Below are 41,337 nucleotides of genomic sequence, written 5' to 3' on the forward strand. Positions count from 1 at the left end.
TTATTGATTTTAAATACGTCTCTTAGTATTTGGATCAACACTTGGGAGCAGGTCACCCTGCCAAAGTCATTGCTTTAACAGATAAAAAGAAAGCCGCTATTGGAGCGGATTCTAATTCTAAATTGTTGGTTGAAAACTGCCTGTCGTATAAAATGGTGATTCCGGCACGATTCGAACGTGCGACCCTCTCCTTAGAAGGGAGATGCTCTATCCAGCTGAGCTACGGAACCCCCGGTCAATGAACTGATAGAAATTAGCAAATTCAGGGGTGATTGTTAAGTGCTTTTAAAAGTTCTGCAAATTATTTCACCACTTCGAGGGGCTGACCTAGGTTTAAGGCGCAAAACGCCTGGGTTTGATGCGCTAAAAAAGGCTGATTGCTATCAACCATCGGGTTTCCGGCCAGGTCAGTGAAGCGGGTTAAACTTGGACCTTCAAATTGTAAGGTTTTACGGATATCCAGCAAATAGGTAAAACGGTTGGCTAAAAGCTGGGTAAAAGGGTCTTTCAGACTTAAAGAAAAGTCGTAGTTTGAGGTGCCGGCCTTAGAAACCTCGGCGTAAAAGAAAAGTTCGCCGATATTTGGTGTCTGTTCTGACAGATCGACCGTCGTGGTAAGTGTGGTCGTGGTATCAGGCGTGGGCACTGCTAATAGCGAAGTGTCGTACTGAAAATTTAACAGCGGGGCACTGTCATACGGCACAGCCATCCGGCTTACGTTAAGCCGGCACTCGATGGATTTTACACTTGCCTGTAATTTAAAATTTAAAACATCCTTAAGTTCTCTTTCGCTAAGTAAAAACTCTTCGCCCAAAAAGAGCTGGTATTTGCCATTAGGGGTGAGCGGGATGCTGGTGGTTGCACAAGACAGGGTTTGGTAGCCTTCGTCGGTCGAGGTAAATAAAAGTACACCTTTTGCTCCGACCGGTAGATTTTCGCCATTACAGTTTAAACCGTCCTGTCCTTGGATATTGAGGTAGACGTTTTTGATCTCGCCTTTAAAAACTTTTTCAACCCGGACGCGCGCCTTGCCTTCGGATAAGGTGAGAGTTTCAACTTTTGCAACAATAACATTTTCTAACTGCGCTGCCTGTTGGGCGTTGGCAAAATCCGAGCAACTGCACGCTAATGATTCAAGTGCTGTAAGAAGAGTTAAAAGCAGAGTAATAAAACCAAGCCCTAATCGCATAATGAGCCTCCTTTTAGGTGGTGGCGACACCGTAGCAGAATCTTTACACCAGCAAACACTTAATGCCTCTTGTTAGCGGTTTACATTCATGACTCTGGTAATCATCATTTAAGAAATGCGTTTTTTACTTGTATCGATTTTTCTCTCGTTGTTCGGCATCTCTGAAGTTCAGGCTTATCCTGATTTTATCGGTTATGGTTACCGCAGCTGTCTGATCTGTCATGAATCAGGAACCGGCGGCGGAGCTTTAACAGACTACGGCCGTGGTGTTTTTTCATCTGAAATTGCGGCCAATCCCTTACGTAAGTGGATCAGTGATGATGAGGCTGCCGAAATTTCAAATTTTTTAGGACCGGTTGAGTTTCCGTTCTGGTTACGCATGGGGTTCAAATACCGTGCTCTAACCGTAGAAGCATCACCGGGGTCAGACCAGTCGCAAAAAATTCATTACAACATGCAGAACGATTTTAACTTAAATCTTTTTGCCAATGAAGCCCACACCATCGGTTTAATTACAACGTTTGGCTACGTTGAAAATCGCCGTGCCATTTATCCGCACAAAACCTTTAAAGAAGATTCATACACTTTTGTGCGCGAATATTTTCTTAAAATGCAGTTAGGTAAAGAGTTTTGGTTTAACCTTGGATTAATGGATAAAGCGTTCGGTATAAAGACTGCTAACCATACGGCTGTTAACCGTGCCCAGCAGGGCCTAGGGCAAAACGACCAGGTACATTCGGCGCAATTGCAGTGGGCCAGAAAAGATGAAGATTTATTTTTTCAATACTGGATCGGCAATCTTGGGGCTATTGAAGACGAGCGCCTGACCGGCGGAAGTTTTATGCTGGATAAAAAGTGGGGCGGCACCCATGCCTATGGCGTCAACCTGCTTTCAGAGAAAAAGAAAAGTCTAAAACGGGATATTTTTGCCCTTCATAACAAAATGGGGTTTTCGCACGGAAACTCTATATTGATGGAAGGCGGTTACCGCATTGAAGATATTTCGTTCGCGGCATCGGTGCAAAACAAGAAAAGTTACTACCTGTTTGCCCAGAATAATCTCAATATCACCCGCGGCTACTTTTTTACTTCGAGTATTGAACTGGCGAAAGTTTTATCTGACTCTACGAATTCCGATGCTAAGCCAGAAAACTTAAAATGGGATATTGGCTTACTGGCGTTTCCGTTACCTCGCATGGAATTAAGATTTTCGGGAATTAATCAAAAAACAGTCGGTGCTACCGAAGCGGTGAAAGATCAATGGGCAATACAATCACAAATACATTTATCGTTATAGTTTTTGTTTTCGGCACATTGTTTTCGTATGCCGCGGAAAACGAAGCCTATCTTGAGGCTGAAAAGCAGCGTAAGTTGTTAGAGAGCGCACCAGCGCAACCCAAACCAGATCCCCGCCTGGGAACGTCGCAAAGAAAGCGCATAGTTCGTGTCAAAAAAGTCATTCAGGAAGAAGTCGTTATTCCGAACGAGTTGAGTTTTAGTCTGGGTGGCACCGTTTGGGGTGAGCAGATTTTATTACAGACCGCTGACGGCCGTGAAGAAGAAGTTCAGGTTGATTACACCGGTGTTAAGTTCGGGGCGGGCTACGTCTATCGCTGGGATGGCGGCGGCTGGAACTTCGGTGTTGAATCCATGCTTTTACAAGGCGATGCCCAGACCCCAGGACAGGATATCGCCTATAAGGGTAAAACTGAACCGGTAACTCCGTTCTTTGCCTGGACGGGGCTCTATTTTTATCCGCAGGACAAAGTGAGCTTTGGTTTTGATGTCGGAGCTGTATTTTATAAAGTAAAATTAGAAGCTCCTACGTCAGTGGTGACGAGCTACGATTTTAAATACTCTAAAGTTGTTCAGCCGAGTGCTAAATTTCACTTAGCCTGGAGGCTGTCTGAAAGCACGATGTTTCAACAAGAGATATTCGTAACCCAGGAAACCGTCGACCGTGCCGGCTGGAGTGTTTCATTGGGATACATTTTCTAGTGCTCCATATTTTTGGGCTTACCATTTTGAGAAACTAATTTTGAAAACTATCAATTGGAAATAAATTTCCGATAAGCTTATTGCTGGGGGAAGTATATGACCAAAAATTGCATTTCTATTGCAAAGCTCTTTGCATTGGGATCGGTGGTGTTTAGTGCAACGGCGTCTTTTGCGCAAACAACTAAACTCAGTCAAGTCGAAATCTTTAACCGCTGTTACTTTAAGATCGTCAAGAATGTCGTACCGACTGCTGACGGAAGCTTAGGTAAAGCACTGCTTACGCAGGTAAGCCAGAAAAAGATGTCAGCGGCTGACGCCTGTACGGTTCTCTTAGAGCAGACCGAGTTTTTGGACCTGGGGCAAAAACGCGCCCGCAAGTATACTAGTTATCCAGCGTTAAGCGATCTTGAAAACAAGCAAGTTATCGCTACTTTTCATAATTTGCATAATACATTTTTCTCACAAAAAGATTTGCCTCTTAACACTGGCGCAAATGATCCCAACAATACAATTTTATTAAAAGACTTAGACGAACCGTCGTTGTATTTTACGCGGGCGCTGTTCGGTAAATCTGTAAAAGTAGAAACAGTTTTTACCAGCAATCAAAGTTTACGTGGTGTGCGTGAGGCGCCGAACGGCGCTTCAGTCAGCCGTTGGTTGGCCAAATCAGTTAACCCGGATTCTGTAAGCGTAGGTGTCGCAGATTCTAATTTTCGTTTAAATTACGGTACATCGGGCGTTAGTGCAACCTGGGGCGTAATCAATCTCGCCGATGATGAAATCGCTTCTTTCGGTAAGTTGGTCGGTGTTGAAGTTCCGAAGCCGATTATTGTTCCATCGGTAACTGCCACGACTTCACCACTGGCTTCGGCTACGATGCGAAATCAGGTGAACAGCTCTGTTACCTTGGCCCGTGAAAACGTGAACTTATTTGAACATCTGGGTGGGGGTATTCTTGGTTCTCAGATGTTTATGATGAAAAACACCAACATTGGCGCATCGCACATGGCCGGAACCAACAACGATCCAGATGGAATCATCGCACGCCGTGTTTCAAGCCGTGTTTTTGAGAATTTATTATGTCATCAGATGCCATCACTGGCTGAAAGTGACGTGCCAGCATCCGAAGTCCATCCGGATTCACCACATGGTTTCCGTTTAAGTAAATCATGCCAGCAATGCCATTATTCGTTAGATCCGATGGCGCATACGTTCAGAAACTTGTTATTCTATGGTACACGTCCTAATTCTAACGATGTAGAGGCGCGTAAGCTTGGTAACCGCGTAATGGGTTTTACCAAACTTAGAGAGGTTGCTGGTTCACAGGCCTTTGTTGTACAGCCACCAAAAGGGGCTTTGAACTACCGTACCCATGACAATAAGCTGGTGAAAAAACCGGTTAATAACATGAATGAGCTGGGATCAGAATTATCTAAAAGCCCGGATTTTTATCGTTGTATCGTAAAAAATTATTACAACTACTTTACCGGTTATGATGTCAATTTAACGACCCGTAACGTAGCGGATGATAACAATGAAGCCAAGTATTTCAGATACGAGGTTTATAAAATCGCAGCAGATCTGCAAAAAAATCAAAATATGACTTTAATGATTAAAGATATTCTAAAAAGTGCGGCATTTAGTAACCGCCAGTATGTTCCAGAGCAATAAACAAGGGTGATGGGGGAAAATATGATGGGGAACAATAAAAATCGTCGTGCGTTTTTAGCTGATGCCACCAAAAGCCTTGGGCTACTTGGGATGTCACCGTGGTTATCTAATTTTGTAGTTCAGACACTATCAACAGAAGTTCTGGCAAGCGGTGTAACTTCCGCAAACGGAACTGATAAGATTTATATTTTCATCGCCAGCCCGGGTGGCCCGCCACGCTGGTATTTTGATGCGCCGTTAACTCCGACCGGAAAAATGTCTGAGTTCAGTCATACCGGAATGGGAACCTTTATCGGTATGGACGGTGTTAAGCCCGTTGTAACTTATAAAACCTGGCAAGATCCGGTCAGTAAGTACCATCTGCCTCCGGTGTGGGGAAGTAATCCTGCCGGCGGAAGTTTCAAAAACTGTTTAGCAAATGCGATGTTTTTTCGCGGTATCGATGCCGAAATCAACAGTCATGAATTATGCCGTTACCGAAATTTATCGCCGATAATCGGTGGTATTTCCGTTGCTGGTCTGATCGCCCAAAAAACACAAACTCCGTTTCCGGCAGCGTCGGCGGGAAGCATCGGCACTTCATTTAAGGCTGAAAAACCACTTTCACCGGTAGCTTTAAATTACACTGTCAGCTCGACAGTCAATCCGGTTAAAACGGTCATGAGCTACTTCTCAGGACAGGCCCCGGTGGATAATTTAGCCGTCAAACAAGTTTTATCAGAATTCGATAAGTATGCTGAAGCTAATGGATTTCGCCAGACGGCTTTAAGTGAAGCTAAAGACAGATCTGATGGTCTGGTTAAGCAAGGTGTTGCGGCTTTTAACGAGAAGTGGCAACCGACATATGATAAGTATTTAATAAAAGTTAAAGAGGCCATGGGTAGCAATAATACCGGCCTTTTCTTGGATTCAAAACAAATCCGACAACCAGCTATGGTTGACGGAAAACCGGACATCCGCACCCGCCGTGATAACACCAACGGATTTTTAACGACCGGTGCAAATGCTCTCGACGATTTAAAAAACATGATCGATCAGGAAAAAACAACGTTAGCAAGCTTAGCTGCTACCTTTGCCACAATCGAAATTCTGGTGACCATGGGTTTAACCCAGGTTGTGACCACGGATATCAGAACCTGCCCGTCGAACATGATCATGGGTAAGGACGGGGCTATGTTTAACTTAACAGAAGACCAGCACAGTGTCGGTAGTTTGGTTTCTGTAATCGGGACAACTTACGGCTGGCGCGCCGTTTTAAGCTGTACGGAAGAGTTAGTCGAAACTTTAAAAGAGGTCGGCTTATTTGATAAGACCTTGATCCACTTCGGTTCTGAATTTAGCCGCAACGTTCGTATTGACGGTTCGGGTTCAGATCATGGATTTAAAGGTGCGTCGTCATTGATGATTTCAGGCATGATCAAAAAAACCGGGGTTATCGGCAATACCAAAACAGATACCGGTTCATATGCAGGTACCTGGGGCTTAGCCGCTCCACATCCGGCCGTTACGACTTCAGCCGAAGTGCGTGCGATTCAGATTAAAGATGTGGCTCTGACTGCTTGTAGTCTGCTGGGTATTAACGGCATGAATAAAATCACAAATAACGGATTCGGATTATTAAAAAATAACGGCGATGGAACTTACGAGTTACCAACCGGTAGCGCAGGGGAGGCTAAAAATGTTTAGAACAAAAACAGCTCGACTTGTCGTAGCAGCGTCTTCTTTCATGGTGATGGTCAGCTTCCAGAACTGTTCGGTTCAGGAAAAAGGTGAACAGAATGTGATTAGCACGATTTCCGGCGCTAAAGAAATCGATCAATCACATGCAGACATGACCCATGATCCGGACAGTATTCCATCTAAGCCAAAACCGGCCGTTGAAGTTTCGGTGTCAACCATGGATCGCACGATGATTTATGCCGTACTTACGGATACCTTTGGCCCAAGTTCGATGGCCATTCCGTCTATTAATATTTTACGTTCGGAGCGTGATATCTTGGGCGGTCCTTGCTCGATGTACGAAAACTTTAGATCGAAAAACGCAAAAGGTGATATTGCTACCGATCCTTATTCTGAGAACTGCAGCCATTCGACTGCAGCAAACCGTTTAGGAGCGCCATTGCATGCATCAGCCAACGTGTTACAACAAGCACGTATCAATGATGCGTGTCGTGCAGCGGTCGGCAATGCGAATGCATTTAACTATGTTTCAGCCCGCATCGGGGGTACGGCCACGGCCTTACCGCAGAACACTTCTGACAATGTGTTAAAACTTTTCCGTCTTTTTTACCGCGGCAAACCTGAACCGGATGATTCGTTAGTGACAAGCTTGCGAACCTTGGTCGGTTCTCCGGTATCAGCTGACGGCTGGAAAGCAGCGATTCTTACAACTTGTGTTTCAAGTCACTGGCAGGCTCTATGATGATTATTATGCGAAGAAGTATTCTGATATTTTTAATGATGGCTTGTGCGGGCGTGGTAAACGCCCAGCAGGTTGTTCCGCTTTTTCGCAATAATACGATGCGAACTTCAATTACTATTCCGTTTATGCTTCAGGATAACAATGAAAACGGCATGCCGATCATGGACGTTGAAGTCACAAGTTCAGCGGCTAACTGTAAAGCCATGCTTGACCCGCATATTACGACTAATTTTCTGGTCAAGTGCACCCAGCCTGAAAGTGCACTCAAGATTACCGTAGTCTACCGAAACACCGACGGTAATATTTATAAAATCAATTACACCGGTGTACCAATCATTAAACTTTCCGAAACAGCCACGGTTGTGGATACGGTGATTGAAGATACCGGCACGGATAACCTGGGAAAAACTCTGTACAATCAGAACTGCGCTGACTGCCACGGCTACGGTGCCAACAGTGCTAAAAAAGGCCGTACTAAAACACAAATCGACAATGCGATCAGTGCGAATAAAGGCGGAATGCTGACGGCGGTAGGATTTTTAACCAGCACCCAGCGTGCTGAAATTGCGAAATACTTGGGATCGTTATGAGTAAAAATCGCCTGAAAAAAATTATTCCGGCTCTCGGGTTAATGTTATTAACACTTTTTCAGTTTCAGAACTGTGCAAAAAAAGAATTTGCCTTCGAAGATTCATTGGTTGGTCTTACGATGGATTTTTTCGAATACCGCTACGAAAAAGCTACCCCGATTTATTTTGAAATGCAGATTCTGCAAAACGCGGAAGATACCGGCTTTATTAAATATGATATTAAAGCGGTCGCTGCGCCGTCTGATGGTTCGCAGGAAGCTCTTGATTATCAGATTCAGGTTGTCTTAACTGATAATTCAGTGTGGCAGACCTTTACTGGCCAGTTGGCAGCAGGTTTAACATTGATTGAACATGATATTACATTACCAAAAGCAACAAAGATAGGCTCTGTTGTTATGAAAGTTAAGAAGAGTTCTGGAGGGGACTGGCATGTTTACACTAAAAAATACAACTAGATTGGCACTTTTAATCGCAGCGTGTGCTTCAATTTTATCGGTTAATCAATCTGCTTTCGCTGGCACGGTCGAGGCCGCTGTAACGGTAAATCCGGTTGGTGATTTTACCGCTGAATTTAAAGATATTGATGGTTATGCTTACTCTGACGGGGATGGCTTTAAAGCAGATGCTTTTTCGATTCCCTGGTCTAAGATTTCAACCGGCATGAGTGTGCGTGATAAACACGCCAAAGAATATTTTAACGCCGATAAACACCCGAATATCGAAGTTGTTTCCGCTTTAGGTAAAGGCGGTAAGGGCGTTGCCAAAATCAAAATGAACGGCGAAGAGCAAATCGTTCGCGGTACGTATACTAAAGACGGCAATAACATCGTGGCCGAATTTCCGGTGATTTTATCTAAGTTTAAAGTGACCAACGTTAGCTTTAAAGGTGCTGGCGTGCAGGACGAAGTCAAAGTAAAAGTCACTGTGCCAATCAAGGCAAAAAAGTAATCTCATTTTGAGACGCAGTCGGGCCTGGATGTCAAAAGGCCTGACAGGTGTTGAGTCACAACTTACACCTGTTTCATCCCGCCACAATCACATCAGATAAAACAGTTATAACCAGGCACAAGATTCGCTTTATATCTTCTTCGGGTGGGGGAAATGATATGAAGCATTTATTATTCGTAGGTCTGATCTTAGCGGCAGTAATTGCCAACGCACATCAACAATTCACAGCCGAAGTTGTAGAAGATGATCCAAACCTTGAAATAGTCATAAAAGATTCCGCCAGCGAAGCACAGGCGGTCGAAGATTGCGGCTCTGAATGCCGTAACGGTGGTAAAAACCGAATCGCAGCCAGAGGAAACATTGCCAGCATCGAAGAAACCGCAGATCACTTACAAGATATGAACGCCTCTGAATGGGGTAACGCCTGTCGAGAGTTTGTGGATAACGGAGATATCGGCACACACGGTGAAACAGTTCGTAGCGAAATCATGAAACCGGGTGCTTATCAATACATTAAACGTGGTGATTCTGACTTAGCAAGAATTTGCCCGAATTATCCAAGAATGAACGACAGCAGCAAAGCCAATGTGATCCTTTTAATTCTGACCGCAATGGCATTTGAAGAAAGTACCTGTAATAACTCAGCATCTGCACGCGGCCCAAATGGTACGGCCCATGGATTTTTTCAGTTACACTTAGGCCGCGAAGCCAGTTACGCCGGTCAAGGTGGCGATAGTTGTAAAAACTATGACAGCCGCACTCCAGAGGGAAGTATCCGTTGTGCGCTAGAAACGATTAATAGACAGATGAGTGAGGGCCCGATGTTTCGTCAAGAGAGCAACTACTGGGATGTGTTAAGACCACAGCGCTGGAGCTCGAAAAGAAAATCTTACTTTCCGAACCCGTCGTATACAGAGATCAGAGAAGCGATTGCTGACTTTGAACCATGCACAGAAAGAACAAGCTCATCGCAGCGACCTTCAAATCTTAAAGAGCAGTTTCACCGCGTAATGGATAAACGCTTTAAGAAAAAAGAAACCATCAGTTACGAGATTTAAAATACCGTTGTTGCAGGAAGGCGCACAGTGATGCGCCTGACAGCACGATACACCAGACCACAAGCAGCCAGAGCATAAAAATCGGAAACGAAGCCAGTGAGCCGTAAATTTTGTTCTGGCGAAATACTTTGAGTGAGATCCATAAAAACGAACTCTGCACCAGCGAAATCCCAAATGCTGCAATTACCGCACAGATAAAACTTGCACGCTTAGACACCTTGGTATCCGGAATAACCGTATATAAAATCCATAATGCAAATGCGATCACAAATCCGAATAAAAACTGCTGATGAATGGTGTTACCCAGTTTCTCGATGATTTTTACCGAGCGTAAGCCGATAAATCCGGCAAGCAGCGCTGGCAAACTGATCAATACAATCGAGTGCAGCCACATTCTCTGGATAAACGGCTTGCGCGGCTTAAGGCGCCATAAGTGGTGAAAAGCCGTATCAATATTGCGAAACAGACCCACCGTGGTAAACACCAGAAAAATCACCCCGGTATACCCCAGGGTTTTGCTCTGAATTTTGGTGACTGAGGTTTTTAAATACTGGGTCACAGTGTTGCCGGTTGCTTCCTTTAAATACGACATCAGTAAACTCTCAACCTGCGGATAGAGTTTTTCTAATTCGCCGACCGATTGGAAGACCGCTAAAATCACCACTAAAAAAGGAATAACCGCAAACAGGGTTGAATACGAAAGGCTGGCCGCTGCAAAACGGATTTCGGTAAACTCATCCGAGAGCTTACGCAAAAAAGTTTTGGTATTGCTAAAAGCAGCTTTTACTCCAGCCAGAAGCGTTCCTTTACTTTAAATTCGGCTTTGTCCGGTTCGACAGTAGCCACATCGCAGTACGGATCATGTTCAAAAAAGAAATAAGTTTTTTTATCTAAAGACGATTTTAGCAGTTCAGCTTTTTCTTCGATAACGGTCAGTGGATGTAAATCGTAACCCATCACCCAGGCGCTACGCACATGGCTTGAGGTGGCAATCACATCACCGCAGTAAATTAACTTCTGTGTTTCATCCTCAACGATCACCACCTGTTGCCCGGTCGTGTGGCCGTTAGAAACCCAGACTGAAATATTCGGTAACAGGTCTTTGCGATGGCCATTAACCAGCGTAAGTTTTCCGGCGGCAAGCAGCGGTTCGAAGTTAGGGCTTAAGTAGCTGGCTTTTTCGCGCACGTTTGGGGTTTGCGCGGTTTTTAAATTCTCGCTTTGTACATAGTATTTAGCGTTCGCAAAAGTCGGCACGATCTGGCCGTTAACGGCACAGGTTGCGCCACCGGCGTGGTCAAAGTGCAGATGGGTCAGGATCACGTCGGTAATATCAGAAAATTTAAGCCCGTAGGCAGCTAATGATTTTTCCAATGACGGCCCAGACCGGTCGATACTGTAGAGTTCAGAAAACTTGGCGCCTAATTTATCACCGTATTTGGCGATAAAATCACCGCCGTTACCGGTATCGATTAATACATTGCGGTCTTTCGATTTAAGTAACAGGGCACGCGCTTCCATCTGGATACGGTTGTTTTCATCAGCGGGATTGGTTTTTTCCCACAGTGTTTTCGGAACTGTGCCAAACATGGCGCCGCCATCAAGAGCAAATAGTCCGGTCGGTAAGGGGATAACCTCGTAGCCGCCAATGTTTAAATGAATTTTTGCGTGATCACCCTTCATTTTCAGAGCCCTCTTCCGTGGTTGTTAACTCTTGCAGAGTTTGGTCGCTGATATCCCGTGGTGTTTCGTCTGAATCATCTGTTAAATCTTCAGGAACAATCGATGGATCAATGGTCTTAACCCATTCGATGTAATTTTTCTGTACGATTTCAATATTGGTTGGTTCTTGCACCGGACCGATGTGCACGGTTAACTTTCCCGGGCGGGCAAAGATCGCCCCTTTAGGCCACAATTTTAAGTTACCTTCGATATATAAAAATAAAATCGGTGTTTTGGTTTTTTCGGCAAAGATACTGATGCCGCGTTTGAATTCCTGCAGTTTGCCGTCTTTCGAACGGGTGCCTTCCGGAAATATAATTAACCACATGCGGTCTAATTCTTTTAACAGGGTTAAAATCAGATTAACCGCTTCGCCCTTGCGGTCTTTACGGTCGATCGGAATAGCCCCTAAACAGTTGGCCGAAAAAAATGTAAACAGCGGGTTTCTGAAAAAATAATCTTTTGCCGCAGCAATATATAAATCAAACCAGTGTTTGCGCGGAATACTCGCGGCAATCGAGGTCGCATCTAAGTGCGAGGCGTGATTTGAGATAATAATTAATTTTTTGTGTTTGGCATACAGCTCGTCGAAGTTTCCGCCCTTTACCGAGAGACGGATGTACATGGTGTAAAACCATTTTTTTAAAAGGATAAACCAGATAAAACGAACAACTTTACTGGTTAGATCATAGTGGTGCGTAAACAGCGGCAGATGTTTTAGGTGCCCCGGAAGCTTTGTCCACTGATCGTTATCGTAGTTCCACTCGCGCATAGGACTTACTCCAGGCTCTTAAGAGCAAGCATGACGAAGTAAAAAATCGGAGCTACGAAAATCAGGCGGTCCATGCGCTGTAAAAAATCACCACGGCCTAAAACAAAAGCGCCGACGGTTTTGACCCCGGCATCTTTTCGAAATACGGCCATCACTAAATCGCCGACCACACCGCCGAACGAAGCCACCAGGCCCGAAGCCAGCCAGTATTTTTCGCCGCGGTCAGGAAGCAAGTGGCGCATACCGTAAGCCAACAATACGGTCATGATAATTGATACTACCGTGCTCATCACCGTACGGCGCTGAGAGATCTCGGCAAATATCTTTTCGCCGCGGAAGTAGCCGCTGATCGCTAAATTCGTATTATCGCAGAACTCAGTCAGGATAACCAGGTACATCAACTGGTAAATACCGTTTTCAAAATTTAATAACAATGCCAGGTGCATGAACGACCAGCCCAAGAAGATAAAACCCAATAGCGCAAGCGAAATGTACTGGATCATGTGCTTGTATTCACGCTGGATCAGAGGAACTAAGCACAACATCCCCAAGACGATCATCGGCATAGAGTTGTAAGTGACTAAGTTATCGTAATACGAACACGCCGCCAGCCCCAAGATGCCGGCGTAGGCGATGTAGACAAAAGCACTTTTATGAAAGATGCCCATGATCTGAAAATAGGCTTTGGCGCCGAAGATCGCAAACAGTGTAAGGGCCACGAACGGAATCGGGTACGGTAAACCTAAAAGTCCGAACATGATCGGGGCAAAGATCAACCAGCTTTTAATCGAGGCCCAAGCCACCATCGAGTAGTTGTTTTTCTTGCGAAGCAAGAAATTAATTATGCCGGCAACAAAGATCACTGCTAAGACGATGAAAGCTGTCTGTTGGTAAATCGGGCTGTGCCAGGCTGTAAAATCTGATTGAATGGGGTTACTCATAAACTATTCCGTAGTCTTTAATTTTTTTATACAGGCTTGATTTAGAAATCTGTAACGACTGGCAAGCCTGATCAATATTGTTGTTCTGTTTTAAAAATAAGGTAATAAACTTTTTTTCCTGAGCGTTAATAAACTCTTCCAGGCTTTGATCAAGTTTAATCGTTTCGCTGGGTTCAGACGTGCCGGTCTTAAAAAGCAGCTGGTTAACATCTTCTTTGCGCACCACCGGTAGCGGTGAGGTCAGCATCAGCTGTTCACAGACGCGCTTTAATTCGCGGATGTTTCCGGGCCAGTTGTAAGCCTGCAGGGCTTCGAACGCTTCGCTATCAAACTGCTTGTTGCGCTTTGATTTTTCTTTTTCAAGAAAAAATTTAGCCACCTCTGGAATATCACTCTTGCGCTCTTTTAAAGCCGGTAAGCTGATTTTATGCGCTGATATCCTGAAATACAGATCTTCACGAAATTTTTTCTCAGCGATCAGTTCTTTAAGCGGCTGATTGCTCGCTGCGACCACGCGCACGTCGACATGAAACGATTCTTTCGCGCCGACACGTTTAACTTCGCCGGTTTCCAGAAAACGTAAAAGTTTTGCCTGCTGGCTTAACGGCAGGGCTTCGATTTCATCTAAGAACAAATCTCCGCCGTTAGCAGCTTCGCATAAGCCCACTTTGTTCTGGTCAGCGCCGGTAAATGAGCCTTTCAGGTGACCGAAGAATTCAGATTCAAAAAGGTTTTCAGGAATTCCGGCGCAGTTGATCGCGACAAAGGGTTTAGCGCCTTCTTGTTGTGCCAGAAGTCTCGCGACGACATCTTTACCGGTTCCGGTTTCACCTTCGATAAGTACCGAGCTGCGTTCGCCTTTAAGTGAAGCTATAGTTTTTCTGACTTGCTCCATTGCCGGCGAGTTTCCGACTAACGTACTTTTTTTGTGATTTGAGTAATCGATCTGACGAAGCTGCCAATAAGCTAAGATCTTTTCCAGGATCATGGTGACTTCGGTGGCGATCAAAGGTTTTGCCAAAAAGCGGGAAGCACCGGATTTAATCGCCATCTCCATGTTTTGGCGGTTTAAATCACCGGACATTGAAACAACTTCGGTCTGCGGATTTTTCTTAAGGATTTGTGAGATGACCTGTGGGCCATCAGGCGTTTCGCCGACTTTAGAAAGGATATGCATGTCGACCATCGCCGCATGATAGAACACATGATCGGGGATCAGGTCGGGTTTGGTGGCGATAAAAACTTTAAAGCCTGTCGGAGCCATCAGCTTTACAGAATTAGCAAGCATTGCATCATCATCAACGATCAGTAAATTAAGTAAATCAGTAGACATTGCCTTATTCTATTCTAGAATAATTGCATGTCAAAAATTAAAATTTTACTTGCTGAAGCCATCCATCCCGTAGCCCAACAAAAATTGCAGGCTGAAGGGTATGCGGTTGACTTAATCAAACACGCGCCCTCAGAAGACGAATATTTAAAACTGCTTCCGCAGTACCAAGTCTTAGGCATTCGTTCTAAGTCAGAATTGACAGCTAAAGTTTTAAAACAAAATCCGCATTTGCTGGCTATTGGGGCGTTTTGTATTGGCACCAATCAAATCGATCTAGCCACGGCAACTGAAGTCGGTATTCCGGCCTTCAATGCGCCTCACAGCAATACTCGCTCGGTGGCAGAACTTGTGGTGGCCGAGATGATCGCACTTTCTCGTCAGCTCTGTGATCGCAGTGCCATGGCACATCGTGGTGAATGGGTGAAGTCGGCCGATGGCTCACGTGAAGTGCGCGGTAAAACTTTGGGAATTATCGGCTACGGGCATATCGGCAGTCAGCTAAGTATTTTAGCTGAAGCAATCGGCATGCGTGTTATATTTTATGATGTGGTTAAAAAATTACCCCTCGGAAACGCACAACCGAATACCAAACTGGATGATTTGTTGGCGGCAGCAGATTTTATCAGCTTGCATGTGCCCGAGACTCCAGAAACGAAGAATATGATTTCCAAAGAGCAGCTTTTTAAAATGAAAAAAGGCAGTTTTTTAATCAATGCTTCGCGTGGCACAGTGGTCAACATTGATGATTTGGTCTTAGCTTTAAAAGAAAATCATTTAGGCGGATGTGCGATCGACGTTTTTCCGGTTGAGCCTTCATCGAACAAAGAATCATTTAAATCTGATTTGCAGAATTTAAAAAATGTCATCCTGACTCCGCATATCGGCGGCAGCACCGAAGAAGCACAGTACGCTATCGGTTTAGAAGTGGCTGAAAGTTTTCGTAAGTTTTTGACGACCGGGACAACGGCCGGTGCCGTGAATTTTCCCAATGTGGATTTAGTGGCAAAAACCAATGTCACCCGCATTATGAATGTGCACAAAAATGAACCCGGGGTGTTAGGGGAACTGAACGGTTATATCTCTGAAGCCGGCGCCAATATTCAGGCGCAGTACTTATCAACCGATGCAAAAATTGGTTACCTAGTGGTGGATTTAGAAATGGATAAAGCTAAACTGTCGGTGTCTCAGTTGATTGATAAGATCCAAAAATCCACCCGCAATATTAAAACCCATCAGTTGTTTTAGGCCTGCGTAAAAAAGCGATTTTTGATCATTCAGTGCCGTAGGCTTCAGAGTACGTATTTACCGGCGGCTTTTTAACCTGCACCTTTACTACGGTCACACAGTGCGGACAGGTCACTTGATAGTCTTCAGTTAAAACAGCATTTCTAAGTTTGATGGTGTCTTGGCAGTGCGGGCAGGTGATTTTACCGTGAAACACTTCGTATTGCGCGCGCTCGACTTTTAAAGCGACGTAAACCCCGATTAAAAAGAAAAACGGCACAAAGAACACGTTGTACACGGGAATAAAAAAAGTGAGCAGAGCCAAACCCCAGTAGAGTCCTAATTTTTTAACGACATACCACGCGTGCTGAGCTGTCGTAATACGATGTACACGCAGTTGGGTAGTCACCGGTTGGTCACTTGGTGTATAGGCGTTTATTAAAACATTTTGCATACATTACCTCCCGTACCTGGTCTTTATTTTACCAGCTCTGGGGGGGAATAGCTGCGCCTTTTTTTGTTCGCTGCCGTGGTCTAGTGCGCTGCTCGTAAAAAGAGCCGCGCATTGCGGCTCTTGACTAAACAACTAGTCGATAACTTTGCCGGGATTAATTATATTATCCGGATCAAACACTTTTTTGATCCCTTTCATAATTTCAATCTCAGCATTTGAGCGGGTGTAATTTAAAAAAGATTTTTTTGATAAGCCAACGCCGTGTTCGGCCGAGATACTGCCGCTTTGGCTTTTAACCGCCTGAAACACGAACTCATCGACCTTGCGGCATTCTTTAACAAAGACCTCTTTGGTCATGCCTTCAGGACGTAAAATATTAATATGTAAATTACCATCACCAATGTGGCCAAACCAGATAACTTCCCAGGTCGGGTAGGCTTTGGTTAACACCTGATCCAGCTCTTCCATAAACGCCGGAACTTTTGAAATTGCAACGGCGATATCATTTTTGTACGGATGATATTTTGAAAGAGATTCGCTGATATCTTCGCGGTAACGCCAGAACGTCTGCGCCTGGCTTTCAGATTGTGAGATCACGCCGTCGATGATCATGCCCTGTTCTAAACAAGATTCAAAAACACTCATGACTTTTTCTTCGGCTTCAGCAGTCGGGCATTCAACTTCGCACACCACATAAAAATCCGTTACGGTTTCAAACGGGCGGTGTAAATCGTCAACGTTGGCCAAAACTTTTTGTAGCGCTTTTTCTGAAAACATTTCGTACGCCTGCATGTGGCAGTGTTTTTTAAATTCAGCGTACACTTTCATGACCGAAGACATCTGGTCCAGGGCTAAAACCAAAACTTTTAACTCAGGCGGTTTCGGCGCCAGTTTGATCAGCGCCTCGGTGATAAAACCTAAAATCCCTTCGCTACCGATAAACAGGTGGCGCAGATCAAGGCCCGTGGCATTTTTAATTAGCCCGTTATTAAGTTCTAATACCTCGCCGGTACCGGTAACTACTTTTAATCCGACAACCCAGTCCCGGGTTAAGCCGTAACGAACAACTTTGATACCACCGGCGTTGGTGGCGATATTGCCACCCATTTGCGAAGACCCACTGGCAGCAAAATCAACCGGGTAAAATAAACCTTTTTCAAGAGCAAACTCTTGTAAGGCTTCGGTGATCACGCCCGGTTGGATGCGGACCGTTGAATCAGTTTCGTTAAATTCTAAAACTTTATTCATGCGCTCAAAACTTACGACAGCTTCGCCGTGAGTGGCGCAGGCAGCGCCGGATAAACCGGTACGGCCTCCCGATGGAACTAAAGCAATTTTATGTTTGCGCGCCCAGTTTACGATCTCTACCACATCTGTTGTCGATTCAGGAAATAATATAACCGACGCTTTGATGTCGTAATAGGTCGTCCAGTCTTTGCCGTAATAGCCAAGAGAATCGTTGTCCGTTTTAATTTGTTGTGGAGCTAGCGGAAGACTTTCTAAGTTTTCGATAATGTGTTGGGCGGTATGTTGATTCATCCCTCAACTATCGCAAAGTTCTGATCCGAAAGAAAGAATATATTGGGCAAAGTCCCCATCCGGCGGTGGCCAGGCCGTAAAGGCCTAAGGCGTAAAACCAACCCGGTCCCCCGGCAACAGCGTAGGACAAGACGAGGACTGATAATAAAAAGCGAAAGGCTCTATCCCATAGAGCCACGTTGCAAAGCATAGTAATTAATTTTTAAGCAAATCTTGTAATTCGCCGGCTTGGTACATTTCCATCATAATATCAGAGCCGCCGATTAATTTTTTGTTGATGTAAAGCTGCGGGATTGTCGGCCAGTTGCCGTAGTCTTTGATGCCCTGACGGATTTCTTCGTCATCAAGCACGTTCACATCTTTAAACTGAACACCAATATCTTGTAAGATTGCTGTCGCGCGGGCTGAGAAGCCGCACATCGGAAATTGCTGCGTGCCTTTCATGAAAAGCACGATTTTGTTATCATTTAATAAACCATCAATTTTAGTTTTTACGTCAGACACGAAGTCCTCCTCGTTATTTATTTTTATTTCGTTGAAGTCTTAATAGAAAGTGCATGCACTTCGCCGGTTTTTAATTCCGGGCCAAAAGCTTTCATGACATGCTGGTGTTGTTCAATGCGGGTTAAACCTTTAAAAGTTGAACTTCTAACGGCCACTTCCCAGTGATCGGATGTGCCGGTTAAATCAAAGACCTGAATTTCAGAATTCGGGTCAGCGTCGGGATAGTGTTCTTGCAATCTTTGTTTCATCTGATCTAATGTCATAGGTATGAGTGATAACAAAAATTCACAATCTAAGCAAGACGTGAAGCCATGGGAAGTGGCTAAACAACTGCTTAAATTCACTATATCGCTTTTAGCTCTGTATTTAGGAATCAGAATCCTGTTTTTAAGTTGGAATTTTGTACATTTTCATCAGTTTAGTGCCATGGATTTCGCTTTAAGTTTTTTACAGGGGCTGAGATTCGATGCCGTGGTGGTCGTGCCGGTTGTCTTTTTAACGGTGTTAATCCTGTTAATTCCGCTGCGTTTTATCCGGGTGCTGTTGTTCTGGGTGCTCTCTCTGGGGCACGCGGTTTTGCTGTTTGGAAACTTTATTGATATAGAGTTGGTAAACTTTATGGGGCGTCGTTTTACCAAATCGAGCCTGTATTTAGCGACCGAAGGGCAGAATTCGAACATGCTCCAGTACGGTGTTCTGGCTGCCTGCACGCTGCTCGGGTTAATGGGCTTTATGCTGATCTGCTACAAAAGTTATTTAAAATTACAGCCAAAAATTTCAGCCAGTTCGCTACAGGTAAAGATATTACTGGTGATCGCGCTGCTGCCGGTGACGGTGATTTTCGGCCGCGGCGGACTACAGTACAAACCGATCAGTTTTGTCGATGCCAAGATCTTGCCGTACACTTATTCGCATCACTTGGTGTTAAACACCAGTTTTACCTTTTTAAAAAGCTTTGGTAAATCCGGTTTTCAAAAAGAGAAGTATTTTTCTACAGCCGAAATGCAGAAGTATTTAAATCCGGCGCAGGCGACCAAAAAAAATCCGGCCAGTAACGCCAGCGGCTATAACCTCGTGATCTTTGTCGTCGAAAGTTTATCTAAAGAGTATTTATCCGCGGCCCGCACTCCGTATCTTACAGAGCTGATTAAAAAAGGGGTGTATTTCGATAAATCTTACGCCAATGGCAGAAGATCAATTGAAGGTATCGCCTCGATTCTGGCGGGGATTCCGGCCCTGATGGAAGAGCCGTTTTTAAACTCTGAATTTGCCACCAACGAATTTATGGGCCTGGGACAACTCTTTAAAAAACAAAAGTATCACACGAGCTTTTTTCATGGTGCTGCCAACGGCACTATGCGCTTTGATGTTTTTACCAAAGCCAGTGGTTTTGACCAGTATTTCGGAAAAAACGAGTTTCCGGACAAATCGCAGGATGACGGTTTTTGGGGGATTTATGATGAGCCGTTTTTGCAGTTTGCCTGCGAACAAATGACTGCTTTTAAACCGCCGTTTGCGTCGGTGGTTTTTACGCTGTCATCACACCAGCCCTATAAAACACCAGAGTCGTTTGACAAAAACTACCGCGCTGAAAACGGTGAAATCCCGATTTTAAAAACCATCAGCTATGTGGATTTAGCATTGAAAAATTTTATGGCCTGTGCTGAAAAACAAGCATGGTTTGATAAAACCGTATTTGTATTTGTGGCCGATCATACCGGTCCTGCCAAAGATGAGGCCAACTCTGATTTTGAACAAAAATTTGAAATTCCAATTCTATTTTACACGAAAAAACCGGAAGTTCTGACGGGATTAAATCCAAATCAGTATGCCCAGCAAATTGATTTGTTTCCGACGCTAAATGACCTGTTTCGCTTAGGCTATATCAACACCAACCACTTGGCGCGAACCCTCTACCACCAGGGCCCTAAGACGATTGCGCTGTATTCAGATCAGCACTACCAGCTGGTCGGTGATAGCGAAAAAACCGAGAACCATTTAAAAGCCGTTAAACAGTACTTCAGTGAAGGCATGTACGATAATCGCTTGTATTTCCCGCAATAAAACATTAAGTAAATTCACATGTCTGATTACGGTGATTATTTTACTCCGGCCTCGGAGTCGCATCAAAAAATCGAAAAAGCCAAAGCGCGCGAAATGCGTAAATCCAACTGGTGGAAACAACAGTTGGGTAAAGGCATTTGTTATCACTGCGAACAAAAGTTTAAAGCCGAAGAGCTCACCATGGATCATTTAATTCCCATCGCCCGCGGCGGGAAAACTGATAAAAAAAACTGTGTCGTCAGCTGCAAAGGCTGCAACACTAAAAAAGGCTACAAAACCAGAGCCGAAATGGCGATGGAAGAATTAGCGACTAAGAGCACAGCAGCAGAAATTCCAGAAGAGACAAACGACGAGTAAAGCTTATTAAGAGCTAAAAGCGGAATGCCGTAAGCACTATCTAAAACTACGGCGCAGTTTAGTTTTTGTCGTGCAGGATTTTGTTCCGTCAGGATGATCGACGCATGTTTTTTCTTCCTGATAATCAGCGGACTGGCTTTGGTAGCTGCCATTTGAAAGATCATTAAGATCACCACTTACGCCGCGCCCAGGCCCCAAAGCCTTGCCAGACGGGGGATTCGTGGCGTGAAACAGAACAACTAGAACTAACGAAAATGCAAAAATTGCAAACACCGGAATCAGGTGGGCTTTAAAGTGAGTTTCTTTCGGTTTTAAGAGATCAGAATACTTTGCATCTAAAGCGACAACTTCGCGTGAGTTTTCGATAGGCGCCGGAGGTAGATTTTGTTTTGGCGCAGGCAGGTTATGGCCTGTTTGTTTTGGAAATTGTTCAGTTTTTTGGGGTCCTGTGACCAACTGATTTTTCGTTTTAGATTCTACCTTTGACATGGCTCTGTTATCGGTAGATTGGCGTATGGTCTTGAGTGTCTTATTTTGATGCACCTCTCAGCCGCAAGGCGTGCATAGAGCCGCATAATTATGTGTAATATTTCATTTGAGATTACAGGGCGCTTTCGCTAGATTACCCGGATGCAAAATAGTCATCCAATGCAAACAAGTCATCCAATGCAAATAAATCATCCGGTAATTATTCAAGGCGGTATGGGGATCGCGGTCTCTGACTGGCGCCTGGCTAAAACAGTTTCTCAAACAGGCCAATTAGGCGTTGTCTCTGGAACCGCGATTAACTCCGTGTTAGTCCGTCGGTTACAGGACGGTGATCCAGAAGGCCATACTCGCCGGGCTTTACAGGCATTTCCTTCACAGGAGATTGCAAACAAAATTTTAGAAACCTATTTTATCGAGGGCGGAAAGCCTGCGGATAAACCGTATAAACGTGCGCCGATGTTTTCGATTAAGTCACCACTGGCCCTGTTGCAGTTAACCGTGGCGGCGTGTTTTGTCGAAGTATGGCTGGCGCGTGAAGGTCACGACGGCAAAGTGGGATTAAATTTATTAGAAAAAGTACATATGCCGAACTTAGCCTGTCTTTACGGCGCATTGCTTGCCGGTGTTCACTACGTAATTATGGGTGCTGGTATTCCGCGTGAAATCCCGGGCGCTTTAGATTTATTAAGCCAGAACCAGGTGGCAAGTCTTAAGATTCCGGTTGAGGGAGCTGAAGGTGATGCGGTCATGTATTTCGATCCCAAAGAAGTGATGGAAAATACAGAATTAAAACCATTACACCGCCCGTACTTTTTTCCGATAGTTTCATCAGCGGTTTTAGCTGCTAATTTAAAAAAGAAATCTACCGGCCGTGTCGACGGCTTTATCGTTGAGGGTCCTTTAGCGGGCGGGCACAATGCACCACCGCGCGGCCCGATGAAATTAAACGAACGTGGTGAGCCGATCTATGGTGAGCGCGATGTCGTTGATTTAGCGGATATGAAAGCTTTAGAGCTTCCGTTCTGGATGGCCGGTCACTATGCTTCTCCTGAAAAATTAAAAGAAGTACAAGCGCAAGGTGCACAAGGCATTCAGGTGGGCACATTATTCGCATTTTCTGATGAATCAGGAGTAAAACTAGAACACCGTGAAAGAGCGATCGCTGAGATTAAGAGTAAACCGGCACCTGAAGGTGGCTGGATTTTTACCGATCCAAGATCATCGCCAACTAATTTTCCGTTTAAAGCGGCGCGCTTACCGGGAACAGTTTCGGAAGAAAGTTTATATTTACAACGTCAACGTATCTGCGATTTAGGTTATTTACGTCATGCTTACCAAAAAGAAGATGGCACCATCGGGCAACGTTGCCCGGCAGAACCGGTTAAAGATTACGTTAAAAAAGGTGGTCTTGAAGCAGATACCGTCGGCCGTAAGTGCTTATGTAATGCTTTAATGGCTGACGTCGGCATGGGGCAGATCCAAGCCGGTGGCCAGGCTGAATTACCGCTTTTAACTGCAGGCGATGATTTAAACTTCATCGTGCGCATGCTTAAACCGGGCAAAAATTCGTACTCGGCAAAAGACGTTATCGAATATCTTCTCGCTTAATCTGGCATCAAATTTACGGGGGTTATCGTTTAAAACGGCGGCAAACCCCCATTTTTACGCTTCGCGCAAAACATTTCTTGGCCCAAAGGCTTGCTTTTCTCGTCAAAAAACCCCTTCAATAATGGGTGATATACGTAGTTTAAGTTATTGAAAGGCCTTATTTTGAGCAAAATTACGAAAAGTAGTACGGCAGAATATTTCGCAAAAAACCTTCAACAAGTAGGGTTTTCTTCCCCTTTAAAAGCGGTTTTAACCACTCTTAAAGAGGCTGTTGATAACTCATTAGATGCTTGTGAAGGTGCTAAAATCCTTCCTGAATTAGAAATTGAAGTTAAAAAAGTGGGTACCGGATCCACGAAAAACACGGATTTAATCAAGATCGTTGTTGAAGATAACGGTCCTGGTATCGATGCCGATGATTTGGCTAAGGTATTTGGTGAATACTTAGCCTCATCTAAATTCGGCCGCGGCCAATGTTCGCGTGGTCAACAAGGTATCGGTATTTCGGCTGCCACGACATGGGCGCAAATGACCAATGCTAAAGGTGTGCAGGTTATTTCTAAGACGAAAAATATGCGTAAAGCTGTAAGCGCGCAAGTTGACGTCGATATCAAAACTAACACCGGTATTTTACGCAATAAAGAGACGTTAGATTGGAAAAAAACTAACGGAACCCGCGTCGAGTTTTTGATGGATGGCCGTATCCAATTAAATGGTGACGGTGGTCTGCAAACGTATATCGAGGGCACGGTATTAGTTAATCCGCATTTGACTGTAACCTACAAATTAGGTGACGGTGAAAAGGCTACGATTGAGCGCGTTTCAAATGAAACGCCGCAAATTCCAGATGCAACTTTACCGCATCCGCACACGTTTAAATTAGGTGAGTTCATCACGCACTCGCATTTATACGGAAAAATCACCCTTTCTAAGTTCTTAAAGACGGGTTTTTCACGTATTTCTGATCAATCGATCAAAGATTTCGTTAAAAACGGCATGCCAAAAGCTCTGGTGGATAAGAATTTAGCGTCGATGACAGAGGAAGACTTTAAAAAGGTTTTCACGGCGGTACAGGCCACAGAATTAATGGCTCCGTCGACAAAATCGGTACTTACCGTAGGTGAGGACGCCCTTTCTAAATCAATTAACCGCTTAGGCGAAGTGGATTTTTTCTCGGTAGTGACGAGAAAACCTACGATTTGTGATTTTAAACCGGTGGTTGTCGAAGTCGCTTTGGCCCGCTTTATCAACCGTGGTGCAGAAGGCGAACCGGTGCAGTTGCTTCGTTTTGCCAACCGCGTTCCGTTACAATTTGATAAATCAGGTTGTGCGATCACTTGGGCGATTGAATCGGTTAACTGGAAGTCGTACGGTTTAGTGCAGCCAAAAGAATCGTTGCCTCAGGGACCATACGTATTTGCGGTTTCTATCGTGTCTCCGTTTATTAAATTTAAAAATGCGTCGAAAGAAACAATCGATGCTTCTGAAGAATTAGTTGAAGAGATTCGCCGTGCTTTAATGCAAGCGGGGCAAAAATTGTCTCGTCATATCAAACACGAGATGAAAGAAGCTGATTTAGAAAGAAAACTGGCACATATCGAGCAATTCGGCCCGATTTTAGTTGAAAAACTGGTTTCAATCTCTGGTGCGAATGCATCGAGAAAGAAAAAAGCCGAAGAAGGATTACGTAAGATCTTAGGACGTGATTCAGACGATGCTGCAACTGCGCTTGAAGAAGCACAAAATAAATTAGCGGCGCAAAAACAAAGAGAAGCTAAAAAGCTTGGAACGGCTGATGAAGCTGATAAAGGTTCAGGTCTGTAAAAAATGGCATTACTAAAAGTTCGTGAATTGAAATTAGATATCCCTAAAGAAGCTAAAAACTTAGCTGAAAAGATGCTTTCTGATTTAGAAAAATCAAAAAGACCTTACTTAGAAGCGGTAAAAACTTCTTTAGATAACTCAAACTACAACGCAAAAGTAGGCTATTTAACACCGGGTGAAAAAGTAGTACGTACTGAATTAAACGTTTCATCTGTACAGAAACTGGCGCGCGTAGTTTTCATGTTAGAAATTCTGTTAAGAAACTTAGATATCGGCGCTGTCAATACGAAGCGTGAATTGTACTATATCTGTAAGGGTTTAATTAAAGGTGATACAAGATACAAACCTTTAGATTTCGAAGACCAGGATGAATCGGATTCTATCATCGATTTTATCGGCGATATGTTAGAAGTTTACCGCGAAGAATTAAACTGTTTTGCCAATGACCGTGGTGGACAAACTTATTCACAGCAACTTGTTGTGACCGAAACGTTACCGGACGGGGATAAAGCCATCGTTGATTTATCGACGTTGGGTACAACGCCGTTTCAGCCGAAAAATAAGCCGCAGTCTTTAAAACTTAAAGCGAAAAAGAAAATTGATTTCTGTCTGGTTGTTGAGTCAGAAGGTACGGCGGGTACTTTACAGTCGATGGGTTTTACAAAACGTAACAACTGTATCCTGATGGGTGCCCAAGGGGTTCCTTCAAACGGTGTACGTGGTTGGTGTAAATTAATCGAACAACAGTTAGATGTACCGATGTACTTCTTCGGAGATCTGGATGCGTACACGATGCAAAACATCTTTCGTACGCTTAAAGCCGGTTCAGCAGCCTCATTGATCCGTAACGGCGACTTCTCAGCGCCGAACGTAAGATTCTTAGGCGTGTTGCCCGGTGACGTAAAAAAATACGATTTACCTCACTACAAAGTGAAAGAGTCTGATCCGGCTGAGGCGCGCGCTCTTAAAAAAGCGAAAGATGCTTTAGAAAACGATCCGTTTTTCAGAGATAAAAAGAATAAAGATTTATCGGATATCTTAAAATGGTTAATCAAAGAAAAGATCCGTTGCGAGCAACAGTCTTATTTCTCTGTTGATCCGAAAGATCCGATCAAAACTGAAAAAATTATCTTAGAAAAAATCAAACGCGGCGACTACGTATAAGTCGGCGGACGCCGAGGAGGCGCGCGGTGACGTGCGCTGGACTAAGCCAAAAAATAAAAAAAGCCAGGTTCATCACCTGGCTTTTTTATTGCTCCGTGTTTCAAAAAGTAACGGCTTATCTTTCTTTTACGCCCAATAAGCGGCCTTTGACGATACGGTGGCCACGGTCGGGAGCCGTCATGGTTTTTGTATTTCTGTCATAACGAATAGTCACTAGCGGATCTTTTAACGGATCGTAATCCATTTTGCGGTTAACGGGCACATAGCAGCTCGCTTTAAAATCTTCATCCATATTAAAATGTTCGATCATTTTGTTACGACGCTCTAACAATTTTGCGTGAGCTAAAAGGGTTTCGGCTGAACTTAAACCCGAGGCCACTAAAGTACTCTTGATCTGCTCAGACGAGAACTGGCAAAGCTTGCGTAACATCCACTGGGCGTCAGTGATTTTGATGTTGGCAAATGCTTTAGCGTGCTCATTGATGTCGATACCTGATAGTTTAAGCTGAGGTTTTTCTTGTTCTTGTGGCCAACGGTCGTCGTTAGTATTCATCGGTTCAAAAACCTTTGATACTTCCCATTCCATTTCATCGATGACTGAGCCTGAACGTTTAAAACCAGTGCCTTTACCTAAGCCGGTACCGGCATCGCCGAAACCAAAACGTAATTGTTTTTTGCCGTTTTTGTCTTCGACGACGTTAACCGTTAAGTTGTCTTTACGAACATCGTAGTTACCACTCCAGGCCGCCAATACGGCAATGCCGCGCACCTCTTTAAAATCACGGAAGTTAAAATCATCCGGGACCCATGGGCCGATCGATTCGCCGGACGCTGGATCGTCTTTTGCTGTCAGGGTAGCCATACCAAAAACAAATTTATCAATTTGTGCTTCAAAGTTCACATCAAACATATCGGCAGTGACAGATTCTTCAAGCGGGCGTTTAAAAAGGCGGCTCTGTGCCGTCGCGCTGTCCACGAAGGTGCCATCTTTCAATTTAACGCCTTTAATCCAGGTAAATGGATTCATAAATTCTTCGACTCTTTTTTTGTAAACCGGAACACCGACAAAAGTTAATCTGAACTGCATCACTAAACGATCATTGAATTCCTCAATAAGGCGGCGGTCATAATCAATTTCTAAATTCTCGTAGTTGTTAATATGAGGTGCGACATATCCTAAAGAACGATACACGCGCGAATTAAAAGGGCCCGAATACTCTTCGTTGCCGAATTTCATTTTATAACCTTTATTGCCGCACTTAATATGAAAACCGGCGTGCACACCGTAGCCGCGTTTGGCCTTATCGTACTGGCAACTTTTCGTAATTGGTGCAAAGAAGTGATCAAAGGCCATATCGATTTTAGAAATATCTTTTTCCTGAACAAATTGTTCGCGCACGAACTGTAAATCAGGATCCTGACCTTTGTAGTCAACAGATACATCCGGCGAATTTAAAAAACGGCCGATGTGAACCGGAAGGGCAAAAAATTCGTATTTGCTGCGAACCGGTACGGTGTACAATAAATTTATCGCCCGCGAAACTGCGGCGATCTGATAAGTAGCCTGCATCTGTGTGATTTCGCCGCGGCGTACGCGCTCGAATAGATACAGCATGTACTCGGCGCCATCTTTTAGGCTACCTTCGGTCAGCTTAAACTTGCTGTACGGCGTTTTTAAATCCAATGCGACAACATTTTGTTCGATGTCAGCAGTTTTGCCGTCTTTACGCTTTTTGTATTCTGTTAAAAACAACTGTAAGTCGCGCTCTAAACTTGCCAGGTGCGACTGATTATTAAGATCGTACTTTCTTAATTTAACCTCGGGCAGGTTAAGGGAGGTGATATCGAAAAAATAGGCTTCGCCCAGATTTCCGCGCCCATAAGTTGAACTCGGTTCACGTTCAGCCACCGGTTTCGACGTACACGCCGCCACAGACGCAATAATTGCCAATAAACCCACAGAAACTGTTGTTCTCATAGTTTGTTTCATATAGGCCCTCAATCGGCTTTTTGGGGGTGTGTCTTAACTTAACAAGTTAAAGTTTAGCTTTTGGGCTAGCTTTCTGACCATAAATATGACATGTAATCGTTTCGCAAAATCAGTGGTTTTCAGGGTTTCTGGGCCATAGGCCAAAAAGACTCTGAAAAACTGGTCCTGATCTTGTATATAAAATCCTGATTGTTCATTAGGGGGAAAAATGAAACTAGTTACCACCGTATTGTCTGCAACTTTGCTTGTTTTATCAGCTTGTACGCCAAGCCATAACGGCAACAAATCCAAAATGATTCCGTTGTTACAGGATTCACAAAACATCATCAGCACGCGTCCACAGAACCAAACGCACATTATGGCGTTAGTAAAGCTGCAAACACCGGCCTTACTTGAAACTTCAACCAAAGAAGACGGCATTACGATCGTAGATACCGAACAGTCTGCGGCTATCACTGATGAGCAAACCAAAGCTATCGCCGACATGAAAGCGTTAGATCCCGACGTGCAAGTGATCTACAAGTACAGATATGTTCTAAACGGTGTTGCAGTTCTTGCCTCTGTTAAAGTTTTAGAAAAACTAAAAGCAGTAGGAACCATTGCCTCGTGGGAAGGCGTCGGTACATTCGCACGCCCGATGGCTTTTAAGTCTGAAACACTGGCGCTGGCGACAAAAGCTTTAACCGACAGAAACTCATCAAAATTTATCGGCGCTGAAAAATTAAATTTAGCGGGCTTAACAGGTAAAGGTATTAAAGTCGGCGTACTTGATACCGGTATCGATTACACACACGCGATGTTTAAAGGTGTCGGCACAGCAGAAGCTTATAAAGCTATCGATCCGGCGAAAGAAGCGTTAGGTTTTCCGTCAGAGAAAATCCGTGGTGGTATTGACTTAGTCGGTACAACTTATGATTCAGGAAATCCTGATTTCTTTCACCGCGTGCCAAAACCAGATTTAAATCCGCTTGATGAAGGCGGCCACGGTACCCACGTTGCCGGCACAATTTCTGGTATCGGTGATAATGTTGAATCTTATAACGGTATGGCTCCGGATGCGGATCTTTACGCGATCAAAGTTTTCGGCGCTGACGGTTCAACTTCTGATATGGTTGTTATCGCGGGACTTGAATACTCTGCCGATCCAAACGGTGACGGTGATTTACGTGACCAATTAGATATCGTGAATCTTTCATTAGGTTCAGGTTACGGTAACCCTAAAATTTTATACGCTGAGGCAGTTAAAAACTTAGCCAAAGGCGGAACTGTATCAGTGATCTCTGCCGGTAACTCTGGTGCAAAAGACTATATTGTCGGTGCCCCGGGCACATCAACAGAAGCTTTATCGGTAGCAGCGTCGATCGATGACGGTGATCATAACTGGAAATTTGCAGCCTCTGTTGTAAAAGCGGGTGCTGAAGAAATCGCTGTTGAAACTATCGAAGCAGCCACAAGTAAAAAAGTTTCTGAATCAGATGTTTCAGGTGACCTGGTATTTTTAGGTACAGCGGCTACTGAATTAACCGAAGAGCAAAAAGCTGCAGTAAACGGTAAAGTCGCGTTAATCGACCGTGGTGTTGTTACCTTCAATGAAAAAGTAAAACGTGCGGCTGAAGCCGGTGCGATCGGCGTTGTTGTAGCCAACAATCAAGAGGGCGCAGCATTCGGCATGGGCACAACTGATCCATTTGATATTCCGGCAATCATGATCGCTCGCGATGTGGGTGCGAAATTAAAAACAGCTTTAGCCGCTGGCCAAGGTGCTTCGATCCAGTTTAAAACTGATAGAACAATCGAAAAAGCAGAGCTAGTTGATACGCTAACTAGCTTCAGCTCTAAAGGCCCGCGTTCGATCGATGGTTTTTTAAAACCGGAAATCTCTGCACCGGGTTCAGATATTATCTCGGCAGCGATGGGTAAAGGTTCTGAAGTTGTAAGAATGTCTGGTACATCAATGGCGGCTCCGCATATGGCCGGTGTATTAGCGTTAGTTAAACAATCATTTAAAAACCGTGAGATCGAAGTTTCAGCGCTTGATTTAAAACACGTGGCAATGGGTACTTCTAAAACTATCGGTGATAAAGCCGGTCGTTACCCGGTAACTCGCCAAGGTTCTGGCCGTGTACAAGCTGATGTTGCAGCGTTATCTGAAATCATCGCACAAGAGCCTTCGGTTTCTTTCGGTGAAATCAATATCGAAGCGAAAAAAGTTGTTAAATCGACTGTAAACTTCAAAAACGTAGGTACCGAAGATAAAGCTGTATCAATAGAATTCGTTGGTAACGAGTACGTGCAATTAAACAACGCTCAATCGGTAACTTTAAAAGCCGGCGAAACTACAGCGGTTAAATTATCATTCACTCTGGATGCGACGAAAATCGGAGAAGCTTACGTTCGTGAGATGGACGGTTGGGTACTAGTTAAAGCTGATGGTAAAGAATTATACCGTATTCCGGTTTTGGCGGTAGCTCACAGATTATCCGCGATTACATCAAAAGGTTTAACAGTATTATCTTCAGCAAACGATGCTGAAGGTTCTGCGGTTGAATTAGCTCTTAAAAATGAATCAGCTAACGATGGTCATGCGTTATTGTTCAACTTAGTAGCTAAAGACGAAAGAAAACCATTAGCTTCTTCATTCATGAATGCTGATTGCGATTTACAATCTTTAGGTTACAGAATCGTTGAAAAAGAAACAGCTAATGGTACTGAACATTTCGTGGAGTTCGGTGTTAAAGTTTACAAACCGATGACAACTTGGAATGCGTGTGATGTATCAATCTTAGTTGATGCTGATAAAGACGGAATCGCTGAACAAGAGATCTTAGGTGCAAATACCGCTTCAATCCCAGGTGATAAACAAGAAGCATTTATGTCGACATTGATTGATGCAGTTAAAGCGCGCGAAATCAGAAAAGCGTTTGAAGCAAAAGTTGACGCAGTTAAAAATGATCCGGCCGCTTTACAAAAATTAAAAGACGAGCAGGTTTATGATGAAGCCATCGTAGACCAGCAGGATATCACGATCTACAATAACTCTACGGTGGTCGTAGTGCAGGCACGTATCAGCCAGTTAAAATTAGACAGTAAAAACCAATTGAACTTCAAAGTAGTAGTTACTCACAACGAGCAAGCTACCGTTCAAATGGATGACCACTTGGCTAATGAAAAATCATTCTCGTTGTCGATGAATGCTGATGACCAAGCGTTCTTAGGCTTAGGTGACACGCAAAAAGTAGTTGCGGGAACTTCGAAGACTGTTGAATTAACCAAAGGTCGCGGTAAACAATCGTTATTAGTGTTGTTGCCGCAAAATAAAGTATCGTTCTCTGATGCTTTAAATGATCTACAAGCGCTGATTCTTAAGCCAGAATTCAAAGCGCCGTAGTCAGTAGCGGTTTGATATTCAATGCTAAAAAAGCCAGATCTAGTGATCTGGCTTTTTTATTTAGTCAAAATTACTTATTTACTTGTAAGCAAACTTTTTCTGCGCCGATCAATTCAGAAGCCGCAGCTGCCATTGCAATAACTTGTCCGTGTTTGTTGTAAACTGTGTAAGTTACAGAACCATCGTTATGTTTTTGGATTGTGCCTACTGCAGATTTAGAAAACTTCACATGACATGCTTTTTGAGTCATAGCTTTTGCCCAGCCGCTTTCAGTTGGAAAAGTTGGAACATCAACAAAAGCCATTGCCGGTGCAGCTGCCAGAACTGTTAAAGATAGAATAACTGATTTCATTTAAAACTCCTTTTTGTTTTTTATGGAGTGGGTATCTAGCGAGAAAAAGTAAATCCTGTCAATTGAGCGACAGCAGATCTCACTCGCAAGATATGGAGCACTTTTTAAGGTAATTAAATAATTTAACCGTAGCTTAACCAAGATAAGGGCATCATTAAAAGATATTCTGGCTAAGTTCGGTTAATTGTCTGGTAAAATCCTGAATCGGCTCTTGGGTGGCAATGCTTTTTCGCGAGATCAGTTTAATTTCGCGCGAGATCGCCGGAGTAAAAGCGGTAAAACCTTTTTTCGGAATATTTAAGTGCTGGGCTAAGCCTAAAGGAATAATGCCGTTACCAAAGCCTTCTTTCACCATTTGTGAAATAGCGGCAAAAGATTCAACATAGACAAAGTCGGCCGACTTAACTTTTGGGTTTTTAAGTAAGCGGTCTTCCATATTGCGCCAAGTGCCCGAATTTTTTTCGATGGTGATGACCTTACTCGTTTCTGCGGCAGCGTCTTCATCGAATTTGTTGTAGACAAAAACCAGCGGCTCTTCGGTGATGCGGGTTGATGATAAATTGCCCGTGCTGGCTGCTGAAAGAGAGATGCATAATCCTAAATCGTAGCGGCCAAGTTTTACGTTTTCTTCAACCAGCGTAGATCTGTGCACGTGCAGATCGAACTCAATATTTTTTATTTTGCGGCTGGCTTGTTTGATCAGCTTCGGACCCCAGGTTGCGGCAATCGAATCGGCGAGCGCAATTGAGTAGCGCGTAATCCCATTTTCTGGTTTTAGCTGTTTTAAGCTTTTAAGCTCGGTGACCAGTGGCCGTGCGCGTAGAAGAAAGTCCTGCGCTTGTTGGGTCAATTTGACTCGGCGGCCATCGGGTTCGATCAGCTTAAAACTGACCTCGTTTTGTAGAGCTTGCAGGCGTTTGGTCACCGCAGACTGGGTTAAGCGTAACTGAGCGGCAGCTTCGCTGATGGTTCCGGTTCTTTCTAGGGCAATTAGGGCTTCGATGCCTTCTAACATGAATCACCTTCTGGTAGTTGGTCGATATATTCCAAATACTACTACATTATATTCCTATTATTCAATTTTTTCAAGAAAAGAACTAGCCGAGAATGAAAACGTATTGAAAACCCCAAAAAGGAAGGTCCCGATGGCAAAAATTGAAACTACACCAGAAATGGTTAAAAAAGTTTACCAAACAACTCGCGAAAAGACTGAAGTTATCAGAAAACGTTTAAACCGTTCATTAACTTTAGCTGAAAAAATCATCTACGGTCACTTAGACGATCCACAAAACCAAGAGATCAACCGTGGCTCTTCGTTCTTACTTTTAAGACCAGACCGCGTAGCGATGCAAGATGCGACCGCGCAAATGGCGATCTTGCAATTTATGTTAGCGGGTAAAGATGAAGCGGCTGTTCCTTCAACAGTTCACTGCGATCACTTAATCCAGGCGCATTTAGGCAAAGAAAAAGACATGGCTGCCTCAAATGTTACAAACAAAGAAGTTTTTGAATTCTTAGCGACAGCAGCTTCTCGTTACAATATCGGTTTCTGGAAACCAGGCGCTGGTATCATTCACCAAGTTATCTTAGAAAACTACGCTTTCCCGGGTGGTTTAATGATCGGTACCGATTCACACACGCCAAATGCAGGTGGTTTAGGTATGTGTGCTGTGGGTGTCGGTGGATCAGATGCTTCAGACGTTATGGTTGGTCTTCCATGGGAAGTTAAAAATCCAAAACTAATCGGTGTTCACTTAAAAGGTAAAATGAACGGTTGGACTTCTGCAAAAGACGTGATTTTAAAACTTTGCGGAATGTTAACTGTAAAAGGTGGAACAGATAAAATCGTAGAGTACTTCGGTGAAGGCGCAGACAGTATTTCTTGTACGGGTAAAGCGACTATCACCAACATGGGTGCTGAGTTAGGCGCAACTTGTTCTGTATTTCCTTACGATGCAAAAATGGCTGGCTACTTAAAAGCCACAGGACGCGCAGAATTAGCAGCGATCGCAGATCAAAATAAAGATATCTTACGCGCAGATGACGATGTGGTTGCAAATCCTAAAAAATACTTCGACGAAGTTTACGAGATCGATTTATCAGCTTTAGAACCACACTTAGTCGGCCCTCATACTCCGGATTTAGCTCGCCCAATCTCTAAGATTGCTGAAGAAGCTAAAGCTAACGGCTGGACTTTAAAATTATCGTCTGCTCTTATCGGTTCGTGCACAAACTCGTCGTACGAAGATATCGGCCGTTCAGCAATGTTAGCTGAACAAGCGATGAAAATCGGTGTTAAGATGGCGCAGCCGTTCTTAGTATCTCCAGGTTCAACACAAATCCAGAACACAATCACTCGCGATGGCCAAATGAAGACATTTGAAGCGGTTGGTGCTACCGTGTTAGCCAATGCGTGCGGTCCTTGTATCGGTCAATGGAAACGTGACGACGTTAAAGCCGGTGAGAAAAACACCATCATCACGTCATTTAACCGTAACTTCCGTGGCCGTAATGATGCCAACATGGAAACATTAGCGTTTATCGGTTCACCTGAAATCGTTATGGCCTTAGGTTTAGCGGGGCGCTTAGATTTTAACCCGATGACTGACGAATTAGTTGGTCCAAACGGTAAAGTAAAATTAACTCCGCCTTCAGCACCGGAACTTCCAGAAAAAGGATTCGTACCTGATACTGTGGGTTACCAAAAACCAGAAGGTGCGACGGCTAAAGTAAATATCGCTCCGGATTCTCCACGTTTACAATTCTTACAACCGTTTACAAAATGGGACGGTAAAGATTTCGAAGATCATTTATTATTAGCTAAAGCTAAAGGTAAATGCACAACCGATCATATCAGCCCGGGTGGTAAATGGTTAAACTTCCGTGGTCACTTAGATAAAATCTCTGACAACATGTTATTAGGTGCGGATAACGCATTCTTACCTGGTGTCATCGGCAAAGGTAATAACCAGTTAGACGGTTCACAAAAAGAATTTGCAGCTGTTGCCCGTGATTACCAGGCTAAAGGCAAACAGTGGATGATCATCGGTGATGAAAACTACGGTGAAGGGTCTTCACGTGAGCACGCAGCGATGTCACCACGTTATTTAGGTTGCTCTGCTGTTATCACTAAGTCTTTTGCTCGTATCCACGAAACAAACCTTAAAAAACAAGGGGTGTTAGCGGCGACGTTCGTAAATCCTGCTGATTATGAAAAAATCCAGGAAAAAGACACTTTAACTATCCGTGGCTTGAACGATTTAGCTCCAGGTAAAAATTTAACTCTTGAAGCTAAACACGCTGACGGTTCAGTTGATAAGATTGAAATCAAGCACACCTACAACGCTGAACAGTTAAAATGGTTCCGCGCAGGATCAGCATTAAACTTAATCCGCTCTGGTGGTAAAGTTTAATTGTGAGAATTAAAGCTTAAAGCGGTCAAAGCCTCTGTAGCAATACAGGGGCTTTTTTATTGGCTAACGCTGAGCAGATTAATGGGTCCAGGGGTGATTCAGGCTTGAATCTCGATGGCTATAGCCGCAAAATTTTATCTATGTCTAAATTCCACGATGTCATTAAAAAGACCGCAGAGATCATTCTCGATAAAGAAAATCAAATTGTAAATACGGTCGTTTGCATGATCGCGCGTGGACATTTACTGATTGAAGATGAACCCGGTGTTGGTAAAACAACTTTAGCGCAAACAATCGCCAAGCTTACCGGCTTGCAACAAAGCCGCATCCAGTTTACCAATGATTTATTACCAGCCGACATTATCGGTCACATGGTCTTTAATAATGCCAAACATGAGTTCTACTTTAAAGAAGGGCCACTGTTTTCAGAGTTGGTGCTGGCGGATGAATTAAACCGCGCCAATCCAAAGACACAGAGTGCACTACTTCAGGCGATGGAAGAAAGTTCGGTCACTGTTGATCGTAAAACCTATGCTTTGGCTGAGAACTTTTTTTTAATCGCTACACAAAATCCAAAAATGCAGATCGGTACCTATTCACTGCCTGAAAGTCAGGTCGATCGTTTTCTGATGTCGATCCACCTTAACTATATTTCTAAATCTTCAGAAGTGAGACTGTTGTCTGGCGATAATCCGCGTAAGTTGGTGGATGGCCTTACACCGATCTTAGGTAAGAGCGATATCATCGAAGCGCACCAGAAATCGCAGAAAATACATCTGGATTCAAAATTGGCCGAATTTATCGCCGAGTTGTTGCAGGTTACGCGTATTCGCCAGGATCAGTTTAATTCTCTGTCGACCCGTGCGGGGCTGGCGCTGGTGCAGTCCAGTCGTGCCCGTGCATATTTAAATGGCCGCGATTTTGTCTCGCCGGATGACTTATCGTTATCTCTTAAGCCGGTGTTGGCGCACCGTTTGGCTGACCAACAGGGCCTTCCGTTTGGAGAACAAAAAGTTGAAGAACTTTTACAGCTGGTTCACATCCCTCAGTAAAATTCCGGTCAGGGTTAATACACCCAGACCGTATATTATCCCGACAGGGTTGGGCTTTAGCTATGGTACGCTGGTTTTTATTCTGGTTATTGTCAGTGTTAATAACCGTAACAACTTAATCTTTTTATTTTCATTCTTTTTGTTTTCAGTCGGTCTGGTCACGATGTTGATGAGTCATAAAAATTTTGAAAAAATCAAACTCAGTTTTTTACAGGCGTCGTTACTTTTTAAGAATGAAGCGGGTTTTTTGCATTACAAAATGGAAAATACCGGCAGCAAAGACAGCTTTATGATTCAGCTTGCGGATAAAATTGTAGAACATCTGAGGCCACAGGAAAATCGTGAGCTGCAGGTCATGTACACTCCGGTTAAGTACGGAGTCATGCAGGTGCCGATGCAGCGAATAGAAAGTCGTTTTCCGCTGCAGTTTTTACAGGTCTGGCGCTTTGTTCAGCCTGAAGTTAAAATCACGGTGTATCCGGAAAAAATCAATTATTTCGGTCAGCCCGAACAGCAGCTACAAATTGAAGCCGGGAAAGAAAAGAGACAGCTACAAGAATCGGTTGAAAAAGAAATATCGCATTTTGACAGATTTAACCAGGGTGATTCTCCCCAGCACATTAACTGGAAGATTTTGGCTAAGACGAGTGAGTTGTACAGTAACAAATTTGAAACTCAGGTCGATGAAGAGGCATTGATTGTTTTAAACTGGAAAGAAACCGAGCCGCTGGTAGATTTAGAAAAGCGTAAATCGCAGTTTGCTTTTTGGATCGACCATGTTTACCACCTGAAAAAGCCGTTTGTTATTATCTTCGGTGACCAGCAGGTTTCGGTCGCACCGTTAGATTTGAAAAGTTTAGTTAAAGGCCTGAGGCTACTTATATGAAAAAGTACCTTTTGCCGCTGGTTTTATTCTTTCAGATGGTGTTACTGTACACCGAAGTGCCTGAGTGGGTGATCGTCGTAAACCTGTCATTTTTAGGCTTAAGTTTTTTTACTTGGCTTAAAAATCTGCGATACTTAAAATCTATCACCGGGGTGATGTCGGTCATTATAGTTTTGGTCGCGCTACGCCAGTTTAATTTTATCTTGTCTAATGAATTAATCGCCAGTCTGCTCATCATGCTCACCAGTATCAGGCTAATCGAACATCGGTATGACTCCACTCAACCTCCGTATTTTTTGTACTTGCTGGGGCTATTTTTAGCAGTCGTTAAATTTGTCTTTCAGATTGATTTCATTTTCGGTGTCTATGCCTTCATCGCGACGGTGTTTTATTTGTATCAATTCTTTCCGGTAGCTTTTCAGCTGCATTACCGTAAAGAAAGCTTTCGTGTTTTACGGCGAATAATATTTTATTCTTTGCCGGCTGCCATTATTTTATTTCTGGTGTTTCCACAGTTTAAGTTCGATGGAGGCAGGCAGCGTAATTTCGGTCTATTTTCGACTATTGGTGCAAGTGGGTTTTCGGCTGAGCTGCGCCCGGGTGCCATTTCCGAGCTGGTAAATAATGAAAACATAGCTTTTCGCGCAGAGTTTGAAGACTTTGCAACCACCCAGGATAAGCTGTATTGGCGCGGCCAAGTTTTAGACAGGCAGCAGGGGCTGACTTGGCGCCGCTCGAATCCGTTAAACCGTGCTTCTGAAAAGTTAGATCAAGAGACTGTGGTCTACCAGCCAAAGTATAAGGTTATTCTAGAGCCGCACTTTAAAGAGCAAATTTTTACCTTATACGAAACAACGGCGGTCGAATCGCCTGAGCGTTTATTGTTATCAGAAAAAAATGATACTTATGCCCTGTATTCATCTTTAACCGAAAGATTGGTCTATCAAGGATCAGTTCTATTTAATCAGAAACAAAAATTAGCCGGAGAGCGTTCAGAGTATGTATTTTTGCACCGACGATCAGCAAAAGTTGAAGAATTGCTCAAGTCACTGCTGCCCATAAACGGTGTGGGTGTGTCTGCTGAAGATAAAGTAAATCTATTGGCTAAATATTTTTCTGAGCAGGGTTTTGCTTACCGTTTATCCGGTGAAGAATTGGCTGTGAATTCAATAGAAGATTTTTTGTTCAAAACTAAAGTAGGATTTTGTGAGCACTATGCCTCGGCGGCAGCGCTACTGCTGCGCTACATGAATGTGCCTTCAAGAGTGGTGGTCGGCTACCAGGGGGGCGAGTTTAACAAGGCTGGTAATTTCTGGACCGTGAAGCAATTGGATGCTCATGCTTGGGTTGAGTATCTTAATGCCAAAGATGAGTGGGTTTTATTTGACCCGGTGAAGTTTATCGCGCCGGATAGAATTTCAATTGGAGCTACGACATTTATCAATTCGTCCGGTCGTGGGCAATTGTTAAAAAAGCTGGGGCAGCAGTTTGAATTTGTTGACCAGCTGGCCAATTTTCTCGAGGTTTCCAATTACCGTTGGACTTTATTCTTTGTAGAGTACTCGAGTGCCAATTTAAAACAGCAGATTATCAGTTTTTATGAGGCCAATGAAGATGTACAAATCGTTTCGCGACTAATTTTATTATTAATTTGTATCTATATTTTTTATTACTTTACAAAAAAGTTTATCATCAGAGATCACAGTCTAAGTGAACGTTATTATTCAGAATTGCACCGGTTTTTTTCTAAAAAATTACCACAACAGAAAAATGAGTCATTTGCTGACTGGCAATACCGGCTGATGCAAAAGTATCCGGAATCGATGCCTGTGATCGTCGAAATTTTTAATTTATACTTAAAGAATCGTTACGGTGTCAGTTCAAGTGCTGCGGAATTTAAGCACTTCAAATCTCTGTTGAGCGAAAAAAAATTCACGCCAAAGCACCTTAAATATGGCATTTCAAGGTCCTGGTGATTCAAAAAAATATCTGAATCACCGGTTTAACTTTGAGACACTGTTATATTTAATGTCATTTTAATTGCTATTAAAGCGAATACATTGAACCTGGGCTTTTTTTAAAATTTTGGCGAGAATCGTTAAAGTAAATTACAATATCAAACGATAATTTATATGTGGATAAAGATGTACGTGTTTTTAAAACCAATTCGGTTCGTCTGGAAGCTAGACTATTAGCTTTCATATTTATTTTATTTTTCCACACTCAATTTGTGCTAGCCGCGCCTCAGCTCACAACTTACCAAGCTAAAATTGTTAAACCCAACGGGCAGCCTCTAGAATCTAATGCTGTAAATTTTCGCTTTACGATCATGGATCCTTCAGGAACCTGTATTCTTTATACTGAAAACTATTCGTCTATCAATATGACAGGAACCGGCGGATTAATTACTTTTGCGCTAGGTTCGGGTATTAAGTCGTTTCCATTAACTGCAACGTCTTTTACAGATGTTTTCGATAACACAGCAACAGCGCTTTCTTGTCAGGCAACGGGCAGCGCTCCGCCAAGTTATACGCCACTGCCTTCAGACGTTCGTAAAATTGTCATGCAGTTTCAGGATTCGTCGGGTTGGCAAACCCTACCTGCAATGTCGATTAATTCTGTGCCATATGCAAGCTATGCAAGTAAGGCTGTTGAGGCCAAGCGACTTAATGGTAAATTAGATACCGATTTCGCTCCAAGCACAGGCCTGCAGGATTGTGCACCAGGTTTCGCGTTAACATTTAATAATGCCAGCTTTGGCTGCGTGGCACTTCCGGCTGGCGGAGGCACTTCGAGTACAGTTACGACCGTTTCTGCAACTGCACCACTTGTAGTCACTGGTTCAGTGAGTAATCCAGTTATTTCAATGAGCGTCGCCTCAATGTCGGCGGATGGCTATATCACCTCTGTTGATTATGCTGAATTCAAAGGTAAGTTGTCAGCATCGCCTGCAGCCATTAGCTCTGCACTTGGCTACACGCCTTTAAGTGCATCCGCTACACTTTCGGGTGATGTCAGCGGTGCATTTTCATCGACTGTAGTTAATAACGTCGGTGGTAAAACTTCAACTCAAATAGGCTTAACAGTGGATGCTATTGCTGCAGCAACAGCGTCAAGCACGGCTGATACTTTGGTCAAACGAGATGCCAGCGGAAATGTAAGTTTTAATGCAATCTCTGCAGATACTGCTCGTGCTAATTATTTTGACTTATATAAGCCAAGCTCAAACTTTAATGTGCGCTTACAGGCATCGACAAGTTTAGCTTCTAATTATACGCTAACTTTTCCCGAAAATGCCGGTGCTAGCGGTCAGGTTTTGCAGACTGATGGCAGTGGTAATTTATCATGGGTAAATCAATCGGGTGTATCTGGTTTGTCGGGGACAGCCAACGAAGTTGTTGTTTCTGGTGCGGCATCAAAAACAATAAGTCTTGCTGATGTGGGTACCGCAGGTGTTTATTACAAAGTTACAACAGATAACAAAGGACGTGTAGTTAGTGGGGTCACATCTTTAACCTTAGCAGATTTGCCAGCCAGTGTGCTCAGCAATTTATCGGCGTTTGGTGGCGATGTCTCTGGGCAGTTATCTAATATTAGCGTAAACCGTATTAAAGGCGTGTCAGTCACAATTACTTCTTTAAGTACAAATCAAATTTTACAATTTGATGGTAATGCTTTTGTAAACCGTACAATCCCAACCTGTAGCTCGGGAGAGTACTTAACCTTTAATGGTTCGATTTATAGTTGTGCATCACCAAACGTTTCAAGCAGTGGCACCGTGACAAGTGTTTCAAGTAGCAATTCTTATATTACTGTCAACAATGGCACGACAGCACCGATTCTTACATTAAATGTAGGGACTGCTTCTGGTACGGTAGCTGCGGGCAACGATGCGCGCTTGGTTGGCGCTCTTCAAAGTGCAAACAATTTATCTGATGTTGCATCGGCGGCCGTCGCTAGAATTAATTTAGGATTAGGATCTTTATCAGCATTAAATTCAGTTGATTTAAGTGGACCGGCTGCGACCGGCATCATTGCCGATGCAAGGCTCGCAAATCAGGCGGGTGTGGTCAGCGGTTCGCAATACACGAAAGTAACAGTAGATGGCAAAGGTCGTGTAATTAGTGGATCGGCGCTAAATGCTTCTGATGTAACAGCGGCTCTAGGTTACACGCCCGCAAACAGCGCAAGTGCCGGTGCGTATTTACAGATTGCAAATAACTTATCGGATTTAGCGTCAGCGACAGTGGCTAGAGCTAACTTAGGCTTAGGCTCAGCGGCATTACAAAATGTGGGTACTGCAGCCAACAACGTTGTGCAACTTAACGGTTCAGCGCAAATCCCAGCACTAAACGGTTCACTACTTACTAATTTAAATGCATCTA

36 protein-coding genes and 1 tRNA gene are annotated in these 41,337 nt (G+C 43.8%); 21 read left to right on the plus strand and 16 right to left on the minus strand.

The window, feature by feature from the left end; translation table 11 throughout:
• Positions 1–153: 153 nt before the first annotated feature.
• Positions 154–230: transfer RNA gene (locus tag AC04MM_RS13750), tRNA-Arg, on the minus strand.
• Positions 231–301: 71 nt separating this feature from the next.
• A complete protein-coding gene (locus tag AC04MM_RS13755; protein ID WP_475380952.1) occupies positions 302–1,189 on the minus strand; it encodes a hypothetical protein in 888 nt (295 codons plus the stop codon).
• 115 nt (positions 1,190–1,304) lie between these two features.
• On the opposite strand from AC04MM_RS13755, the gene AC04MM_RS13760 reads away from it, so the two are divergent.
• The 9 genes from AC04MM_RS13760 (at position 1,305) to AC04MM_RS13800 (ending at position 9,876) form a co-directional block, all read left to right on the plus strand.
• Positions 1,305–2,486 carry a hypothetical protein gene (locus tag AC04MM_RS13760; RefSeq protein ID WP_475380953.1) on the plus strand — a complete coding sequence of 394 codons (1,182 nt, stop codon included), beginning with the start codon at positions 1,305–1,307 and terminating at the stop codon, positions 2,484–2,486.
• On the plus strand, positions 2,450–3,187 hold the full coding sequence (locus tag AC04MM_RS13765) for a hypothetical protein (RefSeq protein ID WP_475380954.1): 738 nt from the start codon (positions 2,450–2,452) through the stop codon (positions 3,185–3,187). The genes AC04MM_RS13760 and AC04MM_RS13765 overlap by 37 nt, the downstream gene beginning before the upstream one ends.
• A 96-nt stretch (positions 3,188–3,283) precedes the next feature.
• Positions 3,284–4,858, plus strand: coding sequence for a hypothetical protein (locus AC04MM_RS13770; RefSeq protein ID WP_475380955.1), 1,575 nt, complete (start codon positions 3,284–3,286; stop codon positions 4,856–4,858).
• Positions 4,859–4,879: 21 nt separating this feature from the next.
• Complete coding sequence (locus AC04MM_RS13775) at positions 4,880–6,544, plus strand: DUF1501 domain-containing protein (protein ID WP_475380956.1); 1,665 nt, start codon at positions 4,880–4,882, stop codon at positions 6,542–6,544.
• On the plus strand, positions 6,537–7,280 hold the full coding sequence (locus AC04MM_RS13780) for a hypothetical protein (RefSeq protein WP_475380957.1): 744 nt from the start codon (positions 6,537–6,539) through the stop codon (positions 7,278–7,280). The genes AC04MM_RS13775 and AC04MM_RS13780 overlap by 8 nt, the downstream gene beginning before the upstream one ends.
• Positions 7,281–7,288: 8 nt before the next feature.
• Positions 7,289–7,870: a c-type cytochrome gene (locus AC04MM_RS13785; RefSeq protein ID WP_475380958.1), complete on the plus strand. Its 582-nt coding sequence runs from the start codon at positions 7,289–7,291 to the stop codon at positions 7,868–7,870.
• Positions 7,867–8,325, plus strand: coding sequence for a hypothetical protein (locus AC04MM_RS13790; protein WP_475380959.1), 459 nt, complete (start codon positions 7,867–7,869; stop codon positions 8,323–8,325). Before AC04MM_RS13785 ends, AC04MM_RS13790 begins: the two co-directional genes overlap by 4 nt.
• A complete protein-coding gene (locus AC04MM_RS13795; RefSeq protein ID WP_475380960.1) occupies positions 8,300–8,818 on the plus strand; it encodes a YceI family protein in 519 nt (172 codons plus the stop codon). Before AC04MM_RS13790 ends, AC04MM_RS13795 begins: the two co-directional genes overlap by 26 nt.
• 158 nt (positions 8,819–8,976) lie before the next feature.
• On the plus strand, positions 8,977–9,876 hold the full coding sequence (locus tag AC04MM_RS13800; protein ID WP_475380961.1) for a hypothetical protein: 900 nt from the start codon (positions 8,977–8,979) through the stop codon (positions 9,874–9,876).
• Here the strand turns inward: AC04MM_RS13800 and AC04MM_RS13805 are convergent.
• Genes AC04MM_RS13805 through AC04MM_RS13825 form a run of 5 tightly spaced genes read right to left on the minus strand, consistent with a single transcriptional unit; the run spans position 9,860 to position 14,644 of the window.
• The gene (locus AC04MM_RS13805; protein WP_475380962.1) at positions 9,860–10,630 is read right to left on the minus strand and encodes a YihY/virulence factor BrkB family protein; all 771 of its coding nucleotides are present in this window, start codon (positions 10,628–10,630) and stop codon (positions 9,860–9,862) included. The two genes, AC04MM_RS13800 and AC04MM_RS13805, sit on opposite strands and share 17 nt — an antisense overlap.
• A gap of 29 nt (positions 10,631–10,659) precedes the next feature.
• Positions 10,660–11,559, minus strand: a complete 900-nt coding sequence (locus AC04MM_RS13810) for an MBL fold metallo-hydrolase (protein ID WP_475380963.1) — start codon at positions 11,557–11,559, stop codon at positions 10,660–10,662.
• Positions 11,549–12,370 carry a lysophospholipid acyltransferase family protein gene (locus AC04MM_RS13815; protein WP_475380964.1) on the minus strand — a complete coding sequence of 274 codons (822 nt, stop codon included), beginning with the start codon at positions 12,368–12,370 and terminating at the stop codon, positions 11,549–11,551. The genes AC04MM_RS13810 and AC04MM_RS13815 overlap by 11 nt, the downstream gene beginning before the upstream one ends.
• A 5-nt stretch (positions 12,371–12,375) precedes the next feature.
• Positions 12,376–13,311, minus strand: a complete 936-nt coding sequence (locus AC04MM_RS13820; protein WP_475380965.1) for a phosphatidate cytidylyltransferase — start codon at positions 13,309–13,311, stop codon at positions 12,376–12,378.
• Positions 13,304–14,644: a sigma-54-dependent transcriptional regulator gene (locus AC04MM_RS13825; protein ID WP_475380966.1), complete on the minus strand. Its 1,341-nt coding sequence runs from the start codon at positions 14,642–14,644 to the stop codon at positions 13,304–13,306. The genes AC04MM_RS13820 and AC04MM_RS13825 overlap by 8 nt, the downstream gene beginning before the upstream one ends.
• A gap of 27 nt (positions 14,645–14,671) precedes the next feature.
• On the opposite strand from AC04MM_RS13825, the gene serA reads away from it, so the two are divergent.
• On the plus strand, positions 14,672–15,889 hold the full coding sequence (serA, locus tag AC04MM_RS13830; RefSeq protein ID WP_475380967.1) for a phosphoglycerate dehydrogenase: 1,218 nt from the start codon (positions 14,672–14,674) through the stop codon (positions 15,887–15,889).
• A 25-nt stretch (positions 15,890–15,914) separates the two neighbouring features.
• Here serA and AC04MM_RS13835 read toward each other — a convergent pair whose 3' ends face one another.
• The 5 genes from AC04MM_RS13835 to AC04MM_RS13855 all read right to left on the minus strand — a co-directional run bounded on the left by AC04MM_RS13835 (position 15,915) and on the right by AC04MM_RS13855 (position 18,628).
• Positions 15,915–16,322, minus strand: a complete 408-nt coding sequence (locus AC04MM_RS13835; protein WP_475380968.1) for a hypothetical protein — start codon at positions 16,320–16,322, stop codon at positions 15,915–15,917.
• Between the two features lie 132 nt (positions 16,323–16,454).
• On the minus strand, positions 16,455–17,861 hold the full coding sequence (locus AC04MM_RS13840) for an FAD-binding oxidoreductase (protein ID WP_475380969.1): 1,407 nt from the start codon (positions 17,859–17,861) through the stop codon (positions 16,455–16,457).
• A gap of 7 nt (positions 17,862–17,868) precedes the next feature.
• Positions 17,869–18,051, minus strand: coding sequence for a YgaP family membrane protein (locus AC04MM_RS13845; protein ID WP_475380970.1), 183 nt, complete (start codon positions 18,049–18,051; stop codon positions 17,869–17,871).
• Positions 18,052–18,056: 5 nt separating this feature from the next.
• The gene (grxD, locus tag AC04MM_RS13850; protein WP_475380971.1) at positions 18,057–18,365 is read right to left on the minus strand and encodes a Grx4 family monothiol glutaredoxin; all 309 of its coding nucleotides are present in this window, start codon (positions 18,363–18,365) and stop codon (positions 18,057–18,059) included.
• A gap of 23 nt (positions 18,366–18,388) precedes the next feature.
• Complete coding sequence (locus tag AC04MM_RS13855; RefSeq protein ID WP_475380972.1) at positions 18,389–18,628, minus strand: BolA/IbaG family iron-sulfur metabolism protein; 240 nt, start codon at positions 18,626–18,628, stop codon at positions 18,389–18,391.
• Between the two features lie 4 nt (positions 18,629–18,632).
• Here AC04MM_RS13855 and AC04MM_RS13860 point away from each other — a divergent pair, with 4 nt between their 5' ends.
• Together AC04MM_RS13860 and AC04MM_RS13865 are read left to right on the plus strand one after the other, a co-directional pair.
• Positions 18,633–20,429 (plus strand): LTA synthase family protein, encoded by a 1,797-nt coding sequence (locus tag AC04MM_RS13860; protein WP_475380973.1) that lies wholly within the window; start codon positions 18,633–18,635, stop codon positions 20,427–20,429.
• 18 nt (positions 20,430–20,447) lie between these two features.
• The gene (locus AC04MM_RS13865) at positions 20,448–20,786 is read left to right on the plus strand and encodes an HNH endonuclease (protein WP_475380974.1); all 339 of its coding nucleotides are present in this window, start codon (positions 20,448–20,450) and stop codon (positions 20,784–20,786) included.
• Between the two features lie 36 nt (positions 20,787–20,822).
• Here AC04MM_RS13865 and AC04MM_RS13870 read toward each other — a convergent pair whose 3' ends face one another.
• Entirely contained in the window at positions 20,823–21,275 is a 453-nt protein-coding gene (locus AC04MM_RS13870; protein WP_475380975.1) for a hypothetical protein, read from the minus strand.
• Between the two features lie 177 nt (positions 21,276–21,452).
• Here AC04MM_RS13870 and AC04MM_RS13875 point away from each other — a divergent pair, with 177 nt between their 5' ends.
• The 3 genes from AC04MM_RS13875 to AC04MM_RS13885 all read left to right on the plus strand — a co-directional run bounded on the left by AC04MM_RS13875 (position 21,453) and on the right by AC04MM_RS13885 (position 25,871).
• Positions 21,453–22,883, plus strand: coding sequence for a nitronate monooxygenase (locus tag AC04MM_RS13875; protein ID WP_475380987.1), 1,431 nt, complete (start codon positions 21,453–21,455; stop codon positions 22,881–22,883).
• A 162-nt stretch (positions 22,884–23,045) separates the two neighbouring features.
• On the plus strand, positions 23,046–24,707 hold the full coding sequence (locus AC04MM_RS13880; RefSeq protein WP_475380976.1) for a DNA topoisomerase VI subunit B: 1,662 nt from the start codon (positions 23,046–23,048) through the stop codon (positions 24,705–24,707).
• A gap of 3 nt (positions 24,708–24,710) precedes the next feature.
• A complete protein-coding gene (locus AC04MM_RS13885) occupies positions 24,711–25,871 on the plus strand; it encodes a DNA topoisomerase VI (protein WP_475380977.1) in 1,161 nt (386 codons plus the stop codon).
• Between the two features lie 115 nt (positions 25,872–25,986).
• Here AC04MM_RS13885 and AC04MM_RS13890 read toward each other — a convergent pair whose 3' ends face one another.
• Entirely contained in the window at positions 25,987–27,861 is a 1,875-nt protein-coding gene (locus AC04MM_RS13890; protein WP_475380978.1) for a hypothetical protein, read from the minus strand.
• 208 nt (positions 27,862–28,069) lie between these two features.
• Here AC04MM_RS13890 and AC04MM_RS13895 point away from each other — a divergent pair, with 208 nt between their 5' ends.
• Complete coding sequence (locus AC04MM_RS13895) at positions 28,070–31,249, plus strand: S8 family serine peptidase (protein ID WP_475380979.1); 3,180 nt, start codon at positions 28,070–28,072, stop codon at positions 31,247–31,249.
• A 70-nt stretch (positions 31,250–31,319) separates the two neighbouring features.
• Here the strand turns inward: AC04MM_RS13895 and AC04MM_RS13900 are convergent, their stop codons facing one another.
• Together AC04MM_RS13900 and AC04MM_RS13905 are read right to left on the minus strand one after the other, a co-directional pair.
• Positions 31,320–31,601 (minus strand): hypothetical protein, encoded by a 282-nt coding sequence (locus AC04MM_RS13900; RefSeq protein ID WP_475380980.1) that lies wholly within the window; start codon positions 31,599–31,601, stop codon positions 31,320–31,322.
• 154 nt (positions 31,602–31,755) lie between these two features.
• Positions 31,756–32,616 (minus strand): LysR family transcriptional regulator, encoded by an 861-nt coding sequence (locus tag AC04MM_RS13905; RefSeq protein ID WP_475380981.1) that lies wholly within the window; start codon positions 32,614–32,616, stop codon positions 31,756–31,758.
• Positions 32,617–32,746: 130 nt separating this feature from the next.
• Here AC04MM_RS13905 and AC04MM_RS13910 point away from each other — a divergent pair, with 130 nt between their 5' ends.
• The 5 genes from AC04MM_RS13910 to AC04MM_RS13930 form a co-directional block, all read left to right on the plus strand.
• Positions 32,747–35,014 carry an aconitate hydratase gene (locus tag AC04MM_RS13910; RefSeq protein WP_475380982.1) on the plus strand — a complete coding sequence of 756 codons (2,268 nt, stop codon included), beginning with the start codon at positions 32,747–32,749 and terminating at the stop codon, positions 35,012–35,014.
• 140 nt (positions 35,015–35,154) lie between these two features.
• The gene (locus tag AC04MM_RS13915; RefSeq protein WP_475380983.1) at positions 35,155–36,066 is read left to right on the plus strand and encodes an AAA family ATPase; all 912 of its coding nucleotides are present in this window, start codon (positions 35,155–35,157) and stop codon (positions 36,064–36,066) included.
• The gene (locus tag AC04MM_RS13920) at positions 36,029–36,952 is read left to right on the plus strand and encodes a DUF58 domain-containing protein (RefSeq protein WP_475380984.1); all 924 of its coding nucleotides are present in this window, start codon (positions 36,029–36,031) and stop codon (positions 36,950–36,952) included. Before AC04MM_RS13915 ends, AC04MM_RS13920 begins: the two co-directional genes overlap by 38 nt.
• Positions 36,949–38,928: a transglutaminase TgpA family protein gene (locus AC04MM_RS13925; RefSeq protein ID WP_475380985.1), complete on the plus strand. Its 1,980-nt coding sequence runs from the start codon at positions 36,949–36,951 to the stop codon at positions 38,926–38,928. Before AC04MM_RS13920 ends, AC04MM_RS13925 begins: the two co-directional genes overlap by 4 nt.
• A gap of 158 nt (positions 38,929–39,086) precedes the next feature.
• On the plus strand, positions 39,087–41,337 hold a 2,251-nt coding region (locus tag AC04MM_RS13930; RefSeq protein ID WP_475380986.1), incomplete at its 3' end, for a hypothetical protein.

It is taken from the genome of Bdellovibrio sp. SBM16 (assembly GCF_056175625.1).

Excerpts from the sequence above, each read along its gene's own strand:
- AC04MM_RS13755 (WP_475380952.1), bottom strand. The coding sequence starts at position 1,189 with ATGCGATTAGGGCTTGGTTTTATTACTCTGCTTTTAACTCTTCTTACA.
- AC04MM_RS13760 (WP_475380953.1), top strand. The coding sequence starts at position 1,305 with ATGCGTTTTTTACTTGTATCGATTTTTCTCTCGTTGTTCGGCATCTCT.
- AC04MM_RS13765 (WP_475380954.1), top strand. The coding sequence starts at position 2,450 with ATGGGCAATACAATCACAAATACATTTATCGTTATAGTTTTTGTTTTC.
- AC04MM_RS13770 (WP_475380955.1), top strand. The coding sequence starts at position 3,284 with ATGACCAAAAATTGCATTTCTATTGCAAAGCTCTTTGCATTGGGATCG.
- AC04MM_RS13775 (WP_475380956.1), top strand. The coding sequence starts at position 4,880 with ATGATGGGGAACAATAAAAATCGTCGTGCGTTTTTAGCTGATGCCACC.
- AC04MM_RS13780 (WP_475380957.1), top strand. The coding sequence starts at position 6,537 with ATGTTTAGAACAAAAACAGCTCGACTTGTCGTAGCAGCGTCTTCTTTC.
- AC04MM_RS13785 (WP_475380958.1), top strand. The coding sequence starts at position 7,289 with ATGCGAAGAAGTATTCTGATATTTTTAATGATGGCTTGTGCGGGCGTG.
- AC04MM_RS13790 (WP_475380959.1), top strand. The coding sequence starts at position 7,867 with ATGAGTAAAAATCGCCTGAAAAAAATTATTCCGGCTCTCGGGTTAATG.
- AC04MM_RS13795 (WP_475380960.1), top strand. The coding sequence starts at position 8,300 with ATGTTTACACTAAAAAATACAACTAGATTGGCACTTTTAATCGCAGCG.
- AC04MM_RS13800 (WP_475380961.1), top strand. The coding sequence starts at position 8,977 with ATGAAGCATTTATTATTCGTAGGTCTGATCTTAGCGGCAGTAATTGCC.
- AC04MM_RS13810 (WP_475380963.1), bottom strand. The coding sequence starts at position 11,559 with ATGAAGGGTGATCACGCAAAAATTCATTTAAACATTGGCGGCTACGAG.
- AC04MM_RS13815 (WP_475380964.1), bottom strand. The coding sequence starts at position 12,370 with ATGCGCGAGTGGAACTACGATAACGATCAGTGGACAAAGCTTCCGGGG.
- AC04MM_RS13820 (WP_475380965.1), bottom strand. The coding sequence starts at position 13,311 with ATGAGTAACCCCATTCAATCAGATTTTACAGCCTGGCACAGCCCGATT.
- AC04MM_RS13825 (WP_475380966.1), bottom strand. The coding sequence starts at position 14,644 with ATGTCTACTGATTTACTTAATTTACTGATCGTTGATGATGATGCAATG.
- serA (WP_475380967.1), top strand. The coding sequence starts at position 14,672 with ATGTCAAAAATTAAAATTTTACTTGCTGAAGCCATCCATCCCGTAGCC.
- AC04MM_RS13835 (WP_475380968.1), bottom strand. The coding sequence starts at position 16,322 with ATGCAAAATGTTTTAATAAACGCCTATACACCAAGTGACCAACCGGTG.
- AC04MM_RS13840 (WP_475380969.1), bottom strand. The coding sequence starts at position 17,861 with ATGAATCAACATACCGCCCAACACATTATCGAAAACTTAGAAAGTCTT.
- AC04MM_RS13845 (WP_475380970.1), bottom strand. The coding sequence starts at position 18,051 with ATGCTTTGCAACGTGGCTCTATGGGATAGAGCCTTTCGCTTTTTATTA.
- AC04MM_RS13855 (WP_475380972.1), bottom strand. The coding sequence starts at position 18,628 with ATGACATTAGATCAGATGAAACAAAGATTGCAAGAACACTATCCCGAC.
- AC04MM_RS13860 (WP_475380973.1), top strand. The coding sequence starts at position 18,633 with ATGAGTGATAACAAAAATTCACAATCTAAGCAAGACGTGAAGCCATGG.
- AC04MM_RS13865 (WP_475380974.1), top strand. The coding sequence starts at position 20,448 with ATGTCTGATTACGGTGATTATTTTACTCCGGCCTCGGAGTCGCATCAA.
- AC04MM_RS13870 (WP_475380975.1), bottom strand. The coding sequence starts at position 21,275 with ATGTCAAAGGTAGAATCTAAAACGAAAAATCAGTTGGTCACAGGACCC.
- AC04MM_RS13875 (WP_475380987.1), top strand. The coding sequence starts at position 21,453 with ATGCAAATAAATCATCCGGTAATTATTCAAGGCGGTATGGGGATCGCG.
- AC04MM_RS13885 (WP_475380977.1), top strand. The coding sequence starts at position 24,711 with ATGGCATTACTAAAAGTTCGTGAATTGAAATTAGATATCCCTAAAGAA.
- AC04MM_RS13890 (WP_475380978.1), bottom strand. The coding sequence starts at position 27,861 with ATGAAACAAACTATGAGAACAACAGTTTCTGTGGGTTTATTGGCAATT.
- AC04MM_RS13895 (WP_475380979.1), top strand. The coding sequence starts at position 28,070 with ATGAAACTAGTTACCACCGTATTGTCTGCAACTTTGCTTGTTTTATCA.
- AC04MM_RS13900 (WP_475380980.1), bottom strand. The coding sequence starts at position 31,601 with ATGAAATCAGTTATTCTATCTTTAACAGTTCTGGCAGCTGCACCGGCA.
- AC04MM_RS13905 (WP_475380981.1), bottom strand. The coding sequence starts at position 32,616 with ATGTTAGAAGGCATCGAAGCCCTAATTGCCCTAGAAAGAACCGGAACC.
- AC04MM_RS13910 (WP_475380982.1), top strand. The coding sequence starts at position 32,747 with ATGGCAAAAATTGAAACTACACCAGAAATGGTTAAAAAAGTTTACCAA.
- AC04MM_RS13915 (WP_475380983.1), top strand. The coding sequence starts at position 35,155 with ATGTCTAAATTCCACGATGTCATTAAAAAGACCGCAGAGATCATTCTC.
- AC04MM_RS13925 (WP_475380985.1), top strand. The coding sequence starts at position 36,949 with ATGAAAAAGTACCTTTTGCCGCTGGTTTTATTCTTTCAGATGGTGTTA.